Below are 45570 nucleotides of genomic sequence, written 5' to 3'. Positions count from 1 at the left end.
GAGTTCGGGGGAGGGGTGGAAGGTGATGCCGGCTGTGGTCCAGCGCGGGCCCTGGGCGGCCAGCCGGCTGCGGAACCGGGACCAGTCGTGCGTCTCGCGGGGTGACCAGCCGAGTTCGGCGACTGCGGGCAGGCGCGGGAAGAGCATGAACTCGACCTCGGCGATCGTCGTGACCGACTCGGTCCACAGCGGCGCCTCCACGCCCAGCACCGCCTCGGCCGGCACACCCCGCACGTGCGTGGCCGGATCCCACTCGTACGCGCGGCGCACGTCGATCAGACCGGCCCAGTCGTGTCCGATCGGGGTGTCCGGGGCGTACTTCATGTCCAGGTACGCGTGGTTGCCGGGGGAGAGGATCAGCCGGGCGCCCCGGCGTACCGCGTCGGCGGTCTCCGGGTCGTCACCGTTCGTGCCCCACCACTGCAGGACGCGCCCGTCGACGTGTTCGGCCGGGGCGAGCTGGTGCCAGCCGACGACTGTCTTGCCGGTGGCGGCGACCAGCCGCTGCGCCCGCGCCACGAACGCGCGGTAGCTGTCGGCGGGCACCTTGAACGCCTCGTCGCCGCCGAGGTGCAGCCACGGCCCGGGCGTCAGCGCGGCCACCTCGCCGACCACGTCCGCGACGAAGGCGTACGTCCGCTCGTCGGCGGGGTCGACGAAGCTGAACCCGACCTCGGTGCCGGTGTACGGCGGCGGCGCGACCTTGCCGGGCGCCAGTTCGGGGTACGCGACCAGCGCCGCGTTGGTGTGGCCCGGCAGGTCGATCTCGGGCACCACTGTGACGTGGCGGCGGGCGGCGTACGCGACGATGCGGCGGTAGTCGTCCCGGGTGTACCAGCCGCCCGGGCCGTCCCCGACAGCGGTCGCGCCGCCGACCTCGGTGAGCCGGGGCCAGGAGTCGACGGCGATCCGCCAGCCCTGGTCGTCGGTGAGGTGCAGGTGCAGGTGGTTGAGCTTGTAGCGGGCCAGGTGGTCGACCACCCGCAGCACGTCCTCGACCGGGAAGAAGTGGCGGGCGACGTCGAGCATGGCGCCCCGGTAGGGGAAGCGCGGCCGGTCGACGATCGTGCCGCCGGGCACCGCCCAGCGCACCACGACAGGGGCCGGGCTCTCGATCGGCGCGGGTAGCAGCTGCCGCAGCGTCTGCGCGCCGTGGAACAGCCCGGCGGGGGTGCCGGCGGTGATCCGGACGCCGTCGACGGTCACGTCGAGGCGGTAGCCCTCGTCCCCGAGCCCGGCGTCGTCCGGCCCGGCGGTGCGGGCCGTCGCGCCGGACGGCTCACCGCCCGCCACATCAGCCGCCTCCCGGCCCGTGGACGCCGGCCCGGACGCGACCGCGCCGCTCGGCACGGCGGCGTCCGCCGGGGACAGCGTGAGCGTCAGCGGGCCGCCCTCGGTGGTGTCGGCGACCGGGAGCGGGAAGCCGGTGGCCGGGCGCAGCCAGCCGGCGAGCTGTTCGGCGACGTCCCGCGCGGCGGGGCTGACCCGCAGCACCGCGTCCGCGCTCAGCGTGAAGTCGCCGGCCGGGTCCGGGAGCACCTGCCCGGGTGCCGGCACCACGTCGCCCAGCCGGACCGCCGCCGGTCCGGCGAGCGTCCCGGCGGCCCGGCCCGCGGCGACCCGGGCCAGCTCGGCCGCGGGCGCCGGCACACCGGGCAGCCCTTCACCAGGGGTCGGCAACGAAGCCGCGGACGGCGCCGAAGCCGTGTACGGCGGAACTGCGCCGGAGGACGGGCTGGTGGGGCGGGTGTCGGTCGGCTCCGGCCCGGTCTCCGGGGCGGCGGGGTTGGTCTGCACGGCGACGACTCCGAGGGGTGTATTCGCGCGGGATATGGCAAAGGTCAGGTTCCGCGAGATGCAGTGACGTCAAGAGTACGAGAGGACTCGGAATTGCGTGATCGTGCTCGTGGAAGCGTTCCCAAAAACCCGTACGAACGCGGATTGTGGTGACCGTTGTGCCGAAAGTCACCGAACGCTCCCAGGTTTCTCGAAACTCGCCTAGCCTTCGCCCCACCGACGCTGACGAGCCGGGATTACCGGTGGTCACTACCGGGGTATGTCCGAACTGAACCTTCGTTAAGTGTCAATGGCGCGCGTGGGAGGCTCTGGTGGCAGCGCACGATCCGGTCGAGCAGAAGTACGTCTACGACTTCGCCGAGGGCAACAAGGATCTCAAGGATCTGCTCGGCGGCAAGGGGGCCAACCTGGCCGAGATGACGAATCTCGGCCTGCCGGTTCCGCCCGGCTTCACGATCACCACAGAGGCCTGCAAGGCGTACCTGACGACCGGGCGCGAGCCGGACGGCCTGGCCGCGCAGATCGAGGCGCACCTGGAGTCGCTGGAGCGCGAGATGGGCCGGCGCCTCGGCGACCCGGACGACCCGCTGCTGGTCTCGGTACGCTCCGGCGCCAAGTTCTCCATGCCGGGCATGATGGAGACCGTCCTCAACGTGGGACTCAACGACCGAAGCGTGGTCGGCCTGAGCAACCAAGCGGGTGGGAACGACAGGTTCGCCTGGGACTCCTACCGGCGACTGATCCAGATGTTCGGCAAGACCGTCTGCGAGGTGCCGGGCGAGGAGTTCGAGCACGCGCTGGACGAGATCAAGCGCGCCAAGGGCACGCACAACGACCTCGACCTGGACGCCGACGACCTGCGCGGGCTGGTCGACGCGTACAAGCAGATCTTCGCCAAGCACACCGGCCGCGAGTTCCCGCAGGAGCCGCGCGAGCAACTCGACCTCGCCATCCGCGCGGTCTTCGACTCGTGGAACGCGGAGCGGGCGATCCTCTACCGCCGGCAGGAGCGCATCCCGGCCGACCTGGGCACCGCCGTCAACGTGGTGACGATGGTCTTCGGCAACCTCGGCCCCGACTCCGGCACCGGCGTCGCGTTCACCCGCGACCCCGGCAGCGGCGCGCAGGGCATCTACGGCGACTACCTCGCCAACGCCCAGGGCGAGGACGTGGTGGCCGGCATCCGCAACACGGTGCCGTTGCAGGAGCTGGAGCAGCTCGACAAGACGTCCTACGACCAGCTGCTCGGCATCATGGCCCGGCTGGAGGAGCACTACAAGGACCTCTGCGACATCGAGTTCACCATCGAGCGCGGCAAGCTCTGGATGCTCCAGACCCGGGTCGGCAAGCGCACCGCCGCCGCCGCGTTCGTCATCGCCGGGCAGCTGGTCGACGAGGGCCTGATCGACCTGGACGAGGCGCTGCATCGGGTCAACGGCGCGCAGCTCGCCCAGCTCATGTTCCCGCGCTTCCAGCTCGACCACGAGTTCGAGCCGGTCGCCAAGGGCATCGGCGCCTCCCCGGGCGCGGCGTCCGGCAAGGTGGTCTTCACCTCGGCGCGCGCGGTCGAGCTGGCCGCCGAGGGGGAGTCGGTGATCCTGGTCCGCCGGGAGACCAACCCGGACGACCTCAACGGCATGATCGCCGCCAAGGGCATCCTGACCTCCCGGGGCGGCAAGACCAGCCACGCCGCGGTGGTGGCCCGCGGCATGGGCAAGACCTGCGTCTCCGGCGCCGACGAGCTGGACGTCAACGTGCCGGCGAAGAAGTTCACAGTGGGCGACCACGTGGTGAGCGAGGGCGACGTGGTCTCGATCGACGGCACTACCGGCAAGGTCTACCTCGGCGAGGTGCCGGTCATGCCGTCCGAGGTGGTGCAGTACTTCGAGGGCGAACTCGATCCGGAGAACACCGACGACGCGCTGGTCCGCTCCGTACACCGGATCATGACGCACGCCGACGCCGCGCGGCGGCTGCGGGTCCGCACGAACGCCGACACCGGCGCGGACGCGGCCCGGGCGCGGCGCTTCGGCGCCGAGGGCATCGGCCTGTGCCGCACCGAGCACATGTTCCTCGGTGACCGGCGCGAGCTGGTCGAGCGGCTCATCCTGGCCTCCGGGGAACGGGAGCGGGAGGACGCGCTCGCCGCGCTGCTGCCGTTGCAGCGGGCCGACTTCATCGAGATCTTCCGCGAGATGGACGGCCTGCCGGTCACCGTGCGGCTGATCGACCCGCCGCTGCACGAGTTCCTGCCCCCGCTGGAGCAGCTCGCGGTGAACGTCGCGGTCGCCCAGGAGCGCGGCGAGGACGTCGCGAAGGAGGAGGCGCTGCTCGCCGCCGTGCGGCGGATGCACGAGGAGAACCCGATGCTGGGCCTGCGCGGCGTCCGGCTCGGCCTGGTCATCCCGGGCCTGTTCGCCATGCAGGTCCGCGCGATCGCGGAGGCCGCCGTCGCGGTCGTCCGCGACGGCGGCACGGCCTGCCCGGAGATCATGGTGCCGCTGGTCGGGGCCGTGCAGGAGCTGGAGACGGTACGCGCCGAGGCCGAGCGGATCATCGCCGAGGTGGTCGGGGACAGCGGCGTCGAGGTGCTGATCGGCACGATGATCGAGGTGCCCCGGGCGGCGCTGACCGCCGGGCAGATCGCCGAGGCGGCCGAGTTCTTCTCCTTCGGCACCAACGACCTGACCCAGATGGGCTGGGGCTTCTCCCGCGACGACGTGGAGGGCGCGTTCTTCTGGCGTTACCTGGAGCTGGGCATCTTCGGCATCTCGCCGTTCGAGTCGATCGACACCGACGGCGTCGGCCGGCTGGTCCGCATCGCCGCCGAGGAGGGCCGGGCGGCCCGTCCGGGGCTGAAGCTCGGCGTCTGCGGCGAGCACGGCGGTGACCCGGACTCGGTGCACTTCTTCCACTCCGTCGGGCTGGACTACGTCTCCTGCTCGCCGTTCCGGGTGCCGGTGGCCCGGCTGGAGGCGGGCCGCGCGGCCATCACCACCACGGGTTCGGACTCCCGTTGAGGAGGGCGCGGGGTCGCCGGTGCCCGCCGGCGGCCCCGCGTACCGCCCGGCGCGCCTTTCCGGTCTCCTCGGCGTAACCTGAGCTTCCGCCGCGTGTCGATCAGGAGGGGTGTCCACATGACCGCCGTCTGGGAGAACCTGGTAGTCGACGCCCGGGATCCGTCCCGGCTCGCCAGTTGGTGGGCGGAGGCACTCGGCTATCAGGTGATCACCGACAAGCCGGACGAGGTGGAGATCCGCCGGACTCCCGACACGCTGCCCGGTCTCGTCTTCGTCCCGGTCGCCGGGCCGAAGGAGGGGAAGAACCGGCTGCACATCGACCTGCGCCCGGCCGACATGGAGGCCGAGGTGGAGCGCCTGGTCGACATGGGTGCCCGGCACGTCGACATCGGCCAGGGAGACGTGGAGTGGACGGTGCTCGCCGATCCGGAGGGCAACGAGTTCTGCGTGCTCCGGGAGCGCGAGGAGTGAGCCGGTCTTGCGAGCCCCGCAGTCGCGACCTTGGCGGTCCGGGAGCGCGAGGAGTGAGCCGGTCTTGCGAGCCCCGCAGTCGCGACCATCTGCGTATCCGGGAGAAATGAGCGACGCGGCGCGGCTGGTCGACGAGGCGCCCAAGGACACCGGGTACGGCCGGTCGCCGTTCGAGCGGGACCGCGCCCGCGTGCTGCACTCGGCGGCGTTCCGCCGGCTCGCCGCGAAGACGCAGGTGCACACCGCCGGGACGAACGACTTCCTGCGTACCCGGCTGACCCACTCGCTGGAGGTCGCGCAGATCGCCCGCGAGATGGGCGCCCGGCTGGGCTGCGACCCGGACGTGGTGGACACCGCCGGGCTGGCGCACGACCTGGGTCACCCGCCGTTCGGGCACAACGGCGAGTACGCGCTGGACGAGCTGGCCGCCGCCTGCGGCGGATTCGAGGGCAACGCGCAGACGCTGCGGGTGCTCACCCGGCTGGAGGCCAAGGTGTTCACCCCGGACGGGCGCTCGGCCGGGCTGAACCTGACCCGGGCCGCGCTGGACGCGGTCAGCAAGTACCCGTGGCCGCGCCGTCCCGGCGAGCGCAAGTTCGGCGTGTACGCCGACGACCGCCCGGTCTTCGACTGGCTGCGCGAGGGCGCCCCGCCCGGCGCCCGGCGCTGCCTGGAGGCCCAGGTGATGGACTGGGCCGACGACGTGGCGTACTCGGTGCACGACGTCGAGGACGGCATCCACGGCGGGTACGTGGACCTGCGCCCGCTGCTGGCCGACGCGGACGAGCGGCGGGCCCTCTGCGCCGACGTGGCCGCCGCCTACTCCGGTGAGGCGCCGGAGGATCTGGGCGAGGTGCTCGCCGACCTGCTGGCCGATCCGGTGCTCGCGCCGCTGGCCGCGTACGACGGCAGCCACCGCGCTCTCGCCGCGTTGAAGGCCACCACCAGCGTGCTCACCGGCCGGTTCGTGGCCGGCGTGGTGGCCGCGACCGAGCAGCGCCACGGTCCGGGCCCGCACCGCCGCTACGCCGCCGACCTGGAGGTGCCGCGCCGGATCCGGGCGCAGTGCGCGCTGCTCAAGGGCATCGCGCTGCGGTACGTGATGCGCCGTCCCGGCGCCGAGGGCCGCTACGCCCGGCAGCGCGACGTGCTGACCGGGCTGGTCGCGGTGCTGCTGGACCGGGCGCCCGACGCGCTCGACCCGGTGTTCGCGCCGCTGTGGCGGGACGCGGCGGACGACGCCGCGCGGCTGCGCGTGGTGATCGACCAGGTCGCCTCGCTCACCGATCCGGCCGCGCTGGCCTGGCACGCCCGGCTGGTGTCGCCAAGCTGACCGGATCACCCCGGCGGAGCTTAGGCTAGCCTAAGCAGCATGACGGATCGCCCGAAGAAGCTCACCGCCGCGACGGTCGTCCGGACCACGCGGCCCACCCCACACCTGATCCGCCTGGTCCTGGGCGGCGCCGAGCTGGCCGGGCTGCCGGTGGGCGCGTACACCGACCACTACGTGAAGTTCGTCTTCCCGCCGGCCGGGGTGACCTACCCGTACCCGGTCGACCTGGCCACCATCAAGCGGGAGTTCCCGGCGGAGCAGTGGCCGCGCCTGCGCGCGTACACGGTCCGGGCCTGGGACGCCGCGGCCGGTGAGATGACGGTGGACGTGGTGCACCACGGCGACGAGGGTCTGGCCGGTCCGTGGGCGGCGGCGCTGCGTCCGGGCGACCGGGTGTTGTTCGCCGGGCCGGGCGGCGCGTACGCGCCGGACCCGGCCGCCGACTGGCACCTGCTGGCGGGTGACGAGAGCGCGCTGCCGGCCATCGCCGCCGCCCTGGAACGGCTGCCGGCGGGCGCGGCCGCCAAGGTATACGTCGAGGTCGGCGGCCCGGCCGACGAGCTGCCCCTGACCAGCGCGGGCGAGGTCGAGGTGTGCTGGCTGCACCGGGACGGGCGCCCGTACGGCGAGCCGCTGGTCGAGGCGGTCCGGGCGCTGGAGTTCCCGCCCGGCCGGGTGCACGCGTTCGTGCACGGCGAGGCCGGCGCGATGAAGGAGCTGCGCCGGCTGCTGCGCGTCGAGCGCGGCGTGCCCCGGGGCGACCTGTCCATCTCCGGTTACTGGCGGCGCGGCATGGACGACGAGGGCTGGCGGTCCACCAAGCCGGCCTGGAACGCCGCCGTGGAGGCCGAGGAGGCCGCCGCCGTGGCGGCCTGACGCGGTTCCTGCGGCGTTCCGGCCCGGCGGTGCGGCCGGCCCGCCGACGATGGGGGCATGACGGGACAGCCGGGGCAGCGGTCCGCGACCCAGCAGGTCGACCGGGTGGTGCTCGGCGCCGGCGTCGGCGGCGTGCTCGCGGTGGTGCTGTGGGGCGTGTTCGCCCGGGGCTCACTGGCCCGGTTCGGCGAGTCCGGCCTGGCCTGGACCGTGAGCACGTTCGGCTGGTTCTTCGTGGTCGCGGCGGACGCCTTCCTGGTGCTGGCGGTCGTCGTGGCCGCCTCCCGGTTCGGCCGGATCCGGCTGGGCGCCGACGACGACGGGCCGGAGTTCGACACGTTGGCCTGGGTCGCGATGATGTTCAGCGCCGGCATGGGCATCGGCCTGGTGTTCTTCGCCGTCGCCGAACCGATCCAGCACTACGCCACGCCGCCTCCCGCCTCCGGCGTAGCGCCGCAGACCGGCCCCGCCGCCGCCACGGCGATGCAGTACACGCTCTTCCACTGGACGCTGCACCCGTGGGGCATCTACGCGATCGCGGCGCTGGCGCTGGCGTACTCGACGTTCCGCAAGGGGCGGGGCAACCGGATCTCGTCCGCGTTCGCGCCGCTGCTCGGCGACCGGACCGACGGCCCGCTCGGCCGCGCGATCGACCTGCTCGCCGTCTTCGCCACCGTGTTCGGCTCCGCGACCAGTCTCGGGCTGGGCGCGCTCCAGGTGGCGGCCGGCCTCGACCTGGTGGCCGGCGTGCCGGACAGCCGGGCCGTCGAGTTGACGATCATCGGCGCGCTCACGCTCGCGTTCGTCGTGTCCGCCTTCTCCGGCCTGCACCGGGGCGTCAAGTGGCTGTCCACCACGAACGTGCTGATCGCCGTCGTGCTGATGCTGTTCGTGTTCGTGGTCGGCCCGACCGTCTACACGCTGGAGGTGCTGCCGGCCTCGGTCGGTGACTACCTGAGCGGCCTGGTGCGCATGTCGACGCGTACCGGGGCGTTCTCCGACCCGGCGTGGCTGGGCTCGTGGACCATCTTCTACTGGGCGTGGTGGATCTCCTGGGCGCCGTTCGTGGGCACGTTCATCGCCCGCATCTCGCGCGGCCGTACGGTCCGCCAGTTCCTGATCGGGGTGCTGCTGATACCCAGCGGCGCGAGCACCGTCTGGTTCGCGGTGATGGGCGGGAGCGCCCTGCGTACGCAGACCACCGGCACCCGGGATCTGGTGGCGGACGTGGACGCCGGGTCGGAGCAGGCGCTGTTCGGGCTGCTCGACGCGCTGCCGCTGGCCACGCTGACGAGCGTGCTCGCCATGGTGCTGATCGCGCTCTACTTCGTCACCAGCGCGGACTCGGCGTCGCTGGTGCTCGGCTCGCTCAGTTCGCGCGGCGCGCTGCGGCCGCACCGCGGGGTGGTGGTGCTCTGGGGTGTGCTGATCGGTGCGGTCGCGGCGGCGTTGCTGCTGGCCGGCGGTCTGGCCGCGCTGCAACAGGCGACCATCCTGGTCGCGTTGCCGTTCGTCGTGGTGATGCTGGGCCTGGCCGTCGCGGTGCTCCGGGAGATGGCCGCCGATCCGATGCTGCGCGCCGGGCCCCGGCCCCGCCGCTCCGGCCTGGCCGCCGCGGTGAAAGCGGCCCGGTCGTACGAGGAGGAGGAGCCGGCCCCGGTGACGCGCTGGTTCCACCGCCCTCGCCCCTGAGCGGGGGTACCTCCGTTCGTAGTATGGGTGCTACATTTCGAGGCATGACTGCGGTCGAACTCCCGGGGCCCGTCGCGTCCCCCCGACCTCCCGACGAGGATCTCGTCCTCGACGTGCGGGATCTGCGTATGCGCTACGGCGCCGTCGACGTGCTGCACGGCGTCGACCTGACCGCCCGGCGGGGCGAGGTGGTGGCGCTGCTCGGGCCCAACGGCGCGGGCAAGACCACCACCATCGAGATCCTCGAAGGCTTCCGGGTGCCCTCGGCCGGCACGGTCCGGGTGCTCGGCGCCGACCCGGCGCGCGGCGACGAGCGGTGGCGCGCGCGGCTGGGCGTGGTGCTCCAGTCCTGGCGCGACCACGGCAAGTGGCGGGTGCGGGAGCTGCTGGCCCACCTCGGCGACTTCTACGCGCCGTACGCGACCGACCGGATCCCGCGCCCGTGGCCGGTCGACGAGCTGCTGGAGACGGTGGGGCTGACCGCGCACGCCGGCAGCCGGGTGGCCCGGCTCTCCGGTGGTCAGCGCCGCCGGCTCGACGTCGCGGTCGGGATCGTCGGCCGGCCGGAACTGCTGTTCCTGGACGAGCCCACAGTCGGCTTCGACCCGGCCGCCCGGCGCGAGTTCCACGAGCTGGTGCACCGCCTGGCCGACCTGGACGAGACCACGATCGTGCTGACCACGCACGACCTGGCCGAGGCGGAGAAGCTGGCCGACCGCATCCTCATCCTGGCCGGCGGCCGGATCATCGCCGAGGGCTCGCCCGACCAGCTCGCCCGGCGCGTCGCTGGGGACGCCGAGGTGCGCTGGACCCGGGACGGCGAGCGGTACGTGCACGCCACCGCCGACGCCACCGCGTTCCTGCGCGACCTGCTCCGCGAGCACGGCGACCGGGTACGCGAGCTGGAGGTGCGCCGGGCCAGCCTGGAGGACGCGTACCTGGCGCTGGTGCACGAGGAGGAGACCGGCATCCGTACCGGCCGGGCCGAGCGGGTGTGGCAGCAGGAGGCGAACCGATGAACCCGACCACCAACGCCCTGCGGGCCGGGCTGCGGCGCGGCGTGATCGAGCTGCGCGCGACGTTCACCAACGGCCAGGATCTCTGGACCTACTTCTTCCCCACGGTCGTGCTGCTGATCGCCGTGTTCTGGATGCGCGGCTCGACCGTGCCGGGCACCGACTTCTCGCTCGGCGCCCGTACGCTGCCCAGCGCGCTCGGCATGGGCCTGCTCTTCGGTGGTCTGCTCGGGCTGGCCAACCAGCTCGTCATCGACCGGGAGGACGGCACGCTGCTGCGCGCCAAGGCCATTCCGGACGGCATGCTCGGCTACCTGGTCGGCAAGATCGTCCTGGTGTCGGCGGTCGCGCTGATCGGCGTGGTCATCCAGCTCACGCCCGGGCTGTTCTTCCTCGACGGGCTGCGGCTCGGTGACCCCGGCGCCTGGCTCACGCTGGCCTGGGTGGTGCCGCTCGGGCTGGTGGCGACGCTGCCGCTGGGCGCGGTGATCGGCTCGCTGGTGGAGAACCCGCGCAACATGGGCCTGGTGGTGATGCCGATCTTCGGTCTCATCGCGCTGTCCGGCATCTTCTACCCGATCAACGGCCTGCCCGGCTGGCTCCAGGGCGTCGCCCAGGTCTTCCCGCTCTACTGGCTAGGCTTGGGCATGCGTTCGGCGCTGCTCCCGGGCGACCTGGCGGCTGTCGAACTCGGCGGCTCCTGGCGGCACCTGGAGACGGTCGGCGTGCTCGGCGCCTGGGCGGTGCTCGGGCTCGTGCTGGCCCCGGTGGTGCTGCGCCGGATGGCCCGCCGGGAGTCCGGCTCGCGGGTCGCGGCCCGGCGGGAGCGGGCCATGCAGCGGGTCGGATGAGAGGGCGTCGATGAGCGAGACCGTGCACAACCGCATCGCGGTGCTGCGCGCCGAACGGGGCATCTCCCGGCGGCAACTGGCCGACGCGCTCGGTGTGCACTACCAGACCGTCGGTTACCTGGAGCGCGGCGAGTTCCGGCCCAGCCTGCACCTGGCGCTGCGCATCGCCGCGTACTTCGAGGTGCCGGTCGAGGTGGTCTTCTCGATCGAGCCGTTCCCGCGCATCGGCGACCCCGCGGCGGCCCGCTCGGCCTGAGCCGGCGGGGACGGGCGTGGCCGGCCACACGCCCGTCCCCCCGGCCGCCGGAACGTCGGTCCGGCAGGGCAGGATGTACGCCGAGGGGGTGGCGGTCATGGCGGGGCGGATCCGGGACGAGGACATCGCGCTGGTCCGCGAGCGCACCGCCATCGCGGACGTCATCTCCGAGGTGGTGACGCTCAAGTCGGCCGGTGGCGGCAACCTCAAGGGGTTGTGCCCCTTCCACGACGAGAAGAGCCCGTCGTTCAACGTCTCGCCCGCCCGCAACGTGTTCTACTGCTTCGGCTGCGGCGTCGGCGGCGACGCGATCAAGTTCCTGATGGACGCCGAGCACCTCAGCTTCGTCGAGTCGGTCGAGCGGCTGGCGGCCCGCGCCGGCATCCAGTTGCGCTACGTCGAGGACGACCGGTCCGCGCCGCGTACCCGGCCGCAGCAGGGGCAGCGGCAGCGCCTGGTGGCCGCGCACGCCGCCGCCGTCGAGTTCTACCGGGCCCAGCTCACCACCGCCGGCGCCCGCCCGGCCCGCGAGTTCCTCGCCGGGCGCGGCTTCGACCGGGCCGCCGCCGAGCGGTACGGCTGCGGCTTCGCCCCCGACGGGTGGGACCTGCTCACCAAGCACCTGCGCCAGCAGGGCTTCACCCACGACGAGCTGGTCACCGCCGGCCTGTCCCGCCCGGCCCGCTCCGGCTCGCTGATCGACCGGTTCCGCCGTCGCCTGATGTGGCCGATCCGGGACATCACCGGCGACGTGATCGGCTTCGGCGCCCGCAAGCTCTTCGACGACGACGACGGCCCGAAATACCTCAACACCCCCGAGACGCCGCTCTACAAGAAGTCGCACGTGCTCTACGGCATCGACCAGGCCAAGCGGGAGATCGCCAAGCAGGGCAAGGTGGTGGTGGTCGAGGGCTACACCGACGTGATGGCCTGCCACCTCGCCGACGTGCCGACGGCGGTGGCGACCTGCGGCACGGCGTTCGGCGGCGACCACATCTCGGTGCTGCGCCGGGTGCTGTTCGACAGCGACGAGCGGGCCGGCGAGATCATCTTCACCTTTGACGGCGACGCCGCCGGGCAGAAGGCCGCGCTGCGCGCCTTCGAGGACGACCAGCGCTTCGTCGGGCGCACCTTCATCGCGGTCAGCCCCGACAACATGGACCCGTGCGAGCTGCGCCTGGCAAAGGGCGACCTGGCCGTACGCGACCTGGTGGCCCGCCGCGAGCCGCTGGTGGACTTCGCGCTCCGGCACGTGATCAACCGGTTCGACCTGGACACCGTCGACGGCCGGGTCGAGGCGATGCGCCGCGCCGCGCCGCTGGTGGCGAAGATCAAGGACCGGGAGAAGCGCCCGGAGTACGTACGCAAGCTCGCCGGTGACCTCGGCATGGAGATCGAGCCGGTGCAGCGTGCGGTGCTGGCCGCCGCGCACGGGCCGCAGGCCGGTGGCGCGCCCGCCGCACCCGCCCGCTCCGGCCCGGCCGCGCCGGCTGTGGACAGCCCACGCTCCATGGTGGAGCGGGAGGCGCTGAAGCTGGCGCTGCAGGAGCCGGTCCTGGCCGGCCCGATGTTCGACGCGGTCGAGGCGACCGACTACCAGCACCCGGTGCACGTGGCGGTACGCGCCGCCGTGGCCGCCGCCGGCGGCGCGTCCGGCGCGACCGGCGGCGCGGTGTGGATCGAGCGGGTCCGCGACGCCTGCGACGACCTGGCCGGGCAGGCGCTGGTCGGTGAGCTGGCGGTGGAGCCGTTGCGCATCGACGGTGAGCCCGACCCGAGGTACGTCTCGATCACCATGGCCCGGCTCCAGTGGAGTTCGGTCACCGGCCGCATCCGTGACCTGAAGTCGAAGATCCAGCGGATCAACCCGGTGAGCAACAAGGACGAGTACTTCGCCCTGTTCGGGGAACTGCTCTCGCTGGAACAGCACGCACGGGCACTGCGCGAGCAGGCCGCCGGAGGTTTGTGATGGGTCTGTTCAACCGCCGGCCGAAACTGCCGTCGGCCGACCGGCCGCCGCTGGCCACCGACGAGCGTGTTCTCGCCTGGGCCGCGGCCGGCACCGGCGAGGGCGGCAACGACGGCGTGCTGGTCGCCAGCAACCGCGGTCTCTGGCTGCCCGGCCGGGTGGACCGCCTCGGCTGGCACGACATCCTCAAGGCGCTCTGGTCCGGCCGGGAGCTGACTGTCACCCCGGCCGAGCCGGTCGCCGAGCACGACGGCTACCTGGTGGTCGCGGACGGCCTCCCCGAGACCTACCTGCTCGTCGATCCGGGTGACCTGCCGCACCAGGTCCGGGCCCGGGTCACCGGCTCGGTGGCGTACACCTCGCACCACGAGGTGCCCGGCGGCTCCGGGCGGATCGCGGCCCGGCGGGTGTCCGGGGTCGACGGTCTGACCTGGACGGTCCGCTACGACCCGGGGACGCCGGCCGACGACGAGGCGGTGACCGCCGAGACCGCCCGGCTGGTTGCGGCGGCGCGCGCCGCCACCGCCCCCGCCTGAGGTCTACACCTTGAGGACGTCGACCTCGTAGAGCGGGATGGAGGCGTCGCGGGTGGCCAGGGTCAGGTTCTCCGTGATCGCCTGCGCCACCAGCATCCGGTCGAAGGGATCCCGGTGATGCGGCGGCAGGCGGCCTGCGGTGATGGCGTGGTCGTGGGTCACCGGCAGTTCACGGAACCCCATGTCCCGCACCCGTTCCGCGAGGTCGGGAGGACCGGAGAGCTTTCCCGCAAGCTGCTTGATGGTGATCTCCCAGAGGCTGACCGGGGAGAGGAAGACATCGGGGTCGTGGCGTAGCCGGTCGAGGAACTCGACGCCGAGGGTGGCGTCGCCGGTGATGGCCCAGAGTGCGACGTGGGTGTCCAGCAGCAGGGTCATGCGCCGATCCCGAAGTCGGCGGCGATCTCGGCGTTGGTCTGTGGCGAGTCCCAGTCACCGGAGAGGTCCACCTGCCCGGCGAGGGAGCCGACCGCCGTGCGGTTGGCGCGGCGCACGAGCGGCACGACCTTCGCCACGGGGGTGCCCGCCCGGTCGATGATGATCTCTTCGCCGCGTTCCACCCGCTCGATGATGCGCGACAGGTGGGTCTTGGCGTCATGCATGTTGTAGTGCACAGCCTCAGCCGACATGGCGCGACCTCCTGGGTTAGCTAAGTCTTTAGTTTAGGCATGTGGGGCGCCCGGCGGCGGCCGGATAATCCGGTCGAGTGGCTGCGGACCGGCTGTTAGCGTCGCGGCATGTTCGCCACCGACCGGGTCCGTCTGCGTACGCCCACCCCCGACGACGCGCCGGACATGTTCCGGCTGCACAGCGACCCGGAGCTGCACCTGGTCACCGACGACGAGCCGTTCCTGCCGCACCACGTCGGGCAGGTCCGGGCCCGGCTGGAGAAGCGTGCCGCCGAGCAGCCGGAGGCCGCCGCTCCGGTGTCGCTGCTGGCCGAGACCGTCGCCGACGGCACGTTCCTCGGCACCGGCGTGCTCTGGGGCATCAACGCCTTCAACGGGTACGCCCACCTCGGCATCACGCTGCTGCCGGAGGCGCGCGGCCAGGGCTACGGCACCGAGGTGATCCGGCTGCTCTGCCGGTACGGGTTCCGCAACCGCAACCTGCGCCGGCTGGAGATCGAGACGCTCGCCGGCAACACGGCCATGCGGCGCACCGCCGAGAGGTGCGGGTTCGTCCACGAGGGCACCCAGCGGGACCGCGAGTACGACGGCGACGGCTTCACCGACCTGGTGATCTACGGCCTGCTGCGGCGCGACTGGACGCCGTAGCGGGCGCGGCGCCGCCCCGGCTCGGGCCGAGGCGGCACAATCCCGCGCTCAGCCGGTGCGGTAGAACCGCTGCGCGCCCGGGTGCAGCGGGATCGGCCGGGTCGCCGCGGCGCTGGACCGGTTGAAGTTCGCCGCCTCCGGGTGCACCTGGATCAGCTCGCCCTGCCAGGTGAACAGCACCCGGGTCAGGTCGTACGCGAGCTGCTCGGGCATGTCCGCCGCCACCAGGATCACGTTCGCCACGGTGATCGTCGGCGTCGGCGCGGGCGTGCCGTAGACCTCCTTCGGCAGCGTCGCCGTGGTGTAGACCGCGCCGAAGCGGGCGCTCAACGGCTCGATCAGCTCGTCGAGCGGCAGCAGCCGGAACGTGCCGGGCGCGGAGGAGAGCAGGTCCTTGACGCCCGGTGTGGGCAGACCGCCGGAGAAGAACATGGCGTCCAGCCCCTTGGCACGCATCCGCTTGACCGTCTCCGGCAGCGACAGGTTGAACCGCTGGATGTCCCGGTTCGGGTCGATGCCACCGGCGGTGAGCAGACGCCCGGCGATGATGTCGGTGCCGGACTTCGGCGAACCGGTGGAGATGCGCTTGCCGCGCAGGTCGGCGAAGCTGCCGATCTTGCTGTCGGCACGGACGATCACGTGCGTGTAGTTGCTGTAGACCCGGGCCAGCGCCCGCACCGGCTGCGGCTGCTTGTCGAACGCCCCGCGCCCGTCGACCGCGTCCGCGGCCGTGTCGGCCAGGCTGAACGCGATCTCCATGTCGCCGCTCGCCACCCGGGTGATGTTCTCCACCGACGCGCCGGTCGGCTCCGCCCGCGCCTCGTACCCGGGCAGGTGGCGGGTGATCAGGTCGGCGTACCCGCCACCGAGCTGGTAGTAGACACCGGTGGTGTTGCCGGTGGCCAGGAAGATCCGCCCGCCGTGCCACACCTCAGGGGTGGAGTCCTCGGCCGCGCAGCCGGCCACCAGCACCGCCGTCATCAGCGCGGCCAGCAGCCGCAGCGGGCGGCCGGTCACCGTCGGACCGCCGGTTCCAGCGCCTCCGCCACCCGCTGCACCAGCGTCGCCGTCTCGTAGCCGATCTGGCCCAGGTCGCAGCCGGGCGCGGCGAGCACGCCGAGCAGCGCCCGCTCACCCACCGCCATCACCAGCATCACCCCGCCGTCCATGTCGACGATCTGCTGGCGTACCCGGCCGGCCGACATCAGCCGGGCCGCGCCCACGGTCAGGCTCGCCAGCCCGCTGATCACCGCCGCGAGCTGGTCGACCTGGTCGGGGGCGAGGTCCGGCGAGGACGCCAGCCGCAACCCGTCCTCGGAGACCGCGAGCGCGTGCGAGACGTCCGGCACCTGCTCGGCGAAGTTCGCCAGCAGCCAGTCCAGGCCGGCGGAGGACGGTGAGGTCATGCTCTTCTCCCGTTGGGTGTGGTGGTGTTCGGGGCACGGCGGGTCGCGCTGGCCACCCCCTCGGCGAGGGCGGACAGCCGGGCACGTACCACTTCGGGGTCCAGCAGGTCGATGGCCGGCGGCGGCGCGGTGGCGTCCGGCATCGGCTCGGGCAGGTGGCCGCCCACCTGCCGCCGGGGCAGCCCGGCGGCGGTGGTCGGGACGGGCGTCGGCGGCACACTCACCGGCCGGATCCGCGCCGTGCTCGGCGCCAGCAACGCGCCTCCGGGCGTGCGGACGGCGGCGACGCCGCGCACCGGGCCGACGGTCGTGGCGCTGGTGACGAGGCTGCGGCCGCCGGCCGCCGGCCGTCCGGCGGGCCCGGACTTGAACCAGGCCGCCGCGCGCGGTCGCCGCTCCGCGGCCGGCCGCGACGCCACCGACTCGACCCGGGTCAGCACCGATTCCGGTACGTCGACCTGCGCCACAGTGCCGGTGCCCGGGTTGTGCAACTGCACCCGGATCCCGTGCCGGGCGGCCAGGTGGGCCACCACGTGCAGGCCCATGCTGCCCGCCGCGGCGCTGGACAGCATGGCCGGCGCGGCCAGCCGCTCGTTGATCTCGGCCAGCCGGCTCTCGCTGACGCCGATGCCCTGGTCGTGGACGCGCAGCATCAGCCCGTCGACGGTGCGCCGGCCGTCGACGAGCACCCGGGCCTCGGGTGGCGAGTAGACGGTCGCGTTCTCCAGCAGCTCCGCCAGCAGGTGCACCAGATTGCCGGCCGCCGTGCCGTGCACCGCCGCGGTCGGCACGTCGATCTCCACCCGCGGGTAGTCCTCGATCTCGGAGGCCGCCGCCCGGACCACGTCGTCCAGCAGCAACGCGCCCTCGTGCCCGCGGCCGGGCTCACCACCGGCCAGCACCAGCAGGTTCTCGCCGTTGCGGCGCAACCGGGCGGCGAGGTGGTCCAGCGCGAACAGACGGGCCAGCGCGTCCGGGTCGGTCTCCTCGCGCTCGAAGTCGTCGAGCAGCCGTAGCTGCCGGGTGATGAGCGTACGGATGCGCCGGGCCAGCGCCTCCGCCATCCGGGTCACGTCCAGCCGCAACTCGGCCTGCTGCCCGGCCAGCCGCAACGCGGCCCGGTTCACCGTGTCGAACGCCTCCGCGACCTGCGCCACCTCGTCCCGGCCCCGGCGGATCCCGTCGGTTATCCGGGTCGCCGGGCCCTCCGCCGGGGTCCGCTCGCCCGCCGCGATCGCGGTGATCCGCTCCGGCAGTTCCCGGTTGGCCATGGTGAGCGCGGCCACCCGCAGCCGGCGCAACCGGCGGCTGGTGCGGACCGCCAGCAGCACGGCGGTGACGAGCGAGCCGAGCGCGACTGTGCTCGTCGCCCCGGCGGTGAGCACCGCACGCAGCCGGGCCGCCCCGGCCAGGTCAGCCGCGTCCCGGTCCAGCCCGTCGGACAGGTCCCGGCCGAGCAGGTTGTACCGGCGGATCGCGCCGCTCTGCGCCACGTACCAGGCGTCACCGTCGGTCTTCACCGTGCCCGGCGCGCCGTCGGAGTCGAGCACGGCGTCACGTATCCGGCGGGCAGTGTTCACGTCGGTGCCGTCGACCAGCCGGTACCAGGCCCTGTTCGCCGGTGCGGAGGCGATCCGCAGGAACTCGGCCTGCCGCTGCTCCCGGGCACCCCGCAGCCGGCCCAGCCGGGCCAGTTCGCCGCTCTGCAGTCCACCCCGGACGAACACCGCCCGCAGCAGGTCGCGCTCCAGCGCGGACAGGTGCTCCTGGGCGGCCACCGCGGCCACCTCGCGCGCCTGGTTGGCCAGCTCGGCGTCGCGGAGCTGGCTCGGCAGCGCGTCCGCGACCGCGAGCAGCGACTCCACCAGCGACACGTACGCCGGGTCGCCGCGCTCACCGGCCAGCGCCAGGTCCCGGGTCGGCGAGAGCTGCTCCAGGCGCCCCCGCGCGTCGTCCAGCACCCCGGCCAGATTCGGGGCGGCCCTACGCGCGTCACCCTGCGCCGAGCGGTAGCGGTCCACCGCCGTGTCCACCCGGCGGCGCTGCGCGTCCACGAGCGGGCGGCCGGACGTACCGCCGCGCTGGCGCAACGCGGCCGTCTCGCCCAGTTCGCGCTCCAGCTCGTGCACCAGCCGTACGGTCGCGGTGGCGGTGCCGGCCAGCACGCGGGCCCGGTCGGCGTCGGCGGACGCGTCGAGCGCGGCGTCGGTCTGCGCCGCCCCCAGCACGACCAGGCCGGCGGTGGCCACCAGGATCGGCGCCAGCAGTTGGACGCGGACCGAGCGGAGGCGTCCGGTGCGGTCCGCGGAGCGGTGATGCCGGCGTACGCGGGCCGGGTGGGGCAGCGGCACGGGGGTCTCCGGGTCGGGTCGGTGGGCCGGGCCCGGACGCGCGTCCGGGCCCGGCCCGTTCGGGTCAGCTCGCGCCGAGGTCGCTCAGCGCCCGCTCCGCGCCCCGGTGCAGCGGCACCGGATCGGTCTTGCGGGCGTTGCCCAGCTCGATGCCCTTCGCCGCCGGGTTCGCCTGGGCCAGGGCATCCTTGGAGTCGAAGACCGTCCGGGTGATCGCGCAGGCCACGTCGGCGTCGAGGTTGTCCCGCACCAGCAGCACGTTCGGCACCACGATGGTGGGCACGTCGGCCGGGGTCCGGTAGACGTCCTTGCCGATGGTGCCCGCCTGGTACGCCGGGTTCAGCTCGGCCATCTTCGGCAGCAGCGGGCTGATGTCGACGAACTTCACCTTGTCGCCGGACGTGGTGAACAGGTCGGTGACCCCGCCGGTCGGCACGCCGCCGGACCAGAAGAAGCCGTCGATGCTGCCGTCCTTCATGCCGTCGACGGTCTTGGTGAGGTCCAGCCGCTGCGCCTGGATGTCCTTGGCCGGGTCCAGCCCGGCGGCGGTGAGCAGCCGGTTGGCGATGACCTCGGTACCGGACTTGGGCGAGCCGGTGGAGATCTTCTTGCCCTTCATGTCGGCCACCGACGTGATCCCCGCGTCGGCGCGGACCACCACCTGCGTGTAGTTGTCGTAGATCCGGGCCAGCGCCTTGACTGGCTGCGGCGCGGTGAAGCTCCCCTTGCCCTGCACCGCGTTGACAGCGGTGTCGAACAGCGAGAACGCCACGTCGTACTGGCCGGCGACGAGCTGCTCAACGTTCTGCACCGAGGCGCCGGTCTCGGCGGCCGTCCCGGTGAGCTTCCCGTCGGTGGTCTTGCTCAGCTCACCGGCGAGCGCGTTGCCGACCACGTAGTAGACGCCCGTGGCGTTGCCGGTGGCGATGCCGACCCGGGTGTCCTTGGTGACCTTGCAGCTGACCTCGCGGGCGGCGTCGTCCTTCGCCGCGCCGTCCTGACGGCCCCCGCAGCCGGCGGCACCGGCGGCGACCAGGACGAGTGCCCCGACACCCGCCACTATCCTCGCGTCGATCCGTCCCACTCTCTCTCCTCCCCAAGGTCCACGGATTCTTCGACCGCCGGGCGGCCGGCGTGCCCGGCGGCGCCACGTCGGACGTACACGCCCGCGACCGCGAGCGCGGCGAGCGCCGCGCCGATCGCCATGGGCAGCGGTTCCAGCCAGAGCAGCACCAGCCCGGCGATCGCGCCGACGATCCGCTCCGGCACGCCGGCCGGGCCCACACCGGGCAGCCAGCCGCCGGCCGCGACCGCCAGCACCGCCACGCCCAGCGCCGACACCAGGGCGGCCGTGACGATCCGCCCGGGCCCGCCGATGCCGAGCAGCCCGAGACCGGTCGGCGTGATCACGAAGGCCAGCGGGATCAGGTACGCCGGCAGCGCGTACCGCAGGGTCTGCCACATGGTCGGCACCAGCCGGCCGCCGGTGACCGCGGCGGCGGCGACCGCGGCCAGCGCGGTCGGCGGCGAGACCTCGGACAGCACCGCGAAGTAGAAGACGAACATGGCCGCGGCGGGCGCCTCGACGCCCAGGTTGAGCAGCGCCGGGCCGATGATCACCCAGCCGATGACGAACGAGGCGGTGACCGGAACCGCGAGACCCAGCAGGCTCAGCGCGACGGCGGCGAGCACCGCGGTCAGCGCCAGCACCACGGCCGGCTCCGAGCTGACCGCCTGCGCGCCGTCGATCAGCAGCGCGGCGGCCTGCGGCCCGAGACCGGTCTTCGTGGTGGTGGCGGTGATGATGCCGGCCGCGGCGCAGACGGCGCTCACCGCGAGCACCCCGCGTACGCCGTCGCGCAGCGCGGCCACCAGCCGGGCCGGCGTGAGGCGGTGCCGGCGGTCCAGGAAGGACAGCACGGCCGCGATCGCGGTGGCGACGACCACCGCGCGCATCGCCGACGCGCCGAGCGCCAGCACCACGATGATCACGAAGAGCGAGAGGAAGTGGTAGCCGAAGCGGGCCAGCAGCCGCCACGCCGAGCCGGTGTCGATGACCACCGGCCGCACGCCGGAGCGCCGGGCGTCGATCTCGACGGAGAGCAGGATGCCCAGGTAGTAGAGGATCGTCGGCACCGTGGCCCAGCCGAGCACCTGGAGGTACGACACGCCCAGGTACTCGGCGATGATGAACGCGGCGGCGCCGAGCGTCGGCGGCGACAGGATCGCCCCCACACCCGCGGCGGCGAGCATGCCGCCCGCCCGTTCGGCCGGGTAGCCGGCGCGGCGCAGGATCGGCCAGGTCACCGCGCCGATGCTGACGGTGGTGGCGGCGCCGGAGCCGGAGACGGTGCCGAGCAGGAAACCCGAGGCGACGGCGGTGCGCCCGGCGGCCGTGCGGGAGCGGCGGAACGCGGCGGCGGACAACTCCACGAAGAACCGGCCCGCGCCGGACAGGTCGAGCACGGCGCCGTAGATCGTGAACAGCACGATGTACGAGGCGGCCACGTCCAGCGGGGTGCCGTAGAAGCCGCTGTCGGAGTTGTAGAACGCGTCGACGAGCTGCCCGAAGTCGAGTCCCGCGTGCGCCACCGGCCAGGCCTGTGGCAGCAGCCCGCCGTAGTAGCCGTACCCCAGGAACAGCACGCAGACCGCCGGCAGGATCCATCCGGTGGTACGCCGGCAGGCCTCCAGCAGCAGGAGCAGCAGCCCGGTGCCGAACGCCACGTCCAGCGGATCCAGCAGGCCCTGCCGGTCGAGGAAGGCGTCGTACCCGCCGCCACCGGCGCCGATGGTGACCGGCAGCACCGGGTAGAGGCAGACCACGAGCGCCGCGAGGGCCAGCAGCCAGTCCACCGGCGTGGGCCCGCGCCGGTTGTCCGCGTCGGCCCCGGCGCGCCGCAGCCGCACCCCCGAGGGGTACGCGAGGAACACCACCGGCAGTACGCCGGCCAGGAAGAAGATCAGGTAGTACTTGCTGCCCTGAGCCAGCGGGAAGAACACCTGCCAGAGCGTCAGCAGCCCGACCGCGACGGTGATGCCGGTGAAGAGAACACCGACCGGTCCGGCGAGCACCCGCCCCGGCTTCTCCTCCTCGAACCGGGCGGCCAGTTCGCGGGCGTCCTGGTGGGCCTGTTCCGGGGTCGGCTCCCTGTGACTCTCGGTCTCGCCCGGGGCGTGGGTCTCGCTGTCGTCCAGGGTCCGGGCCTCGCCCCGGGTGCGTTGCTCGGCCGGAGTGCGGCGTTCGTCTGCCGGGTGGTGGTCGGCTCGGCTGTGGTGGAGCGTCTCGCCCGGCCCGTCGTCGGCCCACTCGGGTCCGCCGACGCTTCCCTCGTCCGGCGGCAGCGACACCACCTCGGCGTCCACGTCGGACCCCGGTCGTCCGCCGGACGGCGGCCGGGGTTTGGGGGGAGTCGCGTCGGAGGGGCGAACGGGCGGCACGAGGGGGCACGATACGCGAATAGCGCGCAGGTTGGGAACATTGCCGATCGTGATTGCAATGAGTGACGGAATGGAGGTTCGCTCACTCGTGTCACATATTTCTTGAAACTGTTTCGCGATGTCGGGAGGCGGTCTCGCTCGGCTCTCTCGCGATATCGCTTACAACGATGAAGATGGGCGCGCCCGGGATGCTTGTCGTCACGCAACGTGTCCACTGAGGCGGGTGTGTATTCCGCGGCGGCTCGCGCGCGCGACGCTCGTCGCACCGGCTCGCGCCGGGTTGCGCGCGCTCGTACCGCCACGCTCGTCCCGGGCGGGAAATGTCCGGGCAGCGTGTCCGCCGTCTCGCATTTCCATGGTCGACGTTACTTCGCCGAGGTGGTGGCATCGGGGCGCGCCCGCGTCGCCACTTCGGCGCGCCGCCTATTGGCACGCCTCGCTCGCGCGCCTGCCCCCTGGGCCGTCGGTGGTCGATTACTTGATGAGTGGAACACCATGGGTGCCTCCGGCCCTGTTTGACACCCATGGAGTTCCACTCGTCGTGACGGTCGTCGAGATGTCGGCGATCGGCGGTCGCGGCGAACGACGGCTCGTCGAGTGCTCGGGCGGGAGTGCGGTGGTGCGCCGAGGGAAGGGTTGCCCCGCCTCCTTTGCTCTGCATCCATCGGCGCATCTGGTTACGGAGCGTGTCCGTCGCGCGAGTGGCTGCAGAGCAGAGGCGGCGAGGGGTGGAAGGTGCCGACGGAGAGGCGGGCGGCAGGGCGCGGGCAGTGGAGCGCGGGCAGCGGCGACACCGGTGAGTGCGGGCGGAAGGCGGCGGCAGGGCACGGCCGGGAATGTGAGAGCCGAGAAGTGGGCGGGAACCGGCCGGCGGCGGCCGAGTGGTCGGTTTGCGGGTGCGGTGGTTATCGCTGCCCTCGTCAGGGCATGTCGTGCGGGACGACATGACGACGAGGAGGTGCCATGGCCGCCCGCGACGACGCCCACGACGTCCACGACGACACCCGCGACGACGCCCCCGCTGCGCGCGACGACGTCCCCGCTGGGCAGGACCGGCCCGGCGGGCGGAAGCGCACCGGGCCGGTGGGGCCGGACGACGGGCCGGACAGCCCGGCCGACCTGTCGGCCACCGGCTGGATGGCGACCCTCAAGCGGACCGTCCGGGAGTTCCAGGACGACAGCCTCACCGACTGGGCCGCGGCGCTCACCTACTACGGGGTGCTCTCCATCTTCCCGGGCGTACTGGTGCTGATCTCGGTCCTCGGCCTGCTCGGCGACCGGGCCACCGAGGGGGTACGGGACACCGTCGGGCAGGCGGTGCCGGAGGAGAACATCCGCCGCATCATCGAGAGCGCGATCGACCAGGCCGGCCAGTCCGGCGGGCTGGCGAGCATCGCGGCGATCATCGGTCTGGTGGCGGCGTTCTGGTCGGCCTCCGGCTACGTCGCCGCGTTCATGCGCGCCTCGAACAGCATCTACGACGTGCCGGAGGGACGGCCGATCTGGAAGACGCTGCCGGTACGCCTCGGCGTGACTGCGGTGATCGGCGTGATGCTGCTGATCAGCGCCGTGATCGTGGTGTTCACCGGTGGGCTGGCCGAGCAGGCGGGAAACGCGATCGGGCTCGGCGAGACCGCCGTGACCGTGTGGAACATCGCCAAGTGGCCGGTGCTGCTGGTGCTGGTGAGCTTGATGTTCGCGATCCTCTACTGGGCCTCGCCGAACGCCCGGCACGGCGGTTTCCGCTGGGTCAGCCCCGGTGGCGTGCTCGCGGTGGTGCTCTGGCTGGTGGTGTCCGGCCTGTTCGCGCTCTACGTCAGCAACTTCGGCTCGTACAACAAGACGTACGGCGCGGTGGCCGGCGTGATCATCTTCCTGGTGTGGCTGTGGCTGAGCAACGTCGCCATCCTGCTGGGCGCGGAGTTCGACGCCGAGTTGGAGCGCAGCCGCGCCATCGCCGCCGGGCACCCGGCCGACGAGGAGCCCTACGTCGAGCTGCGCGACGACCGCAAGCTGCGCAAGAAGGGCCGCGCGCCCTCCCGCTGACCCGGGAGAGCGTCCGATCCCGAGAACGCATCCGACCCGAGAACGCGCCGCCCCGCCCGGAAGAACCCCGGGCAGGGCGGCGCGTTTTCATGATCCGAAACTCGCTTTTGTTCGTATGGACAAAAGTTTGCATCAGACGTGCCGAAGCTATGGACATGCGGCCCGGAAGGCTCCTACTGTGTCGGACACAACACACATCGCCGCCGTCGATGTGACGGACTTCCGATGCGGAGGTGACTGCCGGTGCGGACGGTCGACCCCCTGCACGTACGGCTTCTGCGGCTGCTCCGGGACGAGGGCGCGGTGTCCCGCGCCGAACTCGGCGACCGGCTCCAGATGCCCCGCCCGCGCCTGCTCGCCGAGCTGGAACGCCTCGTCTCCCTCGGGTACGTCGCCGAGGCCGGGCTCGCCGCCTCCCGTGGCGGCCGGCGTTCCACACTCGTCGAGCTGAGCCCGCACCTGCGGTTCGCCGCCGTCGACCTGGGCGCCAGCTCGATCGACGTGGAGGTGGTCAACGGCCGGCTGGAGACGGTGGCCGCCTACACCGAGGTCGCCGACATCCGCTCCGGCCCGAAGGTGACGCTCCAGCGGGTGAACGAGCTGCTGCACAAGGCCGAGGTGGACGGCGCGTACGAGCGGCTCGACGCGGTGGGCATCGGCGTTCCGGGGCCGGTGAGCTTCCGCGACGGCGTGCCGGTCTCCCCGCCGATTATGCCGGGGTGGGACCGGTTCCCGGTCCGCGAGCTGCTCACCCGCGAGCACGGCTGCCCGGCCGTGGTCGACAACGACGTCAACATCATGGCGATCGGGGAGCGGCACGGCGGCGTGGCCCACTCCGTCGACGACTTCCTCTTCATCAAGATCGGCACCGGCATCGGCTGCGGCATCTACCTGCACGGCGAGGTCTACCGGGGCACCGACGGCTGCGCCGGGGACATCGGCCACATCCAGGTCGACCCGAACGGTCCGATGTGCAGCTGCGGCAACGTCGGCTGCCTGGAGGCCGTGTTCAGCGGCGCCGCGCTGGCCCGGGAGGCGACAGTCGCGGCCCGCACCGAGGTGTCCCCGGCACTGGCCGAGCGGCTGGCCGCCCGGGGTGTGGTGACCGCGCTGGACGTGGCGCAGGGGGCGATCGAGGGGGACGTCACCTGCATCCAGCTCATCCGCGACGGCGGCCGGCGGGTCGGCAGCGTGCTGGCCGGGCTGGTCAGCTTCACCAACCCGTCGATGATCGTCATCGGCGGCGGGCTCGCCCAGCTCGGCCACATCCTGCTCGCCGAGATCCGCAGCGTGGTCTACCGCCGCTCGCTGCCGCTGGCCACCGGCAACCTGCCGGTCGTCCTGTCCGAGCTGGGCCCGCGCGCCGGCGTCGCCGGCGCCGCCGTGCTGGCGAGTGACCTCGCGTTCGGGGAGGCAGCGTGAGCGCGAGGAGTGAGCCGGTCCTGCGAGCCCCGCAGTCGCGAACGAAGGGCGGTGCAGCGTGAGCGAGATCGGAGAACCACTGGTCGAGGCGCCCGCCGACGCCGTCGCGGGCGAGGTGGTCCTGCGCCTCACCGACGTGGTCAAGACGTTCCCGGGGGTACGCGCGCTCGACGGCGTGCAACTGGAGGTGCGGGCCGGCGAGGTGCACTGCCTGCTGGGGCAGAACGGCGCCGGCAAGTCCACGCTCATCAAGGTGCTGGCCGGGGTGCACCGGCCGGACTCCGGCGAGGTCGTCTGGCGCGGCGAGGCGGCGTCGTTCGCCGATCCACAGGCCGCCATGCGCGCCGGCATCGCCACCATCTACCAGGAACTCGACCTGGTCGACGACCTGTCGGTGGCGGAGAACGCGTTCCTGGGTCACGAGCCGCGCCGGTTCGGCTTCGTCCGGCGCGGGCACATGGCCCGGCGTACGCGGCAGATCCTGGCCCGGCTCGGCCACCCGGAGATCCCGCCGGGACGGCTGGTGCGGCACCTGCCCGCGGCGGGCAAGCAGATCGTCAGCATGGCCCGGGCGCTGTCCCACGAGGCCCGGCTGATCATCATGGACGAGCCGAGCGCGGTGCTGGCCCACGACGAGGTGGCGAACCTGTTCCGGATCATCCGGGAACTCACCGCGCAGGGCATCGCGGTCATCTACATCTCGCACCGGCTGGAGGAGATCCGCGAGATCGGCGACCGGGTCACCGTACTCAAGGACGGCCGGACCACGGCGGCGAGCCTGCCGGCCCGCGAGACACCGACCCGCGACCTGGTCGCTCGGATGACCGGGCGGACCATCGAGTACGTCTTCCCGCAGCGCCCGGCCGACCACGGGGGTGGCGCGGAACTGCTGCGGGTGGAGGGGCTGACCCGGCACGGCGAGTTCGCCGACGTCTCGCTCGGGGTCCGGGCGGGGGAGATCGTCGGCATCGCCGGGCTGGTCGGTTCCGGCCGCTCGGAGCTGCTGGAGACCATCTTCGGCGCGCGCCGGGCGCACGCCGGGACGGTCCGGGTGGACGGCCGTGCGTTGCGGCCCGGCAGTGTGGGCGCGGCGGTACGGGCCGGGATGGGCATGGCGCCGGAGGAGCGCAAGAGCCAGGCGCTGCTGCTGGGCGAGCCGATCTACCGCAACGTCACGCTCGCCACGTTCAGCCGGTACGCCCGCCTCGGCTTCACAGACGCCGGACGCGAACGCGCCGAGGCGGACCGGATCGCCGCGTCGCTGGAGCTGCGGCCCCGGGACGTACGGCGGCCGGTGCGCACGCTGTCCGGCGGCAACCAGCAGAAGGTGGTGGTCGGACGGTGGCTGCTCGGGGACACCCGGCTGCTGCTGCTCGACGAGCCGACCCGGGGCGTGGACGTGGGCGCCCGCGCCGAGCTGTACCAGGTGATCCGCGATCTGGCCGCCCGTGGCGTCGGGGTGCTGCTGGTCTCCAGCGAGGTGCCCGAGGTGCTGGGCCTGGCCGACCGGGTGCTGGTGATGCGGGAGGGCCGGGTGGTCCGCGAGGCCCCGGCCGGCGAACTGGACGAGAACACCGTGCTCGACCTCGTCATGGCGGGGTCCCTCATGGAAGGCGCACCGGCATGAGCGATGTCAGAGAATCCTCGCTGCCCGCGCAGTCGCCGCCGGTGGAGCGGGCGCAGACCGCCAAGGTCGGCGCGCCGGCGAAGCTCTCCTGGTGGCGCGGCGACGGCGGGGAGGGCGTCAAGCGCAACCTCGGCCTGCTCGCCACGCTGGTCGTGCTCGTGGTCATCGGCATCCTGACCCGCCCCGACCTCTACGGTGACCCGAACTGGGTGTGGGGCAACACGCTCACCATCCTCAAGCTCGCCTCGGTGGTCGGTGTGGTCACCGTCGGCATGACCTTCGTGATCATCGGCGGTGGCATCGACCTGTCGGTCGGCGCGATCGTCGCGCTCGCCGGGGTCTGGTGCACCACTGTCGCCACGCAGAGCTACGGCGCGGGCGGCATGATCTTCACGGCGCTCACCGTCGGGCTCGCCGTCGGCGTGGTGAACGGGCTGCTCGTCTCGTACGGGCGGCTGGTGCCGTTCATCGCCACGCTCGCCATGCTCGTCGCCGCCCGAGGGTTGGCGGCGGAGATCTCCGACAAGCAGACCCAGGTGTCGGGCAACACGTTCATCAACGGCATCGCCAGCACGAACGTGCTCGGCATCCCGCTGCTGGTCTACATCCTGGTGGCGGTGGTGGCGGCCGGCTGGGTGCTGTTGAACCGGACCACGTTCGGCCGCCGTACGGTGGCGGTCGGCGGCAATCCGGAGGCGGCCCGGCTGGCCGGCATCAACGTCCGCCGGCACACCGTGATGCTCTACGCGCTGTCCGGTCTGTGCTGCGGCATCGCCGCGGTCATGCTGACCGCGCAGGCCACCTCCGCGCAGGCGGCGATGGCCAACCTCTACGAGCTGGACGCGATCGCCGCCGCGATCATCGGGGGCACGCTGCTCAGCGGCGGGCGGGGAACGATCATCGGTTCCCTGCTCGGGGTGATCATCTTCTCCACCATCACCAACCTGTTCGCCATCAACAACCTGTCCGCCGAGGCCCAGAACATGGTCAAGGGCGGCATCATCGTCGCCGCCGTCCTGGTCCAGCAGGTGCAGTTCGGCAGCCTCACCCAGTTCCTCGCCCGCAACCGGGCCACCACCACCTGACCCCACGCGCACATCCCGGCCGCCGTCGTACCGACTGCGGTCCGGCCCGCCACACCCGAAACCACCCCACCACCTCATCCCAGGAGGCGTCATGAGAACACCGCGCCATGACCTGTCCCGCCGCCGGCTGCTCTTCGGCGGGGCCGCCGTCTCCGCCGGGGTGCTGCTCGCCGGCTGCACCAGCAACGAGCAGAACCCGACCGAGGCGCAGACCAAGGCGGCCGGTTCCGGCGCCAACACCGAGACGGGCAAGAAGGTGAGCATCGGCTTCTCCGCTCCCGCCGCCGACCACGGCTGGATCGCCGCCATCACCAACAACGCCAAGGCGCAGGCCGGGGCGTACCAGGACGTGGAGCTGAAGTCGGTCGAGGCCGGCGCGGACGCGGCGGCCCAGCGGGCGGCGCTGTCCACGCTGATCTCGCAGAAGCCCGACGTGATCGTGCTGCTGCCGCACGACGGCAAGGAACTCAACGCGTTCGGCCTGGAGGCGATGAAGGCCGGCATCCCGGTGGTCAACCTGGACCGGGCCTTCCCGGACGCGCGCGCCTACCGGCTGCAGATCAAGGGCGACAACTACGGCATGGGGGTGGCCGCCGCCACCTACATCGCCGAGCAGCTCAAGGCCAAGGGCGTGAGCAACCCGGTGATCGGCGAGATCCCCGGCATCGAGTCGCTGGAGCTGACCCAGGAACGGTCCAAGGGGTTCGCCGACACGCTCGCCTCGTACGGGTTCAAGGTCGCCAACCGGCGGCCGGCGGAGTTCACTGTCGACTCCGGGCAGCAGGCCGCCACGGGTCTGTTCCAGGCGCTGCCGAAGATCGACGCGGTCTGGAACCACGACGACGACCAGGGCATCGGCGTGCTGGCGGCGGTCAACCAGGCCAACCGCAAGGAATTCATCATGGTCGGCGGCGCCGGCTCCAAGAAGGCCATGGAGGACATCGCCGCCGACAACACCGTCCTCAAGGCCACAGTCACCTACAGCCCTTCGATGGCTTCCTCGGCCATCTCCCTGGCCCGCCTGATCGGCCAGGGCAAGGGCATGTCCGACCTGGTCGAACTCCAGGTACCGAAGGAGATCGTGCTCGCCTCCGAGACGATCACCAAGGAGAACGCGAGCGACTACCTGAAGCTCGGGTTCTGACACACGGGGGGAGACCCACCTTGTCCAGTCATGACAGCATCCTGCGCGTCGGCATGGTCGGCTACGCGTTCATGGGCGCCGCGCACTCCCAGGCGTGGCGCACCGTGAACCGGGTGTTCGACCTGCCGGCGCGGGTGCGGATGGCGCTCGTCTGCGGCCGGGACGAACCGAAGGTGGCCGAGGCCGCCGACCGGCTCGGCTGGGACGGCTACACCACCGACTGGCGGCGGCTCGTCGAGTCCGACGAGATCGACGTGGTCGACATCTGCACGCCGGGGGACAGCCACCGCGAGATCGCACTCGCCGCGCTCGCCGCGGGCAAGCACGTGCTGTGCGAGAAGCCGCTCGCCAACAGCGTCGCCGAGGCCCGGGAGATGACCGAGGCCGCGGCCCGGGCCCGCGAGTCCGGGGTACGCGCGATGTGCGGCTTCAACTACCGGCGGGTGCCCGCTGTCGCCCTGATGCGGCAGTTGGTGGCCGACGGGCGGATCGGCGAGATCCGGCACGTCCGGGCGACCTACCTCCAGGACTGGATCGTCGACCCGCAGTTCCCGCTGGTGTGGCGGTTGCAGAAGGACAGGGCGGGCTCCGGCGCGCTCGGTGACATCGGCGCGCACATCATCGACCTGACCCAGCACGTCACGGGTCAGCTCGTCAGCGGCGTCAGCGCGCTCACCGAGACGTTCGTGCGGCAGCGGCCACTCGTCGCCGGGTCGAGCGGCCTCGCCGCGCAGGCCGACGGCAACGGCAGCGCGACGGGTCAGGTGACTGTGGACGACGCGGCGGTGTTCGTGGCCAGGCTCGACGGGGGAGCGCTGGCCACGTACGAGGCGACCCGGTTCGCCACCGGCCGCAAGAACGCCCTGCGGGTCGAGATCAACGGCTCGCGCGGCAGCGTCGTGTTCGACCTGGAACGCCTCAACGAACTGGAGTTCCTGGACGCCACGCGGCCCGCCGCCGAGCAGGGCTTCAGCCGGATCCTGGTGACCGAGCCGGACCACCCGTACCTGGGTGCGTGGTGGCCGCCCGGCCACATCATCGGCTACGAGCACTCCTTCACCCACCAGGCGCGCGACTTCGTCGAGGCGGTCGCCACCGGCGCCGACCCGGCACCGTCGTTCGCCGACGCGCTTCAGGTCCAGCTCGTGCTCGACGCGGTGACCCGCTCGGCCGAGCGGGCCGCCTGGACGGAGGTGGAGCCCGCTCTGGCCGAAGCTTCCGCCTGACCCGAGGCGGCCCCTGCGGGGTCCGCCGACACTCACCGGCGCCGGCCGGCGAGGGCCCGCCGCGGTTGCGCCCCGCGGCGGGGACGAGGCCGGCTCCGGGGAGCGTGCCGCCGGTGTCCGCCGGCACGACCAGTACGGCCCTCCGGTGCGGCCGGACCGGGATTCCCCGGCCGCACCGGCGGACCGGCCTTACCTGGGGAGGTAGCGCGAATGCGTACGGGTGTCTGGCTGGTGGGTGCGCGCGGCTCGGTCGCCACCACCGCCGTGGTCGGCGGGCTGGCCCTGCGGGCCGGGCTCACCGCGCCGACCGGCTGCGTGACCGAGCTGCCCGACCTGCGCGGGCCCGCCCTGCCGGGCTTCGCCGATCTCGTCTTCGGCGGCCACGACGTGGTCGCCACCCCGCTCACCAAACGCGCCGAGGCGCTGGCCGCCGCCGGGGTGCTGCCCGCCCGGCTGGCCGACGCCGTGGCACCGGACCTGGCCGCCGTCGAGGCGGCCCTGCGTCCCGCACCGACCGAGGGCGACCAGGGCGAGCGGATCGCCACTGTGGTCCGTGACCTGACCGGGTTCCGGGACCGGCACGGGCTGGACCGGGTGGTGGTGGTCAACGTCGCCGCGACTGAGCCGGCGCCCGTCCCGCACCCGGCGCACCACGACCTGGCCGCGCTGCGGGACGCGCTGACCGGCCCGGCCGACGTGCTGCCGCCCAGCTCCGGATACGCGTACGCGGCGTTCACCGCAGGCTGCCCGTACGTGGACTTCACCCCGTCGACCGGTGCCCGGCTGCCGGCCCTGGCCGCGCTCGCCGCCGAACACGCGCTGCCGTACGCCGGGCACGACGGCAAGACCGGCGAGACGTTGCTCAAGTCGGTGCTCGCGCCGATGTTCGCGATGCGGCACCTGGCCGTGCGCTCCTGGTCCGGCACGAACCTGCTCGGTGGCGGCGACGGCGCCACGCTCGCCGACCCGGCCGCCAACGCCGCGAAGGTGGGCAGCAAGCAGCGGGTGCTCGCCGAGACGCTCGGCTACCTGCCGGAGGGCCACACCCGGATCGAGTACGTCGAGGAACTGGGCGACTTCAAGACGGCCTGGGATCTGGTCACGTTCGCCGGTTTCCTGGGCACCGGCATGCGGATGGAGTTCACCTGGCACGGCTGCGACTCCGCGCTGGCCGCGCCGCTCGTGCTGGACCTGGCCCGGCTCACCGCCGCCGCGCACGCCGCCGGCCACCACGGCCCGCTGACCGAGCTGGCGTTCTTCTTCAAGGATCCGCTCGGCGCGACCGGCCACGCGCTCGGCGACCAGTGGACGGTGCTGCGGGACTTCGTCGCCGGCCTGCACGCCCGGGTGACGCCGTGACCCGCCTGGCCGACCTGGCCGACCTGGTCCGGGCGCCCGCCGCGCTCTCCGTACCGGGGGATGTGCTCTCCGGCGCGGCGGCCGCCGGTGCGCTCGGCCCGCGCACACCGGCCCTGGCCGGCGCGTCGGTGCTGCTCTACTGGGCCGGGATGGCCGCCAACGACTGGGCCGACCGGCGGCTGGACGCGGTCGAGCGGCCGGAGCGGCCGATCCCGTCCGGCCGGGTGCGCCCGTCCGTCGCGCTCGGCGTCGCGTCCGGCCTGACCGCCGCCGGGCTCGCGGTAGCCACCGCCGCCGGGGGCCGCCGCGCGGCAGCGGCCGCGCTCCCACTCGCCGCGACGATCTGGGGGTACGACCTACGGGCGAAGAACACCGCGGCCGGCCCGGCGGTGATGGCCGCGTGCCGGGGGCTGGACGTGCTGCTCGGCGCGTCCGGCGGGCGGGTGGTCCGGGCGCTGCCGGCCGCGATTACAGTCGCGGCGCACACCTGGACCGTGACCGCGCTGTCCCGCCGCGAGGTCACCGGCGCGGACCGGCGGCTGCCCGGCCTCACACTGGCCGGCACCGCCCTGATCGCGCTCGCCACCCCGGCCCGGCCCACGCAACCCGCCACCGGCCGCGGCGGTTCCAGCCGCGCCGCCCGGCTCGGTGACCTCGTGCCGGCGGTCCTCGCGGCCGGATACGCCACCCGCTACGGCCGGGCCCAGGCGCGGGTGCTCGCCGACCCGTCACCGGGCCGGGTGCGCGCCGCCGTCGGGGCCGGGATCACCGGGCTGCCCGCGTTGCAGGGCGCGCTGACCGCCCGCGCCGGAGCCCGGATGCTCGGCCTCGCCGTGGCCGGCGCCGCCCCGCTCGGCCGCCGCCTGGCCCGACTGATCTCACCGACATGACCGCCGCGCCCACCCGGGCCGCCGCCGGCCCACTGTCCGGACCGGGCGCGCTGCGCTTCGGGTACGGCACCAACGGCTTCGCCAACCACCGGCTCGGCGACGCGCTGGCGGTGATCGCCGACCTCGGGTACGTGGGCGTCGCGCTCACCCTCGACCACGACCACCTGGACCCGTTCGCCCCCGGCCTGGCCCGCCGGGTCGCCGCCGTACGCCGCCGGCTGGACGCGCTCGGCCTCGCAGTGGTGGTCGAGACCGGCGCCCGGTACCTGCTCGACCCGCGCCACAAGCACGCGCCGACACTGCTGCACGACGACCCGGCACGGCGGGTGGAGTTCCTGCGCCGGGCCGTCCGGATCGGCGCCGACCTGGGCGCGGAGGCGGTCTCCTTCTGGGCCGGCGTACGCCCGCCCGGCGTACCACCCGATGTCGCGGCCGACCGCCTGGTCGCGGGCTGCGCGACGGTGTGCGCCGAGGCGGCGGAGGCGGGCGTGCCGCTGGGTTTCGAGCCGGAGCCGGGCATGCTCGTCGAGGACATCGCCGGGTGGTGGTGGCTGCGCGAGGCGCTCGGCGCGCCGCCCGGCTTCGGCATCACGCTCGACATCGGCCACTGCCGCTGCCTGGAGCCGCTGCCGGTGCCACAGTGCGTGTCCGAGGTCGCCGAGCACCTGGTCAACGTGCAGATCGACGACATGCGCCGGGGTGTGCACGAGCACCTGGAGTTCGGCACCGGCGAGATCGACTTCCCGCCGGTGCTGCGTGCCCTGGCCGACGCCGGCTACCGCGGGCTGGTGGCCGTGGAACTGCCCCGGCACTCGCACGCCGCCCCGGCCGTCGCCGCCCGCTCACTGGACTACCTGCGCACCGCCGCCTCGCGCGGCGAGGGGCGGTGACCCACCACCTTCCACCCGGCAGAGGGGAGACGGCATGACACCCGACCGACTGCGCGCCGCGCTTCGGGGCGTACCCGATCCGCAGTGGCTGGACGCGGCGCTGCGCCGCGTCGCGACCGAACCCACGGCCGTCGAGCGGTTCTTCGCCGCCGCCGCCCGGCGGTGCGGTCGCGGGCCGCTGCCCGACCTGCCCGGCTGGACGGCCGACGACGCGGCGCGGGCGCTGCTGCTGACCGCGCTGCCGAACGGCCACGCCGTAGCCGCGGAGACCCTGTACCGGCAGGGCGACGCCGCCGAGAAACGCGCCGTGCTGCGCGCGCTGCCGTTGCTGCCGATCGGCGCGGAATGCGTGCCGCTGCTGCACGACGCGATCCGCACCAACGACACCCGGCTGGTCGCCGCCGCGCTCGGCCCGTACGCCCGGCACCTGGAGCAGGCGACCTGGCGGCAGGCGGTGCTCAAGTGCGTGTTCACCGGCGTGCCGCTGGCGGTGGTCGACGGCCTGGCCGACCGCGCCGACGGCGAGCTGGCCCGGATGCTCGCCGCGTTCGCCGCCGAACGGCACGCCGCCGGTCGCGACATGCCCACCGACGCGACCGACCTGCTGCGCCGGCTGACCATCCCCACCACGGAGGCGTGACATGCGCATCTTCGACCCGCACATCCACATGACGTCCCGCACCACGGACGACTACGAGCGGATGGCCGCCGCCGGGGTCCGCGCGGTGGTCGAGCCGGCGTTCTGGCTGGGCCAGCCGCGCACCAGCGTGGACAGCTTCGTGGACTACTTCGACTCGCTGATCGGGTGGGAGCCGTTCCGGGCCGGCCAGTTCGGCATCCGGCACCACGCCACAGTGGCGCTGAACCCGAAGGAGGCGAACGACCCGCGCTGCCGGCCGGTGCTCGACCTGCTGCCCCGCTACCTGGACAAGGACGGCGTGGTGGCGGTCGGCGAGATCGGGTACGACGCGATGACGCCGGCCGAGGACGCCGCGCTGGCCGGGCAGCTCGCCCTGGCCGTCGCGCACGACCTGCCCGCGCTGGTGCACACGCCGCACCGGGACAAGGCGCGCGGCGTCGAGCGGACGCTCGCGGTGGTCACCGAGTCGGGCATCCCGCCCGGGCGGGTGCTGGTCGACCACCTCAACGAGGTGACAGTGGAACTGGTCCGGGACACCGGCTGCTGGCTGGGCTTCTCCATCTATCCCGAGACGAAGATGTCGCCGCCGCGCATGGTGGAGCTGCTGAAGCGGTACGGCACCGAGCGGATGCTGGTGAACTCCGCCGCCGACTGGGGTCGGTCGGACCCGCTGCTGACCCGGGCCACCGGGGAGGCGATGCTGCTGGCCGGGTTCGACGCCGACGAGGTGGACCGGGTGCTGTGGCGCAACCCGGTGGAGTTCTACGGCCAGTCCGGCCGGCTCGACCTGACCGACCTGGAGGACTCGTCGGCCACGTTCGCCGGCAACTCGATCCTGCGGGGAGGCGCGTGATGCGGCTGCGTCACGCCGACGGCACGACCGTCCACCTCGGCTACTGCACGAACGTGCACCCGGCCGAGGACCTGCCGGGCGTCGTCGCCCAGCTCGACACGTACGCGGTCGCGGTACGCCGGGCGCTCGGCGTCGACCGGCTCGGGCTCGGCCTCTGGCTGGCCGCGCCGGTGGCCGCCGCGCTCGCCGCCGACCCGGCGGCCCGCCGCCGGCTGGGCCACGAGCTGACCGTACGCGGGCTGGAGGTGGTCACGCTCAACGGCTTCCCGTACGCCGCGTTCCAGGCCCCGGTGGTGAAGGGCGCGGTGTACCACCCGGACTGGACCACGCCGCAGCGGTCGGCGTACACGCTGGACCTGGCCCGGGTACTGGCCGATCTGCTGCCCGACGACGCCGTCCGGGGCTCGATCTCGACGCTGCCGCTGGCCTGGCGCACCCCGTGGGACGCCGGGCGGGCCGCCACCGCCCGGCGCCGGCTGGACGCGCTGGCCGAGGGCCTGGCCGCGGTGCAGCGGGACACCGGCCGGATGATCCGGGCCGGCTTCGAACCGGAACCGGGCTGTCTGGTGGAGTCGACGGGACAAGCACGCGAGGTATTCTCAGACATGGATACCGACCGGCTCGGGATCTGCCTGGATCTCGCGCACCTGGCGTGTGCCTGGGAGCGGCCGGCGGATGCCCTGGCCGGGCTGCGTGCCGCCGGGCTGCCGGTGGTCAAGGTCCAGGTGTCGGCCGCGATCGAGGCGCCCGACCCGGCCGGGGCGAGCGAGGCGCTGCGCCGTTTCGTCGAACCGAGGTTCCTGCACCAGACCCGGGCCGCCGGAGTGTGCGGCGCCGCCGATCCGGCCGATCCGGCGTACGCGGCCGACGACCTCGACGCCGCACTCGACGCGCGCCTGCCCGGGGCGTGGCGGGTGCACTACCACGTGCCGTTGCACGCCCCGCCCGAGCCGCCGCTGCGCTCCACGGTCCCGGTGCTGCGCGAGGCGCTCGCCGCGTTGTACGCCGGTCCGGTCGCCGGCTGCGACCACCTCGACGTCGAGACGTACACCTGGGGGGTGCTGCCGGAGGCGCGGCGGCCGCGCGGCGACGCGGAGCTGGCCGCCGGCATCGCCGCCGAGCTGGCGTTCGCCCGCGACGAGCTGACCGCGCTCGGCCTGGCCGACGGCGGCGGGGTGGGCGCTCCGGGTCCGCGGGCGGCGGAAGGCGTGCCCTCGTGAGCCGGCGGCTAATGGTGCTCGACGTGGTCGGGCTGACGCCGCGTCTGCTGGCGCACATGCCGCGGCTGCGCGCGGTGGCCGAGGCCGGGTTCGCCGCCGAGCTGGGCACCGTGCTGCCGGCGGTGACCTGCTCGGCGCAGTCCACGTTCCTCACCGGCGAGCTGCCCGCCGGGCACGGCGTGGTGGGCAACGGCTGGTACTTCCGCGACCTGGGCGAGGTGCTGCTGTGGCGGCAGCACAACGGGCTCGTCGGCGGCGAGAAGGTGTGGCAGGCGGCCCGCCGCGTCGAGCCGGGCTACCGGGTGGCGAACGTCTGCTGGTGGTACGCGATGGGCGCGGACGTGGACTGGACGGTCACGCCGCGCCCGGTCTACCACGCCGACGGCCGCAAGGAGCCGGACTGCTGGACCGACCCGCCCGAGCTGCGGGACACGCTCACCGACGCGCTCGGCACGTTCCCGCTGTTCAGCTACTGGGGTCCGGGCGCCGGGCTGCCGTCCTCGGCGTGGATCAGCCGGGCGGCGCAGCGGATCCTCGCCGACCACGCCCCCGACCTGACCCTGGTCTACCTGCCGCACCTGGACTACGACCTGCAACGCTTCGGCCCGTCCGACCCGCGAGCGGCGGCCGCGGCGGCCGAGCTGGACGGTGTGCTCGGCCCGCTGCTCGACGCCGCGCGCGAGCAGGGAGCCACCGTGGTGGCGTTGTCCGAGTACGGCATCACCGACGTGTCCCGCCCGGTGGACGTGAACCGGATGCTGCGCGCCGAGGGGCTGTTGCGGGTCTACACCCAGGCCGGGATGGAATACCTCGACCCGTGGACGTCGCGGGCGTTCGCGGTGGCCGACCACCAGGTGGCGCACGTCTACGTCAGGGAACCGGCGGACGTGCCGGCCGTGGCGAAGCTCTGCGCCGCGCTGCCGGGCGTGGCCGAGGTGCTGGACGCCGCCGGGCAGGCCGGGTACGGCCTGGACCACCCGCGCTCTGGTGAGCTGGTGCTGGTGGCCGAGCCGGACGCCTGGTTCACGTACTACTACTGGCTCGACGACGCGCGGGCGCCCGACTTCGCCCGGCTGGTCGAGATCCACCGCAAGCCCGGCTACGACCCGGCCGAGCTGTTCTTCGACCCGGCCGCGCCGGGCGCGGCGAAGCGCCGGGCGGCGGTGGCGCTGGCCCGCAAGAAGCTCGGGCTGCGCTACCTCATGAACGTGGTGGGGCTGGACGCGGGCGCGCGGGCGGTGCGTGGTTCACACGGGCGCCTGCCCGCCGACCCGGCGGACGGCCCGGTGCTGCTCTGCTCCGACCGGGCCGCGATCCGGCCCCGGGTGGAGGCCACTGATGTGAAGGCGTTGCTGCTCGAAGTCGCCGGACTGGCCTGGGAGGCACCATGACCGTAACCGTCGCACCGACCGACCCGGCCCTGCTGCGGGGCCGCTTCGACGCCGCGCTCGCCGCGTTCCTGGACGCGAGAGAGCCGGGTCGGCCGGACGACGGTACGGGGGCCGTCCACACCGCTCTACGCTGGTTCGTCCTGGCCGGCGGCAAGCGGATGCGCCCTCTGTTCTGCTACTGGGGCTGGCGGGGGTTCGGCGGCCCGGACGCCCCGGCGATCGTGGTCGCCGCGGCCTCGCTGGAGTTGTTCCACGCGTTCGCACTGATCCACGACGACATCGTGGACCGCAGCGACCGCCGCCGGGGCGCGCCGACGCTGCACCGGTTCTTCGCCGACCTGCACGCCCGCTGCGGCTGGCAGGGCGACTCGGCGGCGTACGGCCGGCAGGCGGCGGTGCTCTGCGGCGACCTGTGCGCCACCTGGTCGGCCGAGATGTTCCACGGGTGCGGGTTGCCGCCCGAGCGGCTGCGCCGGGGGCAGATGCTGCTGTCCCGGATGCGCTCGGAGGTGATCGCGGGGGAGTACCTGGACGTGGTCGGGGCGGCCGGGGACGGCACGGTGGCGAGCGCGCTCACCGTGGTACGGCTGAAGACGGCCCGCTACACCGTGACCCGTCCGGTGCAGATCGGCGCCGCGCTCGCCGGCGCCTCGCCGGAGGAGGTGGCCGCGCTGGCCGGGTTCGGCGACCCGCTCGGTGACGCGTTCCAGCTCCGCGACGACCTGCTCGGCGTCTTCGGCGACCCGTCCGTGACCGGCAAGTCCAACCTGGACGACCTGCGGGAGGGCAAGCCGACGGTGCTGCTGGCGCTGGCCCGGGCGTCCACCTCCCCCGCCGGCGCGGCCCGGCTGGGGGAGCTGGTCGGCGATCCCGGCCTCGACCAGGCGGGCGCGGCCGAGGTGCGGGGCATCGTCGAGGAGTCCGGCGCTCGGGAGGCGGTGGAGCGGATGATCCGCACCCGGGCCGACGCCGCACTGGTCGCGCTGGACGCGCTGCCGCTGGCGGAGCCGGCGCGACGGGTGCTGGCGGCGCTCGCGGAGCGGGCGGTCGACCGCCACGAATGACACCCACTTTTGTCGCTGAGCGGCGAAAGTCAAAGCCGATCGATCAGAAGCTATGGACAGGCTGATCGAAAGGTTTTAATGTCGTGCACAGCACAACGCTGTTTCGCCGAGGTGATCGCCCCGCACCAGATCGCCCCGCACCGCCCGCCTCGGCGAGGTGACCTCCGGTCCTGACCGGAGGTCGCGGCCCGCCGACCTCCCGGCGGGCCGGCGCAGCATCCCCCTGCTCGGCATCCGGCGCGACGCGCGCCCGGTCCTGGCTGCGCGCGTCAGGAAGGGACAGCACAGCATGTCCAGCCACCCCCACCACCCCCGTGCCCGGCGACCGATCGCCGCTGCCGCAGCGCTGCTGCTCGCGGCCACCGCCGGCACCGTCACAGTGGCCGCGGCGTCCGTCCCGGCGTCCGCCCACCCGATCCCGGCGAGCGACTTCCAGCAGGTCGAACTCGCCCGCGGTGTCGCCGAGACCGGCGAACCGATGTCGCTCGCGGTGCTGCCCGACCGGTCGGTCCTGCACACCGCCCGCAACGGCACGCTGCGCCGCACCGACGCGGCCGGCGCCACCACGGTCGTCGGCACGCTGCCGGTCTACACCCACGACGAGGAGGGACTCCAGGGCGTCGGCGTCGACCCCGGGTTCGCCTCCAACCGGCACATCTACCTCTACTACGCCCCGCCGCTGTCCACCCCGGCCGGGGACGCCCCCGCCACCGGCAGCGACTTCTCCGCCTGGCAGGGCGTCAACCGGCTGTCCCGGTTCACGCTCAACGCCGACTTCACGCTCAACCAGGCCAGCAAGGTCGACGTGCTCGACGTACCGGCCGACCGGGGGCTGTGCTGCCACGTCGGCGGCGACATCGACTTCGACGCCGCCGGCAACCTCTACCTGTCCACCGGCGACGACACCAACCCGTTCGACTCCGCCGGCTACGCGCCGATCGACGAGCGCACCAACCGCAACCCCGGGTACGACGCGCAGCGCAGCGCCGGCAACACCAACGACCTGCGGGGCAAGATCCTGCGGATCAAGGTGAACGCCAACGGCACGTACTCGATCCCGGCCGGCAACCTCTTCGCGCCCGGCACCGCGCGGACCCGCCCGGAGATCTACGCGATGGGCTTCCGCAACCCGTTCCGGATCAGCGTCGACAAGGCCACCGGCGTCGTCTACGTGGGCGACTACGGGCCGGACGCCGGCACCACCACCGCCCGCGGCCCGTCCGGGCAGGTCGAGTTCAACCGGGTCACCGGGCCCGGCAACTACGGCTGGCCGTACTGCACCGGCACCAACACGGCCGCCGAGACGTACGCCGAGTGGGACTTCGCCACCGGCACCGCCGGCCCGAAGTTCAACTGCACCGGCGGGCCGACGAACAACTCGTTCCGCAACACCGGCCTGGCCACGCTGCCTGCGGCGAAGCCGTCCTGGATCCGCTACGCCGGTGACGCCGGCAGCCCGCCCGAGTTCGGCGGCGGCTCCGAGTCGCCGATGGGCGGCCCGGTCTACCGGTACGACGCGGCGAACCCGTCCACCACGAAGTTCCCGCAGTCGTTCGACGGGCAGTTCTTCGCCACCGAGTTCGGCCGGGGCTGGATCAAGCCGATCCACGTCAACGCGGACGGCTCACCCGGCACCATCGACAGCTTCCCGTGGACCGGCAAGCAGGTGATGGACTCGGCGTTCGGCCCGGACGGCGCGTACTACGTGCTCGACTACGGCACCGGCTACTTCAACGGCGACGCCAACTCGGCGCTGTACCGATTCGACTACCTGGGCGGCGCCAACCGCGCCCCGGTGGCCCGCGCCGCCGCCGACCGGACCTCCGGCGCCGCGCCGCTCACCGTGGCGTTCTCCTCGGCCGGCTCGTCCGACCCGGAGGGCGGCGCGCTGACGTACGCCTGGACGTTCGGCGACGGCGGCACCTCCACCGCGGCGAACCCGTCGCACACCTACACCGCCAACGGCAGGTACACCGCCACGCTCACCGTGCGCGACCCGCAGGGCGCCACCGGCACCGCCAGCGTGACGGTCACGGTGGGCAACACCGCGCCGACGGTGGTGATCGAGACGCCCGGCAACGGCAAGCTGTTCTCCTTCGGCGACACGGTGCCGTTCCGGATCACCGTCACCGACCCGGAGGACGCCACGATCGACTGCACGAAGGTCAAGATGACCTACGTGCTCGGCCACGACCAGCACGGCCACCAGATCACCTCGGCGACCGGCTGCACCGGCTCGATCGCCGTACCCGTCGACGGTGAGCACGACGACGCGGCGAACATCTTCGCCGTCTTCGACGCCGAGTACACCGACTCCGGCGGCCTCACCACCCACACCCAGCACACGCTCCAGCCCCGGCACCGGCAGGCCGAGCACTTCAGGACGTCGTCCGGGATCAACACGTTCGACAAGGCCACCGCCGAGGGCGGCAAGACCGTCGGCGACATCCAGAACGGCGACTGGATCGCGTTCCAGCCGTACCTGCTGGCCGACGCCACCGGGTTCACCGCCCGGGTCTCGTCCGCCGGGGCCGGCGGCACGCTCCAGGTGCGGGCCGGCTCGGCCACCGGCACCGTGCTCGGCTCGGCCACCGTCCCGGTCACCGGCGCCTGGGACACGTTCACCACAGTCACCGGCACGATCACCAATCCGCCGGCCGGCACCACCACGCTCTACCTGACGTTCGCCGGCGGCACCGGGGCGCTCTACGACCTGGACGCGTTCACGCTCACCACGTCGGCCGTCCGCACCGGCCCGGTGAAGGGCCTGGCCGGCAAGTGCCTGGACGTCCGCAACGCCGCCACCGCCGACGGCACCCAGATCCAGCTCTACACCTGCAACGGCACGACGGCGCAGTCGTGGACCGTGACGCCGAACGCCACAGTGAAGGCGCTCGGCAAGTGCCTGGACGTGTCCGGCGGCGCCAGCGCGGACGGCACGAAGATCCAGCTCTACACGTGCAACGGCACCGGGGCGCAGAACTGGTCGGCGCAGGCCGACGGGACGCTGCGCAACCCGCAGTCGGGCAAGTGCCTGGACGTGTCCGGCAACAACTCGGCCGACGGCACGGCGGTGCACCTGTGGACGTGCACGGGCGCGGCGAACCAGCGCTGGACCCTGCCGTGAGGATGAAGGAGAACCCGATGAAACTCGTGCGTTCCGCACTGGGGGCGGTGACCGCCGTCCTCGCCACCATCGCCTGCACCGTCCCCGCGAGCCCGGCCGCCGCCGCCGACGCCCCCTACGACGTGCTCGTCTTCTCCAAGACCGCCGGCTTCCGCCACGACTCCATCGCGGTCGGCACGCAGGCCGTGCGCGAGCTGGGCGCGGCGAACAACTTCACAGTCACCGCGACCGAGGACGCCGCCCAGTTCACCACCGCCAACCTGGCCCGCTTCGAGGCGGTGATCTTCCTCAACACCACGGGGGACGTCCTGAACGCCAGCCAGCAGTCGGCGTTCGAGGCGTACATCGGCGCCGGCGGCGGGTACGTCGGCGTGCACTCCGCCGCCGACACCGAGTACGACTGGCCGTTCTACGGCAACCTGGTCGGCGCCTGGTTCGCCTCCCACCCGGCCATCCAGCCGGCCGTCGTGAAGGTGGAGGACCGGGCGCACGCCGCCACCGCGCACCTGCCGCAGCGGTGGAACCGCACCGACGAGTGGTACGACTACCGCACCAACGCCCGCTCCACCGCGCACGTGCTGGCCAGCCTGGACGAGTCCACGTACTCCGGTGGCTCGATGGGCGGCGACCACCCGCACGCCTGGTGCAAGACGTACAGCGGCGGCCGGTCCTTCTACACCGGCGGCGGCCACACCCAGGCGTCGTACTCCGACGCGGCGTTCCGGTCGCACCTGCTCGGCGGCATCCGCTACGCCGCCGGGCGCACGAAGGCCGACTGCCGGCCGGAGCCCGGCTACACCGCGCTCTACAACGGCGGCACCACCGGCTGGTCGCAGGCCGGGCCGGGCAGCTTCACCAACGCCGACGCCACGCTCACCTCGGTCGGCGGCATGGGCCTCTACTGGTACAGCGCCAAGCAGTTCACCAACTACTCGCTCAAGCTGGACTGGCGGCTGGCCGGTGACGACAACTCCGGCGTGTTCGTCGGCTTCCCGCCGTCGAGCGACCCGAACTCGGCGGTGAACAACGGCTACGAGATCCAGATCGACCCCACCGACGCGGCCGACCGCACCACCGGCGCGATCTACGGCTTCAAGTCCGCCGACCTGGCGGCCCGGGACGCGGCGCTCAACCCGGCGGGGGAGTGGAACACCTACGAGATCCTGGTCGAGGGAGAGCGCCTTCAGGTCTTCCTCAACGGCGTACGCATCAACGACTTCACCAACACCGACCCGGTGCGGTCGCTCGCCGGGCACGTCGGCATCCAGAACCACGGCACCGGCGACGACGTGTCGTTCCGCAACATCCGGATCAAGGAACTCGGCGGCACGCCGCCGCCGACCGGCAACACCACGGTCCAGGCCGAGGCGTTCGGTTCGGCCAGCGGCGTCAGCGCGTACCCCAAGGCCGGCGCCAACGGCGGCCAGACCCTGGGGTACGTGGACCCGGGCGACTGGGCCGCGTACCCGGGGCTGGACCTGACCGGTGTGACGTCGCTGCGCGCCCGGGTGGTGTCCGGTGGCCCGGGCGGCACGCTCCAGGTGCGGACCGGCTCGCCGACCGGCCCGGTGCTCGGCCAGGTGGCGGTGCCGAACACCGGTGGCTGGACCACGTTCGCCGACGTGAGCACCGCGCTCACCGGCGTGCCGTCCGGTACGCAGACGGTGCACCTGACGTTCACCGGCAGCGGCTCCGGGCTGTTCGACGTCGACGACTTCACGCTGGTCCGCTCGACCGGCACCGGCGGTACGGGCCCGGTCAAGGGCCTGGCCGGCAAGTGCCTGGACGTGCGCAGCGGATCGTCGGCGGACGGCACCCAGATCCAGCTCTACACCTGCAACGGCTCGACGGCGCAGTCGTGGACGGTGACGCCGATCGGGCCGGTGAAGGCGCTCGGCAAGTGCCTGGACGTGTCCGGCGGCGCCAGCGCGGACGGCACGAAGATCCAGCTCTACACGTGCAACGGCACGGGCGCGCAGAACTGGTCCGCGCAGGCCGACGGGACGGTACGCAACCCGCAGTCGGGCAAGTGCCTGGACGTGTCCGGCAACAACTCCGCCGACGGCACGGCGGTGCACCTGTGGACGTGCACCGGCGCGGCGAACCAGCGCTGGACCCTGCCCTGACGGAGGCCATAGAGTGGAGGCGGCGACCGCGAGGTGGCCGGTGACCCGGCGGGAGGCGCAACCCGCCCGGGAGCAGACGCTCCGGCGTCCACCGGTTCCCACGCGCCGCCGCCTCCGGTCGTCCTCGCCCCGGTCCGCGACGGAATCCCCCATCACCACAGGGGAGAAGGACAATGGCGCGACCCATCACGCTCTTCACCGGCCAGTGGGCCGATCTGCCGTTCGACGAGGTCTGCCGGCTCGCCGCCGAGTGGGGCTACGACGGGCTGGAGATCGCCTGCTGGGGCGACCACTTCGAGGTGGACAAGGCGCTCGCCGACGACTCGTACGTGGAGCGCAAACGGGCCACCCTCGCCAAGCACAACCTCCAGGTGTTCGCCGTCTCCAACCACCTGGTCGGGCAGGCCGTCTGCGACCACCCGATCGACGAGCGGCACCAGGACATCCTGCCGGCCCGGATCTGGGGCGACGGCGAGCCGGAGGGCGTGCGGCAGCGGGCCGCCGAGGAGATCAAGGACACCGCGCGGGCGGCGGCGAAACTCGGCGTACGCACCGTCGTCGGCTTCACCGGCTCGTCCATCTGGCACACGGTGGCCATGTTCCCGCCGGTGCCGCCGGCCATGATCGAGCGCGGCTACCAGGACTTCGCCGACCGGTGGAACCCGATCCTGGACGTGTTCGACGAGGTGGGCGTGCGGTTCGCGCACGAGGTGCACCCCAGCGAGATCGCCTACGACTACTGGACCACGAAGCGCACGCTGGAGGCGATCGGGCACCGGGAGGCGTTCGGGCTCAACTGGGATCCGTCGCACTTCGTCTGGCAGGAGCTGGACCCGGTGAACTTCATCTTCGACTTCGCCGACCGGATCTACCACGTGGACTGCAAGGACGCGAAGGTCCGTACCGGGGACGGGCGCCGCGGCCGGCTCTCCTCCCACCTGCCCTGGGCCGACATGCGGCGCGGCTGGGACTTCGTCTCCACCGGTCACGGCGACGTGCCGTGGGAGGACTGCTTCCGGGCGCTCAACGCGATCGGCTACGACGGCCCGATCTCGGTCGAGTGGGAGGACGCCGGCATGGACCGCCTGGTCGGCGCGCCGGAAGCGCTCCAGTTCGTCCGCCGCCTGGCCTTCGACGCCCCCGGCGCCGCCTTCGACGCCGCCTTCAG

Annotated in this window: 36 protein-coding genes; 28 read left to right on the top strand and 8 right to left on the bottom strand. The window is 73.2% G+C overall.

Annotated features, from left to right (window positions below; genetic code table 11):
• On the bottom strand, positions 1-1797 hold a 1797-nt coding region (locus EAD96_RS10295), incomplete at its 3' end, for a beta-N-acetylhexosaminidase (protein ID WP_121684110.1).
• 311 nt (positions 1798-2108) lie between these two features.
• Between EAD96_RS10295 and ppdK the strand changes: the two genes are divergently transcribed.
• From ppdK to EAD96_RS10245, 10 genes are all read left to right on the top strand, one after another.
• Positions 2109-4817, top strand: a complete 2709-nt coding sequence (gene ppdK / locus EAD96_RS10290; protein ID WP_121684108.1) for a pyruvate, phosphate dikinase — start codon at positions 2109-2111, stop codon at positions 4815-4817.
• Between the two features lie 117 nt (positions 4818-4934).
• Positions 4935-5288: a VOC family protein gene (locus tag EAD96_RS10285; RefSeq protein ID WP_120568537.1), complete on the top strand. Its 354-nt coding sequence runs from the start codon at positions 4935-4937 to the stop codon at positions 5286-5288.
• A 106-nt stretch (positions 5289-5394) separates the two neighbouring features.
• Positions 5395-6621, top strand: coding sequence for a deoxyguanosinetriphosphate triphosphohydrolase (locus EAD96_RS10280; protein ID WP_121684107.1), 1227 nt, complete (start codon positions 5395-5397; stop codon positions 6619-6621).
• Positions 6622-6660: 39 nt separating this feature from the next.
• Complete coding sequence (locus EAD96_RS10275; RefSeq protein ID WP_121684106.1) at positions 6661-7497, top strand: siderophore-interacting protein; 837 nt, start codon at positions 6661-6663, stop codon at positions 7495-7497.
• Between the two features lie 57 nt (positions 7498-7554).
• Positions 7555-9189, top strand: coding sequence for a BCCT family transporter (locus tag EAD96_RS10270; RefSeq protein ID WP_121684105.1), 1635 nt, complete (start codon positions 7555-7557; stop codon positions 9187-9189).
• Positions 9190-9233: 44 nt separating this feature from the next.
• Positions 9234-10208, top strand: coding sequence for an ABC transporter ATP-binding protein (locus EAD96_RS10265; protein WP_121684104.1), 975 nt, complete (start codon positions 9234-9236; stop codon positions 10206-10208).
• Positions 10205-11056 (top strand): ABC transporter permease, encoded by an 852-nt coding sequence (locus EAD96_RS10260; RefSeq protein ID WP_120568541.1) that lies wholly within the window; start codon positions 10205-10207, stop codon positions 11054-11056. The genes EAD96_RS10265 and EAD96_RS10260 overlap by 4 nt, the downstream gene beginning before the upstream one ends.
• A gap of 10 nt (positions 11057-11066) precedes the next feature.
• Positions 11067-11312 (top strand): helix-turn-helix transcriptional regulator, encoded by a 246-nt coding sequence (locus EAD96_RS10255; RefSeq protein WP_013287928.1) that lies wholly within the window; start codon positions 11067-11069, stop codon positions 11310-11312.
• A 73-nt stretch (positions 11313-11385) separates the two neighbouring features.
• The gene (gene dnaG / locus EAD96_RS10250; RefSeq protein WP_121684103.1) at positions 11386-13281 is read left to right on the top strand and encodes a DNA primase; all 1896 of its coding nucleotides are present in this window, start codon (positions 11386-11388) and stop codon (positions 13279-13281) included.
• The gene (locus tag EAD96_RS10245; RefSeq protein WP_121684102.1) at positions 13281-13817 is read left to right on the top strand and encodes a hypothetical protein; all 537 of its coding nucleotides are present in this window, start codon (positions 13281-13283) and stop codon (positions 13815-13817) included. Before dnaG ends, EAD96_RS10245 begins: the two co-directional genes overlap by 1 nt.
• Before the next feature lie 3 nt (positions 13818-13820).
• Here the strand turns inward: EAD96_RS10245 and EAD96_RS10240 are convergent, their stop codons facing one another.
• Both EAD96_RS10240 and EAD96_RS10235 read right to left on the bottom strand, forming a co-directional pair.
• A complete protein-coding gene (locus tag EAD96_RS10240) occupies positions 13821-14195 on the bottom strand; it encodes a type II toxin-antitoxin system VapC family toxin (RefSeq protein ID WP_121684101.1) in 375 nt (124 codons plus the stop codon).
• Positions 14192-14446: a type II toxin-antitoxin system Phd/YefM family antitoxin gene (locus EAD96_RS10235; protein WP_013287924.1), complete on the bottom strand. Its 255-nt coding sequence runs from the start codon at positions 14444-14446 to the stop codon at positions 14192-14194. The genes EAD96_RS10240 and EAD96_RS10235 overlap by 4 nt, the downstream gene beginning before the upstream one ends.
• Before the next feature lie 108 nt (positions 14447-14554).
• Between EAD96_RS10235 and EAD96_RS10230 the strand changes: the two genes are divergently transcribed.
• On the top strand, positions 14555-15094 hold the full coding sequence (locus EAD96_RS10230; RefSeq protein WP_013475555.1) for a GNAT family N-acetyltransferase: 540 nt from the start codon (positions 14555-14557) through the stop codon (positions 15092-15094).
• Between the two features lie 48 nt (positions 15095-15142).
• Here EAD96_RS10230 and EAD96_RS10225 read toward each other — a convergent pair whose 3' ends face one another.
• The 5 genes from EAD96_RS10225 to EAD96_RS10205 form a co-directional block, all read right to left on the bottom strand.
• Entirely contained in the window at positions 15143-16111 is a 969-nt protein-coding gene (locus EAD96_RS10225) for a TAXI family TRAP transporter solute-binding subunit (RefSeq protein WP_121684100.1), read from the bottom strand.
• A complete protein-coding gene (locus EAD96_RS10220; RefSeq protein ID WP_013475557.1) occupies positions 16108-16500 on the bottom strand; it encodes a roadblock/LC7 domain-containing protein in 393 nt (130 codons plus the stop codon). The genes EAD96_RS10225 and EAD96_RS10220 overlap by 4 nt, the downstream gene beginning before the upstream one ends.
• Positions 16497-18851, bottom strand: a complete 2355-nt coding sequence (locus tag EAD96_RS10215) for a nitrate- and nitrite sensing domain-containing protein (RefSeq protein WP_121684099.1) — start codon at positions 18849-18851, stop codon at positions 16497-16499. Before EAD96_RS10215 ends, EAD96_RS10220 begins: the two co-directional genes overlap by 4 nt.
• 64 nt (positions 18852-18915) lie before the next feature.
• The gene (locus EAD96_RS10210) at positions 18916-19935 is read right to left on the bottom strand and encodes a TAXI family TRAP transporter solute-binding subunit (protein WP_120568547.1); all 1020 of its coding nucleotides are present in this window, start codon (positions 19933-19935) and stop codon (positions 18916-18918) included.
• On the bottom strand, positions 19911-22217 hold the full coding sequence (locus EAD96_RS10205; protein WP_121684098.1) for a TRAP transporter fused permease subunit: 2307 nt from the start codon (positions 22215-22217) through the stop codon (positions 19911-19913). Before EAD96_RS10205 ends, EAD96_RS10210 begins: the two co-directional genes overlap by 25 nt.
• Positions 22218-23255: 1038 nt before the next feature.
• On the opposite strand from EAD96_RS10205, the gene EAD96_RS10200 reads away from it, so the two are divergent.
• The 17 genes from EAD96_RS10200 to EAD96_RS10120 all read left to right on the top strand — a co-directional run.
• On the top strand, positions 23256-24338 hold the full coding sequence (locus EAD96_RS10200) for a YihY/virulence factor BrkB family protein (RefSeq protein ID WP_120568549.1): 1083 nt from the start codon (positions 23256-23258) through the stop codon (positions 24336-24338).
• Between the two features lie 243 nt (positions 24339-24581).
• Positions 24582-25760 carry an ROK family protein gene (locus tag EAD96_RS10195; RefSeq protein ID WP_121684097.1) on the top strand — a complete coding sequence of 393 codons (1179 nt, stop codon included), beginning with the start codon at positions 24582-24584 and terminating at the stop codon, positions 25758-25760.
• Positions 25761-25818: 58 nt separating this feature from the next.
• A complete protein-coding gene (locus EAD96_RS10190; RefSeq protein ID WP_120568551.1) occupies positions 25819-27387 on the top strand; it encodes a sugar ABC transporter ATP-binding protein in 1569 nt (522 codons plus the stop codon).
• Positions 27384-28472 (top strand): ABC transporter permease, encoded by a 1089-nt coding sequence (locus EAD96_RS10185; RefSeq protein ID WP_121684096.1) that lies wholly within the window; start codon positions 27384-27386, stop codon positions 28470-28472. Before EAD96_RS10190 ends, EAD96_RS10185 begins: the two co-directional genes overlap by 4 nt.
• Positions 28473-28563: 91 nt before the next feature.
• Entirely contained in the window at positions 28564-29616 is a 1053-nt protein-coding gene (locus tag EAD96_RS10180) for a substrate-binding domain-containing protein (protein ID WP_121684095.1), read from the top strand.
• Between the two features lie 20 nt (positions 29617-29636).
• A complete protein-coding gene (locus EAD96_RS10175; RefSeq protein ID WP_121684094.1) occupies positions 29637-30842 on the top strand; it encodes a Gfo/Idh/MocA family protein in 1206 nt (401 codons plus the stop codon).
• Between the two features lie 210 nt (positions 30843-31052).
• Positions 31053-32201, top strand: a complete 1149-nt coding sequence (locus tag EAD96_RS10170) for an inositol-3-phosphate synthase (RefSeq protein ID WP_121684093.1) — start codon at positions 31053-31055, stop codon at positions 32199-32201.
• Positions 32198-33091 carry an SCO3242 family prenyltransferase gene (locus EAD96_RS10165; RefSeq protein WP_121684092.1) on the top strand — a complete coding sequence of 298 codons (894 nt, stop codon included), beginning with the start codon at positions 32198-32200 and terminating at the stop codon, positions 33089-33091. The genes EAD96_RS10170 and EAD96_RS10165 overlap by 4 nt, the downstream gene beginning before the upstream one ends.
• Complete coding sequence (locus tag EAD96_RS10160; RefSeq protein WP_121684091.1) at positions 33088-33981, top strand: sugar phosphate isomerase/epimerase; 894 nt, start codon at positions 33088-33090, stop codon at positions 33979-33981. Before EAD96_RS10165 ends, EAD96_RS10160 begins: the two co-directional genes overlap by 4 nt.
• Before the next feature lie 34 nt (positions 33982-34015).
• Positions 34016-34621, top strand: a complete 606-nt coding sequence (locus EAD96_RS10155; RefSeq protein WP_121684090.1) for an EboA domain-containing protein — start codon at positions 34016-34018, stop codon at positions 34619-34621.
• Between the two features lies 1 nt (position 34622).
• The gene (locus tag EAD96_RS10150) at positions 34623-35474 is read left to right on the top strand and encodes a TatD family hydrolase (RefSeq protein ID WP_120568559.1); all 852 of its coding nucleotides are present in this window, start codon (positions 34623-34625) and stop codon (positions 35472-35474) included.
• Positions 35474-36694: a metabolite traffic protein EboE gene (gene eboE / locus EAD96_RS10145; RefSeq protein ID WP_121684089.1), complete on the top strand. Its 1221-nt coding sequence runs from the start codon at positions 35474-35476 to the stop codon at positions 36692-36694. The genes EAD96_RS10150 and eboE overlap by 1 nt, the downstream gene beginning before the upstream one ends.
• Positions 36691-38085: an alkaline phosphatase family protein gene (locus EAD96_RS10140; protein ID WP_121684088.1), complete on the top strand. Its 1395-nt coding sequence runs from the start codon at positions 36691-36693 to the stop codon at positions 38083-38085. Before eboE ends, EAD96_RS10140 begins: the two co-directional genes overlap by 4 nt.
• Complete coding sequence (locus EAD96_RS10135; protein WP_120568562.1) at positions 38082-39149, top strand: polyprenyl synthetase family protein; 1068 nt, start codon at positions 38082-38084, stop codon at positions 39147-39149. Before EAD96_RS10140 ends, EAD96_RS10135 begins: the two co-directional genes overlap by 4 nt.
• 289 nt (positions 39150-39438) lie before the next feature.
• Entirely contained in the window at positions 39439-42276 is a 2838-nt protein-coding gene (locus EAD96_RS10130) for an RICIN domain-containing protein (RefSeq protein WP_121684087.1), read from the top strand.
• Positions 42277-42293: 17 nt separating this feature from the next.
• Positions 42294-44402 carry a ThuA domain-containing protein gene (locus EAD96_RS10125; protein WP_121684109.1) on the top strand — a complete coding sequence of 703 codons (2109 nt, stop codon included), beginning with the start codon at positions 42294-42296 and terminating at the stop codon, positions 44400-44402.
• 173 nt (positions 44403-44575) lie between these two features.
• A partial coding sequence (locus EAD96_RS10120; protein ID WP_147457862.1) for a sugar phosphate isomerase/epimerase occupies positions 44576-45570 on the top strand: 995 nt, incomplete at its 3' end.

It is taken from the genome of Micromonospora sp. BL1 (assembly GCF_003667485.1).
In the GTDB taxonomy this organism is placed as follows: Bacteria; Actinomycetota; Actinomycetes; order Mycobacteriales; family Micromonosporaceae; genus Micromonospora; species Micromonospora tulbaghiae.
Note: the sequence above shows the minus strand (reverse complement) of the source record. Positions and strands in the feature narration are given on the sequence as shown.

Coding starts and splice junctions, on each gene's coding strand:
- EAD96_RS10285 (WP_120568537.1), top strand. CDS start 4,935: ATGACCGCCGTCTGGGAGAACCTGGTAGTCGACGCCCGGGATCCGTCC.
- EAD96_RS10280 (WP_121684107.1), top strand. CDS start 5,395: ATGAGCGACGCGGCGCGGCTGGTCGACGAGGCGCCCAAGGACACCGGG.
- EAD96_RS10275 (WP_121684106.1), top strand. CDS start 6,661: ATGACGGATCGCCCGAAGAAGCTCACCGCCGCGACGGTCGTCCGGACC.
- EAD96_RS10270 (WP_121684105.1), top strand. CDS start 7,555: ATGACGGGACAGCCGGGGCAGCGGTCCGCGACCCAGCAGGTCGACCGG.
- EAD96_RS10265 (WP_121684104.1), top strand. CDS start 9,234: ATGACTGCGGTCGAACTCCCGGGGCCCGTCGCGTCCCCCCGACCTCCC.
- EAD96_RS10260 (WP_120568541.1), top strand. CDS start 10,205: ATGAACCCGACCACCAACGCCCTGCGGGCCGGGCTGCGGCGCGGCGTG.
- EAD96_RS10255 (WP_013287928.1), top strand. CDS start 11,067: ATGAGCGAGACCGTGCACAACCGCATCGCGGTGCTGCGCGCCGAACGG.
- dnaG (WP_121684103.1), top strand. CDS start 11,386: ATGTACGCCGAGGGGGTGGCGGTCATGGCGGGGCGGATCCGGGACGAG.
- EAD96_RS10245 (WP_121684102.1), top strand. CDS start 13,281: ATGGGTCTGTTCAACCGCCGGCCGAAACTGCCGTCGGCCGACCGGCCG.
- EAD96_RS10240 (WP_121684101.1), bottom strand. CDS start 14,195: ATGACCCTGCTGCTGGACACCCACGTCGCACTCTGGGCCATCACCGGC.
- EAD96_RS10235 (WP_013287924.1), bottom strand. CDS start 14,446: ATGTCGGCTGAGGCTGTGCACTACAACATGCATGACGCCAAGACCCAC.
- EAD96_RS10230 (WP_013475555.1), top strand. CDS start 14,555: ATGTTCGCCACCGACCGGGTCCGTCTGCGTACGCCCACCCCCGACGAC.
- EAD96_RS10220 (WP_013475557.1), bottom strand. CDS start 16,500: ATGACCTCACCGTCCTCCGCCGGCCTGGACTGGCTGCTGGCGAACTTC.
- EAD96_RS10200 (WP_120568549.1), top strand. CDS start 23,256: ATGGCCGCCCGCGACGACGCCCACGACGTCCACGACGACACCCGCGAC.
- EAD96_RS10185 (WP_121684096.1), top strand. CDS start 27,384: ATGAGCGATGTCAGAGAATCCTCGCTGCCCGCGCAGTCGCCGCCGGTG.
- EAD96_RS10180 (WP_121684095.1), top strand. CDS start 28,564: ATGAGAACACCGCGCCATGACCTGTCCCGCCGCCGGCTGCTCTTCGGC.
- EAD96_RS10170 (WP_121684093.1), top strand. CDS start 31,053: ATGCGTACGGGTGTCTGGCTGGTGGGTGCGCGCGGCTCGGTCGCCACC.
- EAD96_RS10160 (WP_121684091.1), top strand. CDS start 33,088: ATGACCGCCGCGCCCACCCGGGCCGCCGCCGGCCCACTGTCCGGACCG.
- EAD96_RS10155 (WP_121684090.1), top strand. CDS start 34,016: ATGACACCCGACCGACTGCGCGCCGCGCTTCGGGGCGTACCCGATCCG.
- EAD96_RS10150 (WP_120568559.1), top strand. CDS start 34,623: ATGCGCATCTTCGACCCGCACATCCACATGACGTCCCGCACCACGGAC.
- eboE (WP_121684089.1), top strand. CDS start 35,474: ATGCGGCTGCGTCACGCCGACGGCACGACCGTCCACCTCGGCTACTGC.
- EAD96_RS10135 (WP_120568562.1), top strand. CDS start 38,082: ATGACCGTAACCGTCGCACCGACCGACCCGGCCCTGCTGCGGGGCCGC.
- EAD96_RS10130 (WP_121684087.1), top strand. CDS start 39,439: ATGTCCAGCCACCCCCACCACCCCCGTGCCCGGCGACCGATCGCCGCT.
- EAD96_RS10125 (WP_121684109.1), top strand. CDS start 42,294: ATGAAACTCGTGCGTTCCGCACTGGGGGCGGTGACCGCCGTCCTCGCC.